Source organism: Shinella agrisoli (genome assembly GCF_046557955.1).
GTDB lineage: Bacteria > Pseudomonadota > Alphaproteobacteria > Rhizobiales > Rhizobiaceae > Shinella.
Genome location: NZ_JBJIEP010000016.1, coordinates 56,930 through 112,084, shown reverse-complemented (window position 1 = coordinate 112,084; position 55,155 = coordinate 56,930). Strand labels below are relative to the sequence as shown.

Genomic DNA, 55,155 nt, shown 5'->3' with positions numbered 1-55,155 from the left:
GGATGCCCAGCCCGAGGAAGCTGAGGCTCGCTTCGGTCAGCATGACGAAAGCGAATTCCAGCGTGGCGATGGTGATGATCGTCGGGGTCACGACCGGCAGGATATGCCGCGTCACGATCCAGCCGAAGCCGGCGCCGAGGACGCGGGACGAGGTCACGAAGACCCGTTCGCGGATTTCCAGCACTTCCGCGCGCACCGTGCGGATGTAGATAGGCAGGCGCGTGATCGCCAGAACGGCGACGACGCTGACAAGGCCGGGCGTGAAGGCATAGAGCACGATAACCGCGAGCAGCAGCGAGGGAAAGCTCATCAGCACGTCGGCCGCCCGCATTATGATGGTGGGCAGCCAGCCCGGCCGCCAGCCGGCAACGAGACCGAGCGCGCTTCCCACCAGCAACGAGATGAAGACGGCGGAGGCGGCGACGAGCAGCGTGTTGCGGGCTGCCACGAGGATGCGCGCGAGAACGCTCCTGCCGAGCGTATCGCCGCCCAGCATGTACCACAGCCCGTTGTCCGGGTTGAACGGCGCGGCGTTGCGCATCAGGAGGTTCATCGCCGTCGCCTGGCGCTCCAGGAAAATCGGTGCGGCGACAGCCGCAAGGACCGCCAGCAGGACGAAGATCGCCGAGGCGAAGGCGAGCTTGTCCCGCCACAGCATTTTGGCATAGGTGCGGAAAATAGTGGGTTCGGCCTCTCTCTTGAGCACTGGTCGATCCGTTCTGGTTCTTACAAGCATCGAAAGGCTCTGCCTCAGTTGACGCGAATGCGCGGATCGAGAAGCCCGTAAGCCATGTCGATCAGGATGTTCATGGTGAGGATGGCGACGGCCGAGAGGAGAACGGCGGCCTGCAGGACGGCAAAGTCCCGGTAGGTGATGGAATCGATCAGCAGCTTGCCGATGCCCGGAAAACCGAAGACGGTTTCCACGATCACCGCGCCATTGATGATCGCTGCGGCCTGGTCACCCGCCACGGTAATGACCGGCAGCATGGCGTTGCGCAGCGTATGGACGAAGATGATCGACTGCGTCCGGGCGCCCTTGGCGCGGGCCGTCTTCACATAGCCCGACGAAAGGGCGCTGATCATCGATCCGCGGACGACCTGCGCGATCAGCCCGAGCGGGCGCAGCACGAGGATCGCCACCGGCAGGATCCAATAGATCGGACCTCCCATGCCGGAAGTCGGCAATATGCGCAGCCAGACGGCAAAGACCAGGATCCCGACGATCGCGATCCAGAAATTGGGCGTGCTGGCGCCGAGCAGGGCGAGCAGATTGGCCGTCCGGTCGAAAAGGCCGCCCGGACGCCAGGCACCGAGCGAGCCGATGATGATCGCGAGCACGATCGCGATACCCATGCTGATCGCCGCAAGCGTCAGCGTGACCGGGAAGGCTTCGAGGACGATCGTCATGGCAGGCCGCGACTGGCGCAGCGATTCACCGAAATCGAAATGGACGGCAGAAGACAGGAACGACCAGAATTGCACGAGCAGCGGATCGTTGAAGCCGCGCTGCTCGGCAAACTGTTGCCGCATCTCCGCCGTCGCATCGATGGGCAGGTAGAGGGCGGCCGGATCGCCGGTCAGCCGCGCCAGGAAGAAGACGAGAATGAAGAGCCCCGCCAGCGAAGTCAGGCTATGGATCATTCGCCTGGAGAGCAGTTTCAACATCTCGTCTTCCTCCCGATCGACAGATCAATCCGCAAAGCGGATGTCTTCAATATGCACTTCGTTGTTCGTGAACGGCGTCGGCTCATAGACGATGCGCGGATTGACACGTGCGTAGCCGACGAAGTGGAACAGGATCACATCGTCCACGAGCTCATTCGTGATCTTCGTGAAGGCCTGCTGGAAGAGCTTGGTGCGCTCCTCGCCCGTCGCCTCCATGCCGGCGAAGATGAGCTTGTCGAGCTCCGCATCGTCGCCCTGGGCCTGCCCGCCCTTGCTCGAATACTTGAAGTACAGCGAGTTGGCGGCATCGCCCGTCGAATTGTCATGCAGGTTGAAGAAGAGGCCGACGGGCCGGTCCCCTTCGTGCGGACGCGTCACGAGATCGATGAACTGAGCCTTCTCGATCATCTGCACACGGACATTGAAGCCGACCTGCTGCCACATCTGCGCCAGCGCCTGAAGCACGTCCGACTGGTTCGGCAGGAAGCCCGGACGGCCGAAGAGCGTGATCTCGGTGTCGACGGGCACGCCGTCGGCCTTCGCCTCCTCCAGCAGAGCCTTGGCGCCGTCCGGATCGTAGGCCCACGGCTTCAGCTCCGGATTGTAACCATTGATGAACGGAAGGACGATCTGACTGGCCGGCTGGACATCGGCGCTGAAGATCGTGCCGATGAAGGCCTGGCGGTCGATCGCCATGTTCAATGCCTTGCGGACGCGGATGTCGCTCAAGGGGGCGCGTTCAAGGGCGATAGCGACCTGCGCCGTTTCTGTGTTGAGGTAGCTGTGGTCCGTTTCGGGATTGGTCGCGTCCTGCACGCTGATATAGGGTGCAAGATCGGCCTCGCCCGTGGCGACCATGGCTGCCTGGACAGCGCTTTCGCCTCGGAAGAGGTAGCGCGCGCCAGTCACCACCGGTTTGTCACCCCAATAGCCGTCGAAGGCCTCCAGCTCGGCCGACTGCCCGGGCTGCCATGCCTTCAGTTTATAGGGACCGGTACCGATCGGTTCGTTTGTGGCCTGGTCGGTCGGAGTCAAGGGCGACGAGATAGCTAGCGTGCTGAGCAGGACGGGCAGGATCGGCTGCCGCGGCGACGTCTTGATATCAACGGTATGGTCATCGATCGCCGTCACGGTGACGGTCGTGCCACCGAAAAACTTCTGCTGCACCGTACAGTCGAGCGTCGGGCTAAGCGTGCGCTCCACCGCCTTCGAGAAGGCTTCGGCATTGAAGGGGCTGCCGTCGTGGAACGTCACGTTCTGCCTGAGGCTGAAGCGCCACGTGTCATCATCCGTCTGTTCCCAGCTTGTCGCCAGGCGCGGCATGACCTTGCCGTCGGATGGATTGAGCTGCGTCAGCGTCTCCACGATATTCTGCTTGATGATGCGACCCACATCGTTGCGGGCGGACCGGCAGGGATCGAGATTGTCGATGGAGTCCGGCACGACGACCGTGACTGTGTCCTGCGCCTGAGCCGGTGCGAAATGAAAGACGGACGATGCGAAGAGCGCCGCCAGTAGCTTCGTGCTTACCCTCATGGTTTCCTCCCAAAATCCATATGGCATCATCAACCGTCTCATTCTCCTCAATCGCGGTCTATTGCCCGATGCTTATCGGCCTATGCCTCCGCTGCATCGTTCCTTCCATGAAGCCCGTGATGGACAATGGTCTGCAAAGCCCCGCGGCGACACGACGGAGAAATTGCGGAGGTGAGGACCATCGACAACCGTCACGGGATTCTGGAATCCCTGTTTCGCGCCTACGACCACGGTTCACCCGGATTGCGGGACGGGCGGAACGAATGTCAACGATTTCCGCGCATCCTCGTGGAGGGCGGAACTTGAAGACCGTCAGCCGAGCGGACAAAGGTCGAAGGGAACGCCGGACGTCTCGCCGACCCTGACGAGCTCCGAAAGCGTGCTTTGCGGAAGGGGAATGCCGCTGTCACGCCTCTCGGCCTCGCAAAGCGCGGCGCGTTCGCCTGGATACCGGCTGTCCGGGCCCGACGCATCCTTGTAGGTCCGCAGCCAGTCGGCGACATGCGCATCGAAAGCATCACGCCCGACGAACCGTTCGGGATTGAGCACCAGCAGGAAGGCGCTGATATTGCCGGCGCTGCTCATCGCACCATGGGTGGCGGCGCTGGCTGCCGTCAGCGAACCGGTCAGGCTGCCCGCGAGAACCTGCACGAGCATGGCAAGTCCGACGCCCTTGTGCCCGGCGATCGGCAGCATCGCGCCCTTCAGCGCCTCGGCCGGATCCGTGGTCGGCCGGCCGTCGGAACCGATCGCCCAGCCTTCGGCTATATGCGTCGCCTTGTCGGCGATCGCCTGCAGCACATTGCCGCGCGCTACGACGCTCGTTGCCATGTCGAAGACCAGTGGAGCGCCGCCGGCGACGGGAAAGGCAAAAGCGATCGGATTGTTGCCGATGGCAGGCCGGACCGACCCTTCGAGCGCCATCAGCGGCGGCGTTTCCTGGCACAGGACGGCCACCATGCCAGCCTCCGCCGCCTCGAGGACGAATTGTCCGATCGCCGCCAGGTGCCCGCTTTCCCGGATGGTGCAGATCGTCGCGCTCGTCTCCCGCGCCCGATCCACCGCAAGACGCACGGCCTCCATGGCAACGGCCTGCCCCAAGCCGCCGTCGCCGTCGAACCGCAGAATACCGTCCGAAAAATCGGCCCTCGGAACAGCACGGGCGTTGACCTCGCCGGTGCGGATCTTCTGCAGGTAACCGGAAACGCGACTGACGCCATGCGTGTCTATGCCACGCAGGTTTGTCCGCACCAGAACGCGCGCGGCCTCCGCGGCATGCTCCCGTGCGACGTCGGCCGCAGCGAATATGGCAGCGACCCATGCTTCGAGTTCATCATGGGCGTAGCGGGCATTGGCGGTCATGTCTTCTCCTTCTGCAAGTGATCGCGGCGGCCCCCAGACAATCGGGAGACGGCGCCGCCAAGTCCATTGCAGTTTGGGAATATGCATATGCAGGACAGGCAATGCGCGGGCATGACGGCTGCAGAATCGGCATGCGGACATAACGTCTGCGCATTGGACTCAGCTCCTCCTGCCCGGAAAGATTGCACCGGCTGTCAATCGGGAGGAAGAAATGGCCTACTGTGGAGGAATAATGGGAATGCTTGGTGCCGCTGCCGCTGCCCTCGCGCTAATGAGCGAGACGGCGCGGGCACAGGAACCGAAGGAAGTCGTCGTCGTTCTCGAGGAGGCTCCGCAGGTCGTCGAGCCGTGCGAATCCGCGCTCTATGGCGTCGGCATCATCATCAAGCAGAACGTGACCGAAACGCTGACCGAGCTCGACCCGTCGAGTGGCGCGCCGATACCGCGCCTCGCCACGAGCTGGGAGAAGATCAACGACAAGACCTGGCGCTTCAAGCTGCGCGAAGGGGTGGTCTTCCACGACGGCGCTCCGTTCAATGCCGAGGCGGTCAGCCACTCGCTCAAACGCCTGATGAATACCAACCTCAACTGCATGACGCGCAACAAGTTCTTCACGCCCGGCATATTCACGGCGACGACGGTCGACGAACACACGGTGGATATAACCACGGATCCGGCGCAGCAGATCCTGCCGTCGCTCCTGTCGACCTTCGTCATCACCTCGCCGAACACCCCCATGGACGAAGTCTCGTCCAAGCCGATCGGAACCGGCCCCTACGTGTTCGATTCCTGGTCGCAGGGTGAGCGCGTGACGCTGACCCGCTTCGACCAGTACTGGGGCGAGAGGCCGGAGATCGAAAGGGCGACCTATCTCGTCCGCAATGAATCGGCGGTTCGGGCCGCCATGGTCGCCACCGGCGAGGCGGATATCGCGCCGAGCATCGCGGTTCAGGACGCCGTCGATCCCGATCGCGATTTCAGCTACCCGAACTCGGAAACCACGCGGATCCGAATCGGGCAGGACAAGGCACCCCTGAACGACGTAAGGATCCGCAAGGCGCTCAATCTGGCGACGGATCGCAATGCCTTTGTCGGCACGATTCTCAGCAAGGACGTGGTTGCCGCCTCGCAGCTCGTCGTGCCGACGACGCTCGGCTACAACCCCGACCTGAAGCCGTGGCCCTATGATCTCGAACAGGCCAAGGCACTGGTGGAGGAAGCACGCGCCGACGGTGTTCCGGTTGATGCGGAGATCCGGCTCATCGGAAGGCAGAACCTTTTTCCGAACATCAATGAGGTGCTTCAGGCGTTGACGCAGATGTGGCAGGCCGCTGGCCTCAACGTCAACCTCACGATGGTCGAGAGAAGCCAGGCGCTGGAGCTCGGCACCAAGCCTTATGCCGCCGACCGTCCGCCGACGATGATCACGGACCAGCACAACAACGACATGGGCGATGCGTCCTTCACGGTGGTCTACAAGTATTCGTCCTCCGGCCCGCAGGCGGATGCCTCTGACCCCGCTCTCGACAACCTGATCGCCAGGGCGGCGGCGGCCACCGGCGAGGAACGCGCAAATCTGTTCAAGGAAGCCTTCCGCGTCATCAGCGAGGATATCGTTCCCGATGTGATGCTGTTCCACATGGCAGGCTATGCGCGCGTCAGCCCAAGGCTTGACTTCCGGCCGACGATTGCCACCAACAGCGAGCTTCAGCTCGCCCGCATCAAGTTCGTCGACCAGATTCGCTAGATCAGACAAATCACCTTTCACTCCGCCCCGGCCGCGATACCGGACTCGCGGCCGGGGTGCAAAAACCGTACGCTGAATAGATGGCACCGATGAAGCCGGCGCCACGAATTCCACAGTGCCATTGAACCCACGGACCGCTATCGAAAGATTTAGTACGTCACGGCCGATTCGAACGCTATTCAGGAGGGTCGCGTCCGAACGACATCCCAGTATAGACAAGCCGGACGTTAGCTCGACCAAGCGGGAAGAGCGGCGATGACCTCGGAAGCGTCCAGATCATCTGGAAATATCACCGGACTGGGGCAGCGTTCCGTTGACGTGCAAATGGATGCTGCCCTTCACGGGATAACCGATGCGCGTCGGGATGGACGGACCACAACTGCATAACCGTCGAATCCGTTGGCCATCGCCTCCAAGGACGCCCGAGTTTCCTGGCTTCCGCCTGAAAGTCGCGCTGGGTGAGGCCTTTGCCGAGCGCACCTCCGGACACCAGATCCACTGTCGCGGACGTATCGACATCACAGCCACGACCGCCGAGCACCACAACCACCTCAGCCTTCTCCCGTTTCAAAGGCTGCGCAGCAGGCCGCCGTCGACCCGCAGGCTTGTACCGGTGATATAACCTGCACGCCCCGAGCAAAGGAAACACGCCGCATCGGCGAACTCACGCGGTGCACCGTAACGTCCCATCGGGATCGTCGCGCGCGATGCCGCAGCGACCTCGTCCGCCGTCTTGCCGATACGCTTGGCGGCGGCGGCATCCAGCTGATCGACGCGGTCGGTATGGATGCGGCCGGGAATGAGGCCGTTTACGGTCACGCCGTCGGCCGCCACTTCCGCGGCAAGTGTCTTCGCCCAGCCGACAAGGGAAAGGCGGAGCGTGTTGGACAGGCCGAGATTGGGGATCGGCTGCACTACGCCGGAAGACAGGAGCACGAGAATGCGGCCGAAACGCTGCTCGCGCATATGCGGCAGAAGGGCGGTCGCAATACGGATCGGGGCCTCGACCATGGCGCGGAACTGCGGCACGAGACTGTCCGGGTCCAGCGACGCCATCGCTCCCGGCGCGGGGCCGCCTCCGTTGAGCACGAGGATATCGGGCCTCTCAGTCGCCTGCATTTCGGCGATCGCCTGCTCGACGGCGGCCGGATCCGCAAGGTCCGCAACAAGGGTGGAAATGCGGCCCGTTGCAGAAGCGGCAATGGCGGAACGCACCGGCTCGAGCCGTTCGGCGGAACGGCCCCCGAGAACGACATTGGCACCTTCTGCAGCGAGGCTTTCCGCGATGGCACGGCCGAGGCCACCCGAGGCGCCGAGAACGAGGGCGGTGCGGCGGCTGAGTTCAAGATCCATGGTTCTCTCCTGTCAGGCCCGGCGAGCGCGGGCTGTTCTTGCGGTTTCGGCAGCGAAGGCGCGAAGGAGCGGGTGCGGATGTCCCGGACGGGACGAAAGCTCGGGATGGCCCTGCATGCCCATGTAGAAGCCGTCCGTTGCCTCGATCGCGTCGGCGATATCCTGGCCCGGCTCGCCCCCGAGCGCGCTTACCAGCACGCCCCGGGTGGCCAGCCTTTGATGCAATGCGGGGGCCAGCCTGTAGCGGTGATTGCAGGCGATGTCGCTCTCTGCTCCCAGAAGCTGGGCAAGCCGACTGCCCGGCACGGATCGGGTCATGCGCCGGCCAAGCCTATGCTCGCCCGTTTCGATGCGGATGAAGCTGTGGCGGGCGGCCGCCGGCGCCGCCTCCGCCATATCCGTATCCTCCCAGCCGGAAAGCTCGCGTGCGACTGCCGTCGACATGCTCTGCATACCGAGGCACAGGCCGACGATCGGGGTTCCGCCTGTCCGCGCGGCACGGGCGAGCGCGATTTGTCCGGTAACAGACGACATCTGCGAGCCGCCGGGAAGGAGTACGCCATCGACACCGGCGAGCGGATTGGCCGGCAGGGCGCGTGGGTCGAGAAAACGAAGCGCGCTTCCCGGCGCCTCGGCATCGATGGCATCTGCGAGTGCGGCAAGCGGTGCCGGGCAGGTTTCGAGGAATTGTTCGACCGGCCCGGCAAGGGCGAAGACGAGATCGGACGGTTCGGCCTCTGCCGGCTCTGCGCACAGGACCCGACCGAAGCGGTCCCGCCAGCCGATCGTGCAACCGTCGGCGTCGACGAAACGGTTCGCCTCCAGACGGATGATCCTTTCTTCGGCACCCGCTGCGGCAAGTCGCGACACATCATCATTATCGGCAAGAAAAGAGGAATGCACAGGCACGACAGCCACCGCCGCGTCCGAAAGCTCGGCGAGAGGGCGGGCGCTCCGACCAGAAAGACGGTCCGCCCATATCAGGCCGCTCGGGATCAGCGCTCCCTCGTCGGCGACATGCTGCTGGGCATCAGGATGACGATCGAGGTCGAATTGTGCCGGTGGCCAGAACAGCCGCCCTCCCTCAGCCGCCGCAACGAGCGCTGCCGCCGCGCCATAGAGCGCGGGATGATCCGTTTCGTGCCGGACGAGGATGATACGCCCCATGGTCTCTCCAAGAGAACAAGCGGATGCACTTATCGAACGATAACGTACAATTTTATTACCCTATTTTTCTCGTATTTATCCTCCTTCTCGAAAAAACTTCAAGACAGATATTGTACTTTTTTTATCATTATAGACAATATGGCGATCATCAAGGAGGTAATATCCATGAATGCCAGACTCTCGCCACGCATGGCTGTCGTCGGAGCGTCGCCAACGGCGGAAATATCAAACAAGCTGCGGGCGCTGGCCGCCCGTGGCGCCGACGTCATCAACCTGGGCGAAGGAGAGCTGGACTTTGCGACCCCTCCTCATGTCTGCGAGGCCGGCATCCAGGCCATTCGTGACGGGGACACCAAATATACGGCCGTCTCCGGTACCGCCGCACTCAAGGCGGCCATCGCGCGGAAGTTCGAACGGGAAAACGGCCTTCACTACGCCCCCTCCGAAATCATTGCCGGGACGGGCGCCAAGCAACTGATCTTCAACGCCTTCCTGGCGACGATCGACGAGGGTGACGAGGTGATCGTGCCTGCCCCCTATTGGGTGAGTTACCCGGACATGATCCGGCTGGCAGGCGCAAAGCCCGTCATCGTGCCGTGCCACGCGCGGGACGGCTGGAAGCTGACGCCCGAGGCACTGGCGGTCGCACTGACCCCGCGCACCCGCTGGGTCATCCTGAATTCGCCGAACAATCCGACGGGCGCGGTCTATGGCCGCTCCGAACTCTCGGCGCTGGAAGAGGTGCTGGCAGGACATGACGCCCTCGTCATGGCGGACGACATCTACGAGCACATCGTCCATGACGGCAGCTTCGTCGCACCTGCAGCCGCGATGCCGCGGCTGGCCGGCCGCGTGCTGACGATCAACGGCGTCTCGAAGGGCTATTCGATGACGGGATGGCGGCTCGGCTATGCCGGCGGGCCGGAATGGCTGATCCGCGCCATGGACGTCCTTCAGTCGCAGAGCACGTCGAACCCCTCGACCATCTCGCAGGCCGCGACCATCGCCGCGCTCGACGGCGACCTCTCCTTCCTGGACAGCTGGAAACGGACGCTGTTGGCGCGCCGTGAACAGGTGCTCTCCGCCATCGCGGCGATATCCGGCCTCTCCGCGCTGCCCACGCCGGGCGCCTTCTACGTCTTCGCCGACTGCACCGGCCTTTTCGGCAGGCGGACACCGGCAGGCACCGTCCTGGCCTCCGACCTCGATGTCGCCGGCTATCTTCTGGAGGAGGCCCATGTCGGCATGGTGCACGGCTCGGCATTCGGCATGCCCGGGCACCTGCGCATCGCCTATGCCATCGACGACGGCAGGCTCGCCGAAGCGCTGTCGCGCGTGGCCGAAGCCCTCGGCAGGCTTGTTGCCTGACCACCGGCATGCGAAAGCCCCCGCCGCGACCGCGGCGGGGGCTTTTCTTCGAGACGCGATCTCAGGCGGCGAGCCTGAGGCCCGTGCGCGAATCCGCGGCGAGCCTTTCCATGACGGCACGCAGCTTCGGCTGCACGGCGGCCGGGATATCGCGCAGCGGCAGGCGGACGGACCCGCCGTCGAAGCCGCGCAGGTTCATCGCCGCCTTCACAAGCTGCGGCTGGCCATGCGCGCGGGCGAGCGCACGATAGTCGTACCAGAGCGCGTGCAGGTCGCGGGCGGTCGATGCATCGCCGGCTTCCAGCGCGCGGTAGGTCGCCAGGATAAGTTCCGGCAGCGCGCCGCTGTTGGTCGTCGAAAAGCCGTCGAAACCGGCCATGACGGGGCCGAGGAAGGCGAGGTCCGAGGCGCAGAAGGTGCGCACGCGGCCGCGCAGGTCGTTCGCGATGCGGTCAATCGCCGTCGGGTTGAGGTCGCCCTGCTTCAGGCCGACCATGCCGTCGATGTCGGCCAGGCGGCTGATCAGGGCCGGCGAAAGCGTGATGCCGATGCCTGGCGCGTTGTAGATGATGATCCCTGTCTTGGAGAGCGGCGCCACGTCGCGGAAGAAGTCGACGATCTGGTCGTCGGTGATCTCCGAAACGTAGGGCGCCGTCACCATCGGCACGCCGCCGAGATCGCCGGCGAGCTTCGTCAGCTCATAGACGTCGCGCGGGTCGGAGCCGGCCGAGCAGAGCATCGCCGGGATGCGATCGCCGATCACGTCCATGACATGCGTGAAGACGTCGGCGCGCTCCGCCACCGTCATGGTGGGAAACTCGCCATAGGTACCGCCGATGAGCACGCCGTCATAGCCGAGGGCGATTACGCGCTCGACGTTGCGGGCGAGCCCCGCCTTGTCGAGCGCACCCTCCCTGGTGAAGGGCGTCATGGTGATGTTGAAGATGCCTTTCAGGCGCGCCTGCGCCTCGTGACGGTTCTTCATGCGTATTCTCCTTGCAATTGGTTACGCGTCGATGCGGGTGAGAGCGCGCGGCACGGTGCCGAGCTGGCGCCAGCCCGTTTCCGTGACGACGATGGTTTCCGAGACCCCCACGGTGAAACGTCCGTAGATGCGGAGGGCGGGCGGCAGATGGAATGTCATGCCCGGCTGGAGCGCGGTCTTGACGCCGGTATTCAGCGAAAGGATCGCCCCCTCGCCCCAGTCCGGCGCGAACGAAATGCCGACAGAATAGCCGAGGCGCTTGCGGAAATTGTCCGTATAGCCGGCGGCATCGATGACCTTCTGGCAGGCAATGTGCGGCACCTCGCAGGCAACGCCGGGCCTGATCTCGTCCAGCGCCGCGGCGAGCGCGTCCTGGCAGACCTTCATCATGTCCTCGGCCTCCTGCGGCACCGGGCCGACCCAGGCCGAGCGCATTAGCGCGGCGTGGTAGCGGTCATGCACCGCGGCCATCTCGAGAAAGGCAGGATCGTTCGCCGAAAGGGCCGTGCGCCGCCATGTCCCGTGCGGTACGCCCGTGCGCCGGCCGGTCGAGACGAGCGGTTCCATGCCCATATATTCCGAACCCGCCCGGATGGCCGCCTCCATCATGGCCGCGACAAGGTCGTTGTCGGAGACGCCCGCCCCGACGGCGGCAAGGCCGGCCCGCATGCCGGCATCTACATAGGACGCTGCCTTTTCCAGCTTCTCCACTTCGAGCGGCGACTTGACGGCGCGCAGCGCCTCGACGATGCCGGCGCCGTCGTGAACCGTGCCGAGGGCCGACTGGAGGGTCTCATAGACGGCGATCGGCAGGAACCAGCCGCGCTTGTCGATGGCGACGCGCTTGCCGGAAAGGCCCTTGCGCGTGATCACCTTCATCAGGAAGCCGATCGGATCCTCGCTGTCCTGGTAGACCTCGGCGTCGGAGATGAACGTATTGGCGATGAAATTGAAATATTCGAGCTGGCGGATGACGAAGACAGGATCGCCCTCAGCCGGCAGGACCAACGCCTGGAAGGTATAATAGCCCGGCGTCTGCTGCCCCGTCAGATAGAAGATGTTCTCCGGTCCCGTGATGATCAGGGCATCGAGCCCGGCCTTGGCAAGGGCGGCCCGCGCACGCGCCTGCCTCTTCTCGTATTCGTCTTTTGGAAAGGCCGACTCCTGGCCCAGCACGACACCTGCGCTATCCATCTCATTCTCCCAGGGATAGGGGCGCGGAAGGCGCCCGGAAATTCAGCCCGAGGCCGGGCTCATGGCGGACAGCGACCTTGCCGTCCGCATAGGTCAGGCCTTCGGCCGGATCGTTGACCAGCCCGTCCGCGCCGTAGAGCTCGGCATGGAGGGGCCGCGTCGCCACGGCGAGGTGAAGCGCGGCCGCCGTCGCGACCCCGCCCTCGTTCATCTGGCCGATCATGAAGGGAATGCCCGCCGCGGCCAGGGACCGCGCAGCCAAAAGTGCGGGCGTCAGCCCGCCGAGCTTGATCAGCTTGAGGTGCCCCTGAAGCCGGCCGGCCGCCGACGGCGCGCGCGCCACCAGCGTCTCGACATCAGCGCCGGAGGCAAGGCTCTCGTCCAGCATCACCGGCATGGGCGCACCGGCGGCAAGCCGCGTCATCGCATCCCAGTCGCCGGCCGCGATCGGCTGCTCGACATAGGCGAGCCCGAAGCGCGAAAGCGCCGCAAGCCGCTCCGGCGCCTCCGCCGCCGTCCAGGCGCCATTCGCGTCGGCGGCAAGCTTGACCGTTTCGCCATGGGCGGCGCGGATGCGCGCGTGGCGGGCACAATCGGCCTCGATATCCTGGCCGACCCGCAGCTTCAGGTCGCGAAAACCGCGCGACAGGTAAAGCGCCACCTGCCGATCGAACGCTTCGTCGGTCGACAGAAAGAGCGTCTGGTTCGTGGCATGCGAAAGCGTCCTTGCCTCGCCGGCCAGAAGGTGCGCGAGCGGCAGGCCGGCGCGCCGGGCATCGAGGTCCCAGAGCGCGATGTCGAACAGCATGCGCACCGGCGCCGGCAACGGGCTTGCGGCAACGGCGGCACGAACCGCATCCGGCAGTGCCTGCCAATCGAAGCCGCCAATCGCCGCGCGGGTGCGCCGCAGCAGATCCTCCGGCTCGTAGCCGTTCAAATAGGTGCAGTTGATGCGTACCTCGCCGATCCCGCGATGCCGCCCGTCATCGAGTTCGAGGTAAAGCGTGTCGAGACCGGGCACGGGCCCGGAACTGGCGGTGTGCACCGTCAGGCCCGCATAGGTCAGCAGCGAACGGTAGAGATGGATCCGCATCGTCACGCCGCCAGGATGCGCCGCGCGATGTCGGCATAGATCGCAGCGCTCGCGACGAACTCGTCCGCCGGCACGAATTCATCGGGGCGATGGGCGACGCGAATATCGCCGGCGCCGATCACCACGCCCTCGGCGCCCGCCTCGATGAAATGCACGAGGTCGCATGCCCCCTGGAAGCCGAACGGGCCGGCTTCGGCGACACCTGCCGCCCGGCAGGCGGCAACGGCGGCCTGCACGACAGGCGCCGTTTCGGGCGTGTCGGTCGCCCCTCCCGTGGTCGCATGATAGCCGACGATCTCGGCGCGGATGCCGTGCGTCCTTTCCGCATCCGCCAGCAGCGCGCGGATTTCCGCCTCCGCGCTCGCATCCGTCTCGCCGGGGATCAGGCGGCGGTCGAGCAGCAGCTCGCATTCGGCCGGGATGACATTGTCGGCATGCCCGCCCTTGATGCGCGTCACCGTCAGGCTCGGATTGCCGACGAGCGGATGGCTGCGCTGCGCCAGGACATTGTCATGGAACGCGGCCAGCAGCGGCATGAGCTGGCCGGCGCGGAAGATGGCGTTGTCGCCGAGATGCGGGCTGCCGGAATGCGCCGCCTTGCCCGTTATCCGCACGACGGGCCGGAAGGACCCCTTGTGCGCCGAAAAGCAGGCATTGCCGGTCGGTTCCCCGACCACGACGGCATCGATCTCCGGCCGCGATGCCGAATAGTGGCGTGCGCCGGCGCTCGCCACCTCCTCGTCGCCGGTGAAGACCACCATCAGCGTGCCTGACCATGCCTGCCGCTCGGCGACCAGCATGCGCGCCGCCTCGATCATGGCGGCCAGCGGCCCCTTGCAATCGCAGCTTCCCCGGCCGTAGAGCCGGCCGTCGCGCTCGGTGAGGGTGAAGGCATCGGAGGCCCAGCCATCGCCAGCCGGTACCGTATCCATATGGGTGTTGAACGCGAAGACAGGCCCCGGCCCGTTGACCAGCCGCGCCTCGATATTGAAGCGCGCGGGGGCATATTCGATCAGCTTCACCTCGAAACCGAGCGATGCGAGCCGTTCGCGCGCCCACTGCGCCACCGCGCCCTCCCCACCCGGCGGGTTTTCGGAGTTGATGGCGACGAGTTCACCCAGCTCGCGCTTCATGCGAGCGGCATCGGGGCGGATGTTCATATCGGACTTCCCTGAAAAGGCACGGAGTTCAGTGCAGGATCTGGTTGAGGAACTGCTTGGCGCGGTCGCTGGCCTCACCGCTGAAGAACACCTCGCTCGTGGCGTTCTCGATGATCGAGCCCCGCTCCATGAAGATGATCCGGTCGGCCGCACGGCGCGCGAAGCCCATTTCGTGCGTGACGCAGACCGAGGTCATCCCATCGGCGGAAAGCTCGGTCATGACGTCGAGCACCTCGCGGATCATTTCCGGATCGAGCGCCGAGGTGGGCTCGTCATAGAGCATCAGCTTGGGTTTCATCGCCAGCGCGCGGGCGATGGCCACGCGCTGCTGCTGGCCGCCCGACAACTCGTCCGGCAGGTGATCGGCGCGGTCGGGAATGTGGACTTTGTGCAGGAGGTCGACCGCCAGGTCATGGGCATCGAGACGCGAATAGCCGAGCACCTTCATCGGTGCCAGCATGATGTTCTCGACCGCATTGAGATGCTGGAACAGCTCGAAATTCTGGAACACCATGCCGATCTGTGCGCGCAGCTTGTGGGCGTTGCGCAGGTCGCCGGTGATCTCCCGGCCCTCGAAGGAGATCGATCCTGCGCTCGGCGGCTCCAGGAGATTGAGGCAGCGCAGCAGCGTGGACTTGCCCGAGCCGGACGGTCCGATGAGGACCACGGTCTGGCCCTTGGTCACGGAGAAGGAGCAGTCCTTCAGGACATGCAGGGGGCCGAAATGCTTGTTGACGCCATTGACTTCGAGGAAAGCGGAACCGTTCATCGGATGGCCTCAATTCTTCTCGGCAGCGGGCTGCAACAGGATGGAAAGGGTAGAGCGCTTGGACGTCCGGCTACGCTTCGGCTCAAGTGAACGCTCCATCCAGTATTGGCCGGCCATGAAGATGGTCGTCAGAGCGAGATAGTAGATGCCCGCCGCGCTCAGCGCCTCGAAATAGCGGAAGGTCGCCGATGCGGTCTGGTTGGCCACCAGTAGCAGCTCCTCCACGGCGATGACCGAGACGAGGGCCGATGTCTTGAGCATGCCGATGGTCTGGTTGCCGATCGGCGGCAGCATGATGCGCGCGGCCTGGGGCAGGACGACATAGCGCATCACCATCAGCCTGGTCATGCCGAGCGCCATGCCTGCCGTGCGCTGCCCGCTCTTGATCGCCTGAAGGCCCGAACGGATGATCTCGGCCATGTAGGCGCCTTCGTTGAGCGACAGCGCGATGACACCGGACGCGAACGCGGTCAGGCGGATGCCGAAGGTCGGCAGGACATTGTAGATGAAGATGATCTGGAAGAGGACTGGCGTGCCGCGGAACAGCCAGAGATAGAACACCGCGATCAGCCGGACGGGCAGGAACTTCACCTGATTGACGAGCGCGAGCACAAAGCCGGCCAGCAGGCCGAAGACGAGAGAGCTGACCGTGATCAGCAGAGTCATGGCCGCACCGTGGAAGAAGGTGGGCGAGAGTAGATACTGGAAGACCAGATCAAGTGACATCAGTCAGCTTTCCCTGTTTTTAAAGCGGACCGGAGACCGCATGGAGTATCGGCGCGAGGGGACCGGAGGCGCCAGGCGCCCCCGGCCTGGCGAGGCTCAGTCGAACAGCGAGACCGACGGCGGTAGCTTCCACTTGGCGATCAGCTTGTCATAGGAGCCGTCCTCGGCCATGGCCTTGATGGCCGCCGCAAGCGCCGCCTGCAGCTCGCTCGCCCCCTTCGGCGTCGCAATCCCGATCTGGGTATCCATCTCGAAAGGCTCTCCGGCGATCTCGAAGACGCCCGGCATCTTCTCCAGCGCCATCACCGCGCCCGGCGTGCTCTCGTAGTTGGCGTCGGCCCGGCCCTGGCTCAGGGAAAGCGCGCTGTCCTGCGCGGTGGGCAGCGTCAGCACCTTCACCTCGCCGAGACCCTTGGCCTTGCAGCGATCGTTGTCGGCGCGCGCCTGGCTTTCCGAAATGCCGCCCAGCGTCACGGCGACGGTCTTGCCGCAGATCGTGTCGTCACGCCCGGTGATCCCCTTGGGGTTGCCGTTCTGGACCATGACATTGTTGCCGATCTCGAGATAGGGCACGAAATCGACCTGCTCGGCGCGGGTCGGATTGATGTACATGGCGGAGTTGATGATATCGATGCGCCCGCCCTGGAGGGCCGGTATGAGACCCTTGAACTCCATGTTCATTGCCACCGGCTCGACCTTGAGCCTTTCGGCGAGCGCCTGGATGAGATCGATATCGAAGCCGGTGAGCTTGCCCTCGTTGACATATTCGAAAGGCGCGAAGCTGGCCGCCACGCCATAGGTCAGCTTGCCCGCCTCCACGAGCTTGACGCCATCGAGGGACTGAGCGGCAACCGTGCCGGAAACGGCAAGCGGCGCGGCTGCGAGAAGAAGAATGCGAAGAAGACGGTTCATGCGGAGTTCCCCTAATTCGTGTTTGCAGAATTCGAATTTGCAGACCGTGCCTGTTGAAGAGGCCTTATTGTTTTTAATTTATCAACTTGTACAATTTGACCGGCATCCCGTCAACCCATATTGAGTGGCGGGGAGCCTAGGGAATTTGTTGACAAGATACCGGTGCGAAAGGGAATCTCCTGAAAATACGTGTCTCTTCACCTATTAAGCGGTGCAAAATCGTGCAGAAGCAGCAACGAGAAGTTTGAAAAATGCACAAACTGCCTGTATGATAGGCAAATAATAGTACAATTTTCTTTTGGGCTATGGACAAAAATCCCCGACAAAACCGCTACCTCCTCGCAAATCGCATCGTCGAGTTGGCGCGCGCCTCACGTTTCCAGGTGGATTATCATCTCCGCGAGCAGCAGCTTGCCGACGTGCTGCAGGTCTCCCGCACACCGATCCGCGCGGCATTGATGCTACTGGCGGAAAGAGGCGTGGTGGAGGCCCGCAAGAACAAGGGCTTCTTCATGAAGATCGGCGCCGAGGCGCTCGGCCGGACGGAAGTGGAGGTCCCCAGTTCGCCGCAACAGGATCTCTACGCCCGCATCGTCGAGGACAGGCTCACGCACAAGCTTGCCGAGACGGTAGGTCAGGCGGAAATCTCCCGCCGCTACGGGGTCGAGCGCAACGTTCTGCAAAAGACGCTCTTGGCACTGGCTGCCGACGGGCTGATCACGCGCGGTCCGGGACGCAATTGGACCTTCCAGCCGACCCTCGACAACAAGTTCGCGCTGGACGCCAGCTACGAATTCCGCTGCGTCATCGAGCCGTCGGGCATCCTGATGGAGAGTTTCCGGGCCCATCCGGCCGCGCTCGAACATATCCGCCTGGAGCACTTGAACCTCCTCGCCCGGCCGGATTTCAACAGCCTGCCGGCGCGCCAGCTCTTCGAGCTCGACGCCAGCTTCCACGAGACCATCGCGGAGTGTTCCGGCAACACCTTCCTTCTCCAGTCCATCCAGCACCAGAACCGCCTGCGCCGCCTGCTGGAATTCGCCAGCTACACCAATGGGCGGCGCGTGCGCGAATGGTGCCAGGAGCACCTGCGCATCATCACCGCGCTCCAGGAGGGCGACCGCGCGCGCGCGGCCGATCTGATGAAAAGCCATCTCGAAAGGGCGAAGGCCAGCGCCGAGCGGACGAAGCGCGAAGGCGCCTGACCGAATGCGTGGCATTGCCGCGCAAAGGATAGGGAAACGCGCGCCGACACCCTATCCAAGCCGCATCCCGTTCGCATCGAAGACATGCCACGCCTCCTTTCGTAAGGAGACGTGGATCGTCGATGCGACATCGACTTCCGTCCGCTCGCGCATGCTGGCGAGGATACGCTCCCCGGCGATCTCAAGCGACAATATCGTTTCCGACCCCATCGGCTCAACCAGCAGGACACGCGCCGGGATGCCGGCTGGATCGAGGTCCACATGCTCCGGGCGGATGCCGAAGACGATATCGCCCGAGGCTTCCAACGCGTCTGTCGCCGGTGCGAGGACGGTTCCGTCCCCGGCGACGAACTGCCCCTTCAACACCTTACATTGTATGAAATTCATGGCCGGCGAGCCGATGAAGCCGGCGACGAAGCGGTTGACGGGGCGGTCGTAGAGGTCGAGCGGGCGGCCGACCTGCTCGATCCTGCCATTGCGCAGCACGACGATCTTGTCTGCCATGGTCATGGCCTCCACCTGGTCATGCGTGACATAGATGGAGGTCGTGCCAAGCCTCTGGTGCAGGTCCTTGATTTCCTGGCGCATCTGCACGCGCAGCTTGGCGTCGAGGTTGGAGAGCGGTTCGTCGAACAGGAAGACCGAGGGCTTTCGGACGATGGCGCGCCCCATGGCCACGCGCTGGCGCTGGCCGCCGGAAAGGGCGCGCGGATAACGGGCGAGAAGCGGTTCCAGGCTGAGGATGGCGGCGGCCGAACGGACCGCCTTGTCGATCTCGTCCTTCGGCAATCCGCGCAGCTTCAGCGAAAAGCCCATGTTCTCCGCGACCGTCATGTGCGGATAGAGCGCGTAGCTCTGGAAGACCATGGCGATGTCGCGGTCGCGCGGCGCGACGTCGTTGACGACCTTGCCGCCGATCGAGACGGAACCGCTCGTCACCGGCTCCAGGCCCGCGATCATGCGGAGCAGCGTGGACTTGCCGCATCCGGACGGGCCGACGAGGGTCACGAATTCGCCGTCGGCGATGTCGATCGAAACGCCGTGGATGGTTTCGAGGTCGCCGAACCGCTTTCGGACGTCGGAGAGGGTTACGCTGGCCATCAGGCTCCACTTTCCTTCTTGAGGGGCGCGGTGTCGCTCTGACGTCCCTCCGCCATATAGCCGACGATCTCTTCGACGATGCCGTCGAGCGGGCCGGTCATGTCGACCTTGAGGTGAGGGATAGCCAGCGGCTCGAACTCGTCGTGGATGCGCGCGGCCTTTTCCGGGGTGCGCTGGGCCCTGAGGTTCGCGGCGTCCGACAGGCCGTTCTTCAGCCGCTCGCTGACGACGTCGAGCGGCGCGTCGCAATGCACCACGTAGACGTGCGCGTGATGGCGTTCGGCGAGCGTGACGATGCTGCGAACCTCGTGCGCGCGCGAGAACGGCTTGCCGTCGATGATGAGGCGTGCCCCGTCGTGACGGTGCAGGATATATTGCAGGACGGAAAGCAGCGTGTCCGTCCCGACATGGTTCTGTTCGGGGGAATAGTCGAGATAGACATCCGGGAAAATCGCGTCCCGGATGCTGTCGCGGCTGAGGATCTCCCCGCCGATACGCCGGGCCAGCGCATTGGCCAGCGTCGTCTTTCCGACGCCGGGCAGACCTACCAGCAGGATGACTTTGGAAGCAGGCGCCGCCGGCATCGTCCGTTACTCCGCCCGGCCGTCGGCGCCGAACATGCGCAGACGGCGGTCGACTGCGATCTCGGCGAGCCTGCGCGCCTCGGCGAGCGGCTCGCGCGTATCGACGACCGGATCGGCAACGCTGTAGGCCTTGATCAGCGCTTCGCGGAAGCCGCCCTTGACGGCCGCGTCGATGTTGATCTTGGCGATGCCCGCCTTGATCACCGCGGCAACCGTTTCGGCCGGAACGCTCGTCCCGCCATGCAGCACCAGCGGCATCTTCAGCGCGGCGGAAAGCTGCTCGACCAGCGGCACGTCGATCGGCGCGCCGTCGCCGAGAACGCCGGGCGTATTGCCGATCGAGACGGCGAGATAGTCGACGCCGGTGTCGCGAACGAAGGCGACCGCCTCCTCGACCGTCGTCTTGCGCTCGATGACCTCGTCGCCCTCCTCGGCCAGCGTTTCGCCGATCTGGGCCTCGACGCCGACGCCGTGGCGGCGCGCCAGCGCGACAACCTTGCGCACGAGATCGACATTTTCGTCGTAGGACGCGCTCGAAGCGTCGATCATGAGGGAATCGAAGCCCGCCTCGATGCACATGCGCACGGTCTCGTAGTCGGCGCCGTGGTCGAGATGGAGGATGAGCGGCACGGAGGTGCGCCCCCGCGCGGCTTCGGCCATGCCCATGAAATAGTCGAGGCCGACATGCTTGAGGCCGCCCATCGTGGTGCTGAGCATCAGCGGCGCCCTCGCCTTCTCGGCGGCGTCGGAGATCGCCTGCACGGCCTCCAGGTGGTGGGCGTTGAACATGCCCACGGCCCAGCCCTCGCGATAGGCCTTGTTGATCCAGTAGGTTGCGCTTTCTCTGATCATGACTGCTCCATCGATAGTAAAAGGGCGCCGCAGAGATTCGGGTCTGCCGCATGGCTGCGGATCAGGCGGGGCTGGCTGGCGGCGGGATAGGTGAAGGCCGGGATGAGCGCGGCGAGCCGGTCGAGATCGAACCACGCCTGGTTCAGGGCGCCGCCGGCGAGGACGATGCATTCCGGCTCGACAAGCGTGACGGCATTGCCGATCGCCAGCGCAAGGCTCTGCAGGGGTGCGTCGCTGGCCGCCTTGTCCGCCTGCGCCAGGCCGGAGGCCTCGGTGCACAGGCATCCGCGATGGCCGCAATAGCAGCGCGCCCCGCACGGGTCGACAATCGTATGGCCGAAGGCGTTCGCGCCGCGCCGCGCGCCGCGCCACACCCGGCCGTCGAGGATCAGGGCATGCCCGATGCCCGTGCCGATGCCGAGATAGAGCGCGGAGACCGCGCAGGCCGCTGCGCCGAGCCGCGCTTCATAGGCCGCGCCGCAGAAGACGTCGGTCTCCACGAGAACGGGACAGGAGAAGGCATCCGCCAGAATCTGGCGCAGCGGCACGTCCTTCCAGCCGAGGTTTTCCGAGGCGAGGAGATAGCCCTCGTCATCGACCACCGCGGCGACCGAGACGCCGATCGACTGCGGCAGGCCGGTGTCCCATTCGCGGATGAGGTCGGACAGCAGGGCGACGAAGTCGGCCGGCGTCATTCCAGGCACGCGGCGCGAGCGGTGCTGGTGGCGCCATTCGCAGCCGGACTGCGCGGCCGCCACACGCACATGGGTGCCGCCGAGATCGACCGCATATCTCATTTGACACCCGATGCGACGGCGCCTTCGACGAAATACCGCTGGAGGCAGAGGAAGAAGATCGCGGTGGGCAGAGCGCCGAACACGGAAAACGCCATGACCTCGCCGTACTGCGTGTTGAAGCCGGCCTGGAACGCAGCCATGCCGAGCGGCAGCGTGCGCAGCGCGTCGTCGGAAGCGACGATCAGCGGCCAGAGATAGCTGTTCCAGGTGAGATTGAACGTCAGGATCGCGACCACGCCGGCCGTCGGCAGCACCATCGGCAGGATGATCGAGAAGAGAATGCGCGGCTCGCTCGCGCCGTCGATCCGCGCCGCCTCGATATAGGCGTCGGGGATCGACACCATCGCCTGGCGGAAGATGAAGATGCCGACCACGTTGAAGGCCGTGGGGAGGATCAGGCCGGCATAGGTGTTGGTCCAGCCGAAGGCGTGCACTTCCAGGAACAGCGGAATGACGATGGCTTCGAGCGGGATCATCACGGAAACCAGCACGACCATCCAGAAGACGGGGGCGAGGCCGTGACGGAACTTGGCGAAGCTGTAGCCCGCAAGCGCGCTCAGGAGCACCGTCAGGATCACGGAGATGCCCGAGGCGAGAAGCGAGTTGAGGAGATAGAGGAAGAACGGGCGCTGCGAGAAGGCCGAGACATAGTTCTTCAAGCCGGCCGATCCGATCGAGAAAAGCGCGGTGCTGAAGATCTCCCGGCTCTCCTTGAGCGAGGCGGACACCATCCAGACGACGGGATAGAGCGTGAGCACGGCGCCCAGCAGGAGGATGGCGACTGCGCTGTAGCGCTGGAAGGCGGAGCTAGGCATTGCGGTCCCTCAGAAGCCAGATCTGCACGAGGCTGACGAGGAGGATGCCGCCGAAGAGCACGACCGAATAGGCGCTGGCACGGCCCATGTCGAGATAGCTGAACGACGTCTTGTAGATCAGAAGGGTCATGATCTGCGTGGAATTCGCCGGCCCGCCGTCGGTGACGATCTGCTGGAAGGCAAAGGTCTTCAGACCGTTGACCGTGGACAGCACGACCGCGAGCGCGATGGTCGGCTTCATAGCGGGAAGCGTGATGTAACGCAGGATCTGGAGGCCGCGCGCGCCATCGAGGGACGCCGCCTCGTAATAGTCGCGCGGGATCGCCAGGAAGCCGGCAAGGAAGATGATCATGTAATAGCTCGTCGCGTGCCACCAGCTCATGATGACGAGAGCGATCGGCGCGTAGGTGCTGTTGTTGAGCCAGGGGATCGGGCTGCCGCCGAGGCTGGTGACCGCGTCGTTCATCGGTCCGTTGAAGTTGAAGATCAGCTTCCAGACGAGCGCGACCGAGACGATCGGCATGACCGAGGGGATGAAGAGAAGCGTGCGCCACAGCCCGCGGGACGTCCGCACTTGCGTCAGCGCCCAGGCCATCACGAACGACAATCCCAGAACCGGCACGACCGTGTAGGCGACATAGGCGATGGTGATCCAGAGCGAGCTCATGAAGGCCCGGTCATGCGGCAGCGCGGCAAAGTGCTTGAAGCCGACATAGACCGGGTCCGACAGGAGATCGTAGTCGTGGAGACTGATGTAGAAGGAAAAGAGGATCGGATAGAGCTGGAACAGCAGGATGTAGCCGAGGGCGGGCAGCGCGAAGACGATGCCCCAGACGGTCACGTTGCTCTGCCGGAAACGGCTCTGTCCGATCTTCATTGCTGCGGGCCTTACTTCTGCCGGACGCTGTCGATGTCCTGGGCGGCCTGGTCGAGCGCATCCTTCACCGGGACGCCCTGGGCGAACTGCTCGATGGCGGCCTTGATCGCGTTGCCTTCCTGCGTCCAGGTCTCGGAGCGCCAGACGAAGGAACCGTGCTTCTGGCCTTCGGCGAAGATCGCCGCGCCGCGGGTGCTCTTCGCCGTCTCGCTCTCGGCCCAGCCCTTGCGGCCCGTGACATAGCCCGTGGCGGCGAGGTAGCCCGCGCTGTCGGAGGTCAGGAAGTTGAGGAACTCGAAGGCTTCCTTCTTGTGCTTCGAACCTTCCGTGACGGCCAGCGCATAGGAGTTCAGGAGCGTCTTCGGATTGGCGGCGTCGAGCTGCGGAAGCGGGACGACGACATATTGCTCCTTGACCTCGTCGGAGAACAGCGGCGGCGCCCAGATGCCGGCGATCGCCATGGACTGGCGGCCTTCGCTGAAGTCCTGCAGCGCGTTGACCGGATTGACGGTCGCCATGGTCGGCCCGCCGATCTTCTTGTCGATCAGTGCCTGCCACGTTTCGGTGAAGGCCTTGACGCAGGCATCCGAATTGATCGTCGCCTTGCCGTTCCCATCGACGACATCGCAGCCATATTGCTGGAGGATCGGCCAGTATTGCTGGGCGTACCAGTAGGGATCGAGGTTCCAGACCCAGTTGAAGCCGAGGCGCGAGCCGTCTTCCTTCGTCAGCTTCGCCGAGACGTCGAGCAGGTCGTTCCAGGTTTTCGGCCAGTTCGCCTCGTCTTCCCCATCAAGGCCGATTTCCTTGAAATGCGCCTTGTTGATGAAGAGCGCCAGGGTGTTGAACTCTTCCGGGACGCCGTAGACCTTGCCATTGATCGTCAGGCCGGAGAGGGCCTGGGGCTGATAGAGCGCCTCGAACGCGGCGGCGTCCTTCACGCCGAAAGCGGCGTTGTCGACTTCGGCAAGGATGCCGCGGCCGGCATATTGCGGGAACAGGTAGTCCAGCACGTTGACGATGTCCGGCGCATTGCCGGCCGCGATCGCGGCCAGCAGCTTGACCTCGTAGTCGCCGTGCGGGTCGTCGTGCAGCTTGATCGTGACGTCGGGATGCTGCGCGGTGAACTCGGCGGCCTTCTTCTCGATGAATTCGCGGGCCGGCGGATAGGTGTGGTGCCAGAAGGTCAGCTCGACGGCGGCGGCCATGGACGATGCCGACAGGACCGTCGCAGCAGACAATGCGGCGATATATGCGGATTTCCTGATGAAATTCATGATGTCCTCCGTTGCGACGGCGTCACTCCCGAGCCGCCCTCCGTCTTTTGCCTACATGACAATTTATGTTTCGCAAAATGTTTTTTTGTGCAATTTATGAAGCAAATTGCTTCAAAACAGGGGGTAAAATGACGTCCACAGGGGATTCTCTGCTCCACCGCGTCTCGCGCATGGCGTTTTCCGCAGCTGAAAAGCGCGTGATCGAGCTCCTGCTCAGCATCGCCGAATATGACGTCGCGGGCCTGCCGTCCTCGGCGATCGCCGAGCGGACGGGAACGAGCCGTTCGACCGTCGACCGCCTCTGCAAGCGCCTTGGATACAACGGCCTGAAGGAGCTGCGCCGAGCGCTGCTTCAGGAAAGCCGCAGCATGCAGGGTCCGGTCTCGGCGAACGTGGTGTCGGACGCCATCGCCCATTCCGACAGCTTCGCGGAAATCGCCTACAAGGTGTTCCACAGCGCTTCCGTCCGGGCCCTGCGCTTCGCCGATCTCCTGTCCCATTCGACGGAGCTCGACCGGCTCGTCAATGCCATCCGCGATGCCCGGAGCGTGCAGGTCTTCGGCGTCGGCGCCTCGGCGGTCGTGGCGCTGGATCTTCACCAGCGCCTGATGCGCCTTGGGATCCGCATCAGCTTCTCGGAGGACCATCACAACCAGATCGCCGGCGCATCGCTGATGGAGCCGGGCGATCTCGCGATCGCCATCTCCTATTCCGGCCGGACGCGGCCGACGCTGCACGCCGCCCAGATCGCCAAGGCGCGAGGCGCGACGCTCGCCGCCGTCCTCGGCGTCTCCGCATCGCCGATGGAGGCCATCGCCGACATCCCGATCATCACCCCGCCGGGAATCAACTTGTTCGGCGCGGACGCGGTGATGACGCGCGCGCTGGAGATCATGTTCAACGAGGTGCTGTTCCATTGCCTGGCGTTCGGCAACGAGAAAATGATGCAGAATGTGTCAAGAATCGAGGAAGATCTGCGCGGTGAGCGGGGATGAAATGCATTTTTTCGGCTCATGCACAGAACTCCGCGTGACAAGTTCACTAAAAGCTCTTGATGGGATTCGATCCGTAAGCCATGGCGGAAAAGCCCGACGTTTCCTTCAATATCAAGAGGTTAGAAAACTACCGCGGTGATCAACATCGAACCCTGACCGCCCAGTGCTGCCGTGCGCGATCGGGTGACGCGCGCCTATCTTCAAACCGCCTCTTGCGTTAAGTGCCATTATACAAACGCTGGCGGCCAGTGCAGCAAAATTTAGCGCGCCGCATTGACCATCTGGTCTCGAAGAGGGTTGGGAACCATGGAAATTAGAGACGGACGCCCCTCGTTCTGGCGAGAACGCGTTGCCGCCTACGCCGACACAGTCGAGCAGTTGCGTGCGAAGGTGGGCGTGGCGCGTTCCGGCCGGTGGCATGTTGCGGTTGATCTCGGTGGATACACCGGGAGCGTGCGCGCAGGCATACGAGTTTTGGGGTGAGGTCGACCATGAAAAAGATCAAGCCGATCCGTCCCCTGAAGCCTATTAAGCCGCTGGACCGGATGCAGAATATGCAGACCCTTCGACCTCTCGGGGCGACTAAATGGATCAAGGCCCATTGGCGCTACGACTATAAGCGCGGCGCTTGGGATTGGGTTCTCGGACATTGGAGCAAATAGTGGGGCTGCTAGGCTCCTATTTTTTTTGCCTATGAGAGAGAGTGAACCGCCCGGAGATTGATTAGGTTGCGAAGCCAGGTGTCTTTGGTGGTTTCCCGCCAGAGGAGTGGCCATGGAGGGCGCGATCACATGAGTGCCACAAGCCGCCCGGCCACAAACGTCAATGACGATCTTGTTGACTAGCATCGCGGCCGGTGCAATCAACCCCGCGATGTTTCAGTTATTGCAGTTAAAGATCGTGTGCACTATATTGCGATCAAGGAGACATTACCATGGCCAGCCAGATCGTTCATTTCGCCGGATTGTCGGATCGCGACCGCAAAGCAGCCACGCCGTTACCGAAACTGGCCGCGGGCGACCGGCTGGAACTCCATGTTCGTCATGCAGGTGGCAAGGAGCAGACACTCTCGATACCGCCCTCGGCCGCCGCGGCAGTTGAAGCGCTTTTGGCGCATATGTTGCGTGGCGAGCGCGTCGCGGTGCTGGCTGAGGACCAGGAACTCAGCCCAACCGAAGCATCCGTCGTTCTTGGCATCTCCCGTCCTCTCGTCGTCTTGCGCATGGATCGGGGCGATTTGCCCTTCCGTTATGTGGGCAAGCATCGTCGCGCCCTCCTGAAAGACGTGCTCGCACTGAAATCCAAGCTCGACACCCGTCAGGCCGCGATGGATGCGCTTGCGGACGACACAGAGGACCTCATTCAAACCCATGGCCTCTAACCCGCCCGTCGCGGTCTATGATGCCTGCGTCCTCTACCCATTTCACCTGCGCAACGTCCTGATCCAGTGCGCCTTCGACGGTCTCGTCGAAGCACGCTGGACGGACAAGATTCATGATGAGTGGATCCGCAATCTCGCAGCCAACACGCCGGCGTTGCCCATCGAACGCCTGATCGCAACACGCCACAGGATGAAGGCAGTCTTGCCGGACGCGGACGTCACCAACTACCGCCACCTCATTCCGGAGCTCCACCTGCCCGACCCTGACGATCGGCATGTCTTGGCCGCCGCCATCGCCGGCAAAGCCGCGTATATCGTCACTTGGAACCTCAAGGACTTTCCGGCGAAGGATCTAGCCTCTCATGGCGTAACAAGCCAATCTCCGGATGATTTCCTCACCGACCTCCATGCGGCGTTTCCCAATGCGCTGATCTCCAGCGTCAAACGAGCCCGGCACAATCTCCGAAAGACGATGCCCTCGGTCGACACGTTTATCGATGGACTTCAACAAAGTGGCCTGAAGACTTTTCCGGCACTGCTTCGTCAGAATATCGGCGGGCTGATCTAATTGACAGGCGTCTACGGGCTCCCGTTACCCCAGTCATCAACTATCCTCCTCGCCCTCGGCCGCCCCGACGGATTCTTCCTGCATGCCTTTCCCGGCTGAGCAACCCGGCATCCTCGAGCGCCTCGATATCTGGCAGATCGCGCAGCGTCTGCATGCCGAAGGCGGTGAGGAACTGTTTCGTCGTGACATAGGTGTAGGGCGCGCCGGGGGTCGGGCTGCGCGGGCCGGAAGCGAGGAAGTTGGCGTTGCGCAGGCTGGCTATCGTGTCGCGGCTGACCTCCTTGCCAAAAATCTTCGACAGATCGCCGCGGGCGATCGGCTGGAAATACGCGATCGCCATCAGCACCATGGCCTCGAAGTCGGATAGCGCCGGCGCCGCACTCCGCGTCACCGCCTGAGACGCCCTAATCGAAACGGCGAAACGCGAACGCGTTCGGTGCTGCCAGCCGCCGGCGACAAAGACGATCTCATAGGGCCGGTCACGGAGTTCTTCCCGCAGGTCGTCGATTAGCAGGTCGATGCTGCAGTCCTTGCCGACGACACGCGCCAGCGTCTCGCGACTGACCGGCTCGGCCGCGGCAAAGATCACCGCCTCGACGCGCAGCATCCATTCCCGCCAGCGCAGCTCCGGCGGCAAATCCGCCAGTTCCCGATCCAGGAGGACTTCGTCCTCCGATGTCGATCTGCGGCCTCGCCGCGTGCTGGCAGTGTCCGGCTTACCCATCGTCACAGCCCATAGATTCGGAACGAGCTTCGGCCAGACAGTTCACGCACCGCACCAAACTGCTCCAGCCGGTCGAACAGCCGGGTCGCTGCCCAGCGCGAGAGATTGCTGCCGGGCGCCGAGGCTGCCAAGGCGTCTTCATTGAGCAGCGCTTGGATGACCGCCCCGGCGCCCTTCGTCCGGACCTTTGGCGCCGCGGTACCCAGCGTTTCAGCACGGCGGGCGATCTCACCGGCGGTGCGCAGGGCCGCGCCCGTTGCCTCGACTAGAGGGCAAGGCAGACGGCCCGGGCAAAGGCCGGCTCGCCCGGGCGCACACGGCCCCTGCCCCCCAACGTCTTGAAGGCCGAGCCATAGCGCTCGGCCATCAGCAGCGGCACGGCACAATCCCATTTCAGCAGCGCGGCGATCAGCAGGTCGGCCAGCATCCAGGCAAGCGGTTCGGCATCCGGCCGTACCGCATGGACGGCCGTGACTAGGTCCGCCGCGGCGAACGGCGCGGGACGGCCGGATTGCAGCGCATCGTCGGCATGGTCGACCGCCGCGGTGAGCCGATCGTCCCAGACAAGCCCCAACAGGTCGGCAAGCTCCGCCACCGCTTTCGAGGAAAAGGCGGGTTTTCGGGTGGAAAGCCTTTTGGTGGCCAAAAACACCTTTCCGGCCAGTCCCGGATCGTCGCCCGGCGCGGTCAGCAAAAGCGCATCCCGCAGCGCCGCCTCGTCCTCGCTGCGCCCCAGCAGCCGGACCGCAACGGCGGCGCATTTGAGGGCCTGGCGCGCGCGCCAGCAGCCGGCCCAGACCGGCGCGGCGCGAACGAGATCGTCGAGCGATTTCAAGGCGATGCCGGCGGCGAACGCCGCATCGGCCGCATCCGCCGCACCGCCGCGCGGCACGGCCCAGCCGGGCAGGGCGGCGGGGAGCACGGGGGAGGATGAAGGGGCCAGGGCGTGCGAATCCATGGCGGCCAGCCTATAGCAGATGTGCGGTTTTATCCATGCTTTTCCGCACCAACCGCACGGCCTGTCCACGGCATGAAACGACCGATAAGATTGCCTTATCGGATGTTCTGCTCTTTATGGAGAGAACGTCCGCTTTCGCCGCGCAGGAGCGCGAAAACCACGCCCGGCAAGGCGCTGCGCCGCCATACGGGCAAGCCCGGGGGATGGGCCGTTTGCCGGAAGCGCGATGCACGGGCGTCACGCGACCGGCCGGAATCCCGGTCCCCAACGCGCTATGCCGGCACAAAGCCAGTCTGCGGGGAAAAGCTTGATGTTTCCCTTACGGCTGCCGCCGGAAATACAAGGCTCATGCCCATCGCCGCCGCGGCATCAACGCCCCCTCCCCTTCCGGCACACCGGCAGGGTTCCCCCCCATGCCCCGTGCCTGTGGCGAAGCGGCACGCGGCCGGTCCGCGGCCTGCGGAACCGGGAGGTCTTCGGCCCATATGCCTGCGGCAGGGCTCGATCGCCGCCCGCAACGCGCTGCCGGGATGACATGGCGCACGGACAGGCCGCAAGAGTTTTCGAGGCGGTTTCGCCGTCGTCAGACGCCGACGCCGTGACACCGGGGAGAACCGGCGGGGCGCCCTGCGCCCTCCTTCCACAATTTCAAGCGCAATCGGTGAACGCAGCGTTCTTGCAGGCGGCCTTTTCAAGTCCGGCGCGATTGCCCATGTTGCGGGCAACATTCCCTTGCAACGGACGCACGGCGTCAAGGCAGACATCATGAAGAAAATCGGTTTCCTTTCCTTCGGCCACTGGACCCAGCCCCGCAATATTCCCTCGGCTCGAGGCTGGCGCAGTGGAAACGGGTCAGAAATCCCACGGAGAGACGAGATCGAGACCAGAGGAAATCCGATGAACCGGATTTCCTCTGGGACAGGTTACGACCCGTCCAGCGTCGCGAGATGGCCGTAGAGGTCCGGGCGGCGGTCGCGGAAGACGCCCCAGGAACGGCGCTGGTGGGCGATGGCGTCGAGGTCGAAGGTGGCCGTCAGCACGGTTTCGGTCGTCCGGTCGGCCTCCGCCACCTTGGCGCCGGTGGAATCGGCGATGAAGGACGAGCCGTAGAAGGTGATGCGCGTGCCGTTCCGCCCTTCCTCCGTGCCGATGCGGTTGGAGGCGACGACCGGCATCAGGTTGGCACCGGCATGGCCCTGCATCACGCGCTGCCAGTGGCCGCTGGAATCGAGGTCCGGATCATGCGGCTCGGAGCCGATGGCGGTGGGATAGAGCAGGATCTCGGCACCCTGGAGCGCCATGGAGCGCGCGGCTTCCGGGAACCACTGGTCCCAGCAGATGCCGACGCCGATGCGGCCGGCACGCGTCTCCCACACCTTGAAGCCCGTATCGCCCGGCGAGAAGTAGAACTTCTCCGTATAGCCCGGCCCGTCCGGCAGGTGGCTCTTGCGGTAGTTGCCGAGCACCCGCCCGTCGGCGTCGATCACCGCGAGGCTGTTGAAATAGGACTGGCCGGCCCGCTCGAAATAGCTGATCGGCAGCACGACGCCGAGCTCGGCCGCGAGCCCGGCAAAATGCGCGATCAGCGTGTTGCCCTCAAAGGGCCGGGCGAGCGCGAAGAAGTCGTGGATCTGGTCCTGGCAGAAATAGGGCGTGGCGAAGAGCTCCTGGATCAGCACCAGGCCCGCCCCCTTCTCCTTCGCCTGGCGGACAAGCCGCTCGGCCCGCCCGATATTGGCCTTCTCGTCCCAGGTGCAGGCCATCTGCGTGGCGGCGACCGTGACATTGCGCATTCTCAAGGCTCCTTGTTCCCGTTCCCCCGGCACAGGCCGGCTTGAATTCCCAGCCGCCCGGTCTATCCTGTCGCCATGCGACCGAACCTCACCTTCGAGCAGCTCCAGCGCTGGAGCAGCGGCATCACCGCTGCGGTGAGTGCCACGCTTCCGCATGAGATTTCAGCCCATTTCACGGCCGGGGCGCGCGACCTCATCGCCTCCGACCAAGTCTATATCGGCCTCTACCTGCGCGACAGCGCCTCCATCACCATATACGAGCGCGATCCCGACCACTGGAACCGCAACTACGATACCCGCAAGTACCGGCAGGATCCGTTCTTCCGCCTGTTCGCCGGCACCCGGCAGGATTTCCTGCTGCCGCTCTCCGCGCTCGACAGGGGCGACTTCCACACCAGCGCCTACTACCGCGATTTCTACGAACCCTCCGGCAGCTTCGACGAGATCACCGGCGTCTTCAATTTCGACCGCACCGCCGCCGGCTTCGTCACCTATCTGCGCCGCCGCGGCGCCCGCCCCTTCTGCGCGGAGGACGTGGCGCTCGCCGAGGCGACGGCGGATGCCACCCGCCTCGTGCTCGAACGGCTCTGGCGGCAATGGCGTCCCGAGGGCGAAAGCCGGCTGTCCCTCTCGCAGCTCAGCCAGCGCGAGCGCCAGATCCCGTCCTCCTCATCGAGGGCGGCTGCGCCAAGACCATCTCGCGTGCGCTTGCCATCTCCCCCGGCACCGTGCGCAACCACATCAAGACCGTCTACCGCAAGCTCGGCGTCCACTCCCAGGTCGAGCTGATGGCCGCCGCGCGGGACGGCGGCCTCTCCTGCCCCTCACTGGCCTGAGACGATCCGCGTCCACATCCGGTTCTGCAGGCGCAGCAGCTTCGCATCGCTCGTAACCACCACGAAGAGCTTGGCCTTCACCTCATCGGGCGGGAAGACGCCGGGGTCCTTCGCGACCGCCTGGTCCATCAGCGGCAGCGATTCCGGGATCGGATTGGCGTAGGACACGTAGCTCGAATTGGCCGCGGCGATCTCCGGTCGCATGTTGAAGTCGATCCAGGCGAGCGCGTTTTCCGGATGCGGCGCATCCTTCGGCACGGCCATCGTGTCGAAGTTGATCAGCGTGCCCTCCTTCGGGATGGAATAGGCGATGTCCAGCTTCTTCTCGCTTTCGGCCGCCCGGGCCTTCGCCTGAAGGATATCGCCCGACCAGCCGAGCACGACGCAGATGTCGCCGTTGGCCAGATCGTTGATATAGCGCGAGGAATGGAAGTAGCGGATGTGCGGGCGCACCTTCAGCAGCAGTTCCTCGACCCGGGCGATGTCGTCCGGGCTGGTGGAATGCGGGTCGATGCCGAGATAGTTCATCGCCATCGGGATGATCTCGGCCGGCGCGTCGATCATGGCGACGCCGCAATCGGCGAATTTCTCCACCACGGCGGGATCGAAGACCATGGCGAAGGAATCGACCGGCGCATCGGCCATGCGCTGCTTCACCGCCGCGATGTTGTAGCCGATGCCGTCCGTGACGGCCATGTAGGGCACGGCATGGACATTGTCCGGATCGGCGCCGGCGATCAGCGAAAACGCCTGCGGATCGAGTTTGCCGATATTGCCGAGCCTCGCCCTGTCGAGCGGCCTGTAGGCGCCTGCCTTCACCTGGTTTTTCAGGAACGGAAAGGCGGAGGGATAGACGACGTCGTAGCCCGAGCCGCCGGTCAGCATCTTCGTCTCCAGCACCTCGTTGCCGTCATAGACGTCGTAGACGACGCGGATGCCGGTCTCCTTCTCGAACTTTTCCGCAGTATCCGGCGCGATGTAATCCGACCAGTTGTAGACGTTGACGACCTTTTCCTCCTGCGCCCGCGCACCGCCCACGGCGGCAAGCAGGGCAAGGACCGAAACGAGCGAAGCACGCATGATCTTTCCTCTCCTCAGGCTTTCGTCCGGCCGGCATAGACCGGCAGCGTGATGCAGGCGACATTGCCGCCGCCGAGCAATATCTCGCGGGAGTTCCCGATGCCGACGATGCGGTGCTCCGGGAAAAGCTCCGCAAGCTTGGCCTTGGCGGCGCGGTCCAGCTTCTCGTCGTCGAACTGCGGCACGACGACGACGGAATTGCCGGGATAGTAGTTGATATAGGTGGCGGCGATGCGGTTGCCGGCCGGCCGCGACCAGGTCGAATCGACCCGGTCGACGCCCGCCGCCTCCTCCGCCGTCATCTCGATCGGGCGGGGATGGGTGATGCGGTGCACCTCCAGCGACCGGCCGCGCGCATCGCGGGCCGAGCGCAGCACCTCCTCCACCTCGCGCACGATCTCGTATTGCGGGTCGTCGCGGTCCTCCGTCCAGCTCATCGCCACCATGCCCGGCCGCACGAAGCAGCAGACGTCGTCGACATGGCCGTCCGTCTCATCGAAGCGGAAGCCGCGCGGCAGCCAGATCACATGCTCCAGCCCGAGGTAGTCGCAAAGCTGCTGCTCCACCGCCGCCTTGCCGAGATGGCCGTTGCGGTTGCGGTTCAGGAGGCATTGTTCCGTGGTGATCAGCGTGCCCTCGCCGTCGCATTGCAGGCCGCCGCCCTCGGCGATCAGCGTCGAGCGGTAGCGGTCCATGCGCTCGGTCTCCAGCACCTTGCGGGCGACGAGGTCGTCGAGGTTCCAGGGCGAATAAAGGCCGCCGTCGTTTCCGCCATAGGCGTTGAAGGTCCAGTCGACGCCGCGCACCTCGCCGCTGTCGTTGACGACGAAGTTCGGCCCGCTGTCGCGCAGCCAGGAATCGTCCGTCGACATCTCGACGAGCCGCACGCTCTCCGGCAGCATGGCGCGGGCGTTCAGCCATTGCCGGCGCGAGACGGCAACGGTGACCGGCTCGCTTTCGGAAATCGCCGCCGCCACCTCAGCGAAGAGCTTCTGCGCCGGCTTTGCGCCGAGCCGCCAGGTGTCCGGCCGCTCCGGCCAGATCAGCCAGCAGCCGGCCTTCGGCTCGAATTCGCCCGGCGCCCGGAAACCGTCCGCGCGGGGTGTGCTTGTCAGCGTGCGTACCATGTTCCGCCCTCGATGGATCCGGGCGGATTAAGGCAAGCGCAGCCCCGAAGGGTCAATGTCCCATTTGGGATAGGCGGCGCCGTCCTGTCAGTCCTCGAACACCATCAGCGCATCGCCCGCCAGGACATAATCGCCTTCCGCCACGCGCAGGCGCAGGCGGCCCGCCCTCGGAGCGAGGACCTGCGTTTCCATCTTCATCGCTTCCATCACCGCCACAAGTTCGCCCTCGGCGACACTTGCGCCGTCAGCGATCTTGAAGGCCTGCAGCGTGCCGGAAACCGGCGCTGCCACGGCATCCTCGGCCGCCTTGCCCGGCGCGCCGCCGGCAATCGCCGCGCCCTGCCCGACCGCGCCGAGGCCGGCGAGAAGCAGGCTTGGCAGCGCGAGCGCGACGCGCCTGCCGTCGATTTCGAGATGGGTGCGGACCAGCGACGGATCGTCGGCCGGCTCCGGCCGCGCCGCGGCCTCCGGCATGGCGGCGAAATCCGTCTCGATCCAGCGCGTATGCACCTTGAAGCCGTCGGTTCCGATGAAGTCCGCGGTGTCGACCGCCGCGCGATGGAACGGCAGGACCGTCGCCACCCCCTCGATGCGGAACTCGCGCAGCGCGCGGCGGGCGCGGCAGAGGGCCTCCTCGCGCGTCGCGCCGGTGACGATGAGCTTGGCCATCAAGGAATCGAAGACGCCCGGCACGGCGGAACCGCCGACGACGCCGCTGTCGAGGCGCACGCCGGGGCCGGAGGGCGGGTCGAAGACGGTGATCGTGCCCGGCGTCGGCAGGAAGCCGCGGCCGGGATCCTCTGCGTTGATGCGGAACTCGATGGAATGGCCGCGCGGCTCGGGCGTTTCGGTGATGCGGAGCGGCTTGCCCTCGGCAACGCGGAACTGCTCGATGACGAGGTCGACGCCGGTGGTCTCCTCCGTGACCGGATGCTCGACCTGGAGGCGGGTGTTCACCTCGAGGAAGGAGATCGTGCCGTCGACGCCGAGCAGGAATTCCACCGTGCCGGCGCCGGAATAGCCGGCCGCGGCGCAGATCGCCCTGGCGGCGGCGTGGATCCGCTCGCGCTGGTCCTGCGAGAGGAAGGGCGCGGGCGCCTCCTCGATGAGCTTCTGGTTGCGGCGCTGCGCCGAGCAGTCGCGGGTGCCGAGCACGAGCACGTTGCCGTGCTTGTCCGCGATGACCTGCGCCTCGATGTGACGCGGCCTGTCGAGGAAGCGTTCGAGGAAACATTCGCCGCGGCCGAAGGCGGCCGTCGCCTCGCGCACGGCGGATTCGTAGAGGTCGGCGACCTCCTCCATCCTCCAGGCCACCTTGAGGCCGCGCCCGCCGCCGCCATGCGCCGCCTTGATGGCCACCGGCAGGCCGTGCTGCCCGGCAAAGGCGATGACCTCCGACGCCGACGAAACGGGACCATCGCTGCCGGCGACGAGCGGCGCGCCGACGCCCTGCGCGATGCGCCGTGCCTCCACCTTGTCGCCGAGCGCCTCGATCACCTCCGGGTCGGGGCCGATCCAGACGAGGCCGGCGTCCAGCACGGCCCTTGCGAACTCCGACCGCTCGGAGAGGAAGCCGTAACCCGGATGCACCGCGTCCGCGCCGGAACGCTTTGCGACGGCGATCAGCTTTTCGATGTCGAGATAGGTTTCCGCCGGCCGCACGCCCCCCAGTCCGTAGGCCTCGTCGGCGAGGCGCACGAACAGCGCGTCCGCATCCGGATCGGCATAGACGGCGACCGACCGGAGGCCATAGTCGCGGCAGGCGCGCACGATGCGCACGGCAATCTCGCCACGATTGGCAATCAGCACTTTCTTCATGGCATGGCTCCTATCGGGCCGCGGCGATCTCGGCGAAGGGGCCGATCGGGCGGAAACGGATTCTTGCGTTGACGGGGATCTGGCCGGCGAGGTCGAGATGGTGCTCGGCGACCGCGCCGATGACGGGATAGCCGCCGGTCAGCGGGTGGTCGGCGAGGAAGAGCACCGGCTGGCCGCTGTGCGGCACCTGGATCGCGCCCGTCGCGGTGCCCTCGCTCGGCAGCTCGGCGCTGTCCCTGCGCTCCAGCGGAACCGCGCCGGCAAGGCGGATGCCGACACGGCTCGATTGCGGCGTCACCTGCCAGAGCTGACCCGTCAGCGTCTCGACGCCTTTCTGCGTGAACCAGTCCGTGCGCGGGCCGAGCACCACGTCGAGCGTCACGACATCGTCCTTCGACGGCGGTTCGAAAGCGGCGATCTCGTCGGTGGAAACGCTCGCAAGCCCGTCCCTCCGGCCGTTGAGCGCAAGCACGGTTCCGGCCGTCACCGGTTCGGGGCCGACGACGGCCAGCGTATCGGTCGCCGCGCTGCCGAGGACCGGCGCAACCTCGAAGCCGCCGCGCACGGCGAGATAGGAGCGCATGCCCCGTTCCGGATGCCCGATCGTCACGACGTCGCCCGGCTCCAGCGAAACCGGCCGCCAGACCTCGAATTCCCGGTTGCGCCCGGCGGCATCGCGCACCGTCACGGGACAGGGCGCGCCGGCAAGGCCGATCACGGCACGGACATTGCTCTCGAAAGAAAAGCCACCCAGCGTGAGTTCAAGGCAGGGCGTATTGGCCGGATTGCCGACGATGCGGTTGGCGGCATTGAAGGCGCCGCGGTCGAGCGCGCCGGACGCGGACACCCCCTGCCCCGTCTGGCCGAAGCGGCCGAGATCCTGGAAGACGGCAGGCACGGGCGACGCCAGCACCTTGAAGTGCGGCGCATCGGCCGCAATGGTGCGGTCCGCGCGCGCGACGGGTTCGGGAAAGCTGACGGTCCTGCCGGTCTTGTCCATGTCGAAGAAGCGGACGCGATAGCCCGGCTGGAAGAGCGCGCCGGGATCGCGGTCGATGTCCCACATCCTGACCGGCGTCGTGCCGATGATCTGCCAGCCGCCGGGGCTTGCCTGCGGATAGACGCCGCTGAAGGCGCCGGCGAGCGCCACGGAACCGGCGGGGATGCGGGTGCGCGGGCTCTCGCGGCGTGGCACGTGCAGCGCCGGATCGCCGCCGACGAGATAGCCGAAGCCCGGTGCGAAGCCGCAGAAAGCGACGGTGAACTCGCTTTCCGTGTGGCGGCGGACGACCTCTTCGACGCTGAGGCCGGTCAGTTCAGCGACGTCGGCAAGGTCCTCCCCGTCGTAGCGCACCGGGATTTCCACCAGATGCTCCGACGGCGCGACCTTCGCCGACAGGTCGCGCGTGGCGATCTGCGCCGTGAGCTCCGCCGACGTCACCTTTTCCGGGCGGAAGCGGATCATCAGCGTGCGGGCGGCTGGCACCATCTCCTCGATGCCGTCGACGGGCTCCGCCTGCAGCGACGCGAAGAGGGCGAGCGTCTCGTCGAGATCGGCGAGCTCGACGAGGATCGTGGTCAGGCTGACGGGAAGGAAACGCATCGGGGCCTCGCGCGGGGGTTCAGGATTGGCCGGCGAAGGAGCGGATGGCGATGCCTTCCGCCTCGAAGCGGCGGCGGATCTCCTGCGCGATCGAAACCGCGCCGGGGCTGTCGCCGTGCACGCAGATCGACTGCGCCTCGATGCGGATCGTGCTGCCGTCGATGGCCTCCAGCGTGCCCTCGCGGGCAAGCTGCACCATGCGGTCGGCAATCTTCGCCTCGTCGTGCAGGACGGAACCGGCTTCGCGGCGCGAAACGAGCTCGCCTTTCGGCGAGTACGCCCGGTCGGCGAAGGCCTCCGCGACGACGGCAAGGCCGGCGCGGCGCGCAAGGTCGAGGATCGGCGCATTGGCAAGTCCCATCAGCACCAGCGAAGGATCGACGGCCTTGATGCCGTCGATCACCGCCTGGCCCTGCCTGGCGTCATGGGCGATACGGTTGTAGAGCGCGCCGTGCGGCTTGACGTAGCGCACCGTCGTGCCGGCGGCGGCGGCGACGCCTTTGATCGCGCCGATCTGGTAGATCACGTCGGCGATCAGTTCTTCCGGGGTGGCGTCCAGGTCGCGGCGGCCGAAGCCCACACGGTCCGGATAGGAGACATGGGCGCCGACGACGACGCCGTTCGCGGCCGCCGCCTTCACCGTGCGGTAGATGCCGGCCGGGTCGCCCGCATGGAAGCCGCAGGCGATGTTGGCGGAGGAGACGATGGCGAGCATCGCCGCATCGTCGCCCATGCGCCAGGCACCGTAGCTTTCACCGAGATCGCTGTTGAGATCGATCGCAACCATACGTTCCTCCCTCTTCCTAGCCGAGCAGGCCGAAGATCGCGCCGGCCGACTTGTAGCCCATATACCATGTGAGCGCGCAGGTCAGGGCGCCGAGCGCAAGCAGCCAGCGCGGATAGTGGTAGCCGCCCATCAGGTCGGCACGCTTCCAAGCCGCATAGAGGAAGATGCTGAGGCCGATCGGCAGGATGAGGCCGTTGAGGCCGCCGACGAAGACCAGCATGGCGGCCGGCGGCGTGGTGATCAGCAGATAGGCGGCCAGCGAGATGGCGATGAAGGCGACCGTGGCCAGATTTCGGGCATGCTCGCTGATGTCCTGCTTGAAGACCGTAATGAAGGAAATCGAGGTATAGGCCGCCCCGATGACGCTCGTGATGGCGGCGGCCCAGAAGATGATGCCGAAGAGACGCAGGCCGAAGTCGCCGGCTGCCGTCTGGAAGGCCTGTGCAGCCGGATTTGCCGCCTGGCTGGCCGTATCGATGACGACACCGCTCGCAACGACGCCGAGGATGGCGAGAAAGAGGACATAACGCATCAGCCCTGTCACGGCGATGCCGGTCAGCGCAGCGCGGGTGACGGCCGGCAGATGCTCCTCGCCGACCATGCCGCGATCGAGCAGGCGGTGTGCGCCGGAATAGGTGATGTAGCCACCGACCGTGCCGCCGACGATGGTCGTGATGGTGGCGAAATCCACAGTGTCGGGCAGAACGGTCTGGAACAGGGCGTCTCCGACTGGCGGGCCTGAGACGATCGCCACGTAGAACGTCAGCGCGATCATCAGGATGCCGGCGAAGATGATGAAGCGGTCAACGGCAAGACCGGCGCGCTTCGACAGAAAGATGCCGATCGAAAAGACGGCGCTGATCGCCCCGCCGATCTTCGGGTCGAGGCCAAAGATGGCATTGAGGCCGAGGCCCGTGCCGCCGATATTGCCTATGTTGAAGAATAGGCCGCCGACGATCACAAGAATGGCAAGCAGGTAACCGGAACCCGGAATGGCTGCGTTGGCGACATCGGACGCACGCATGCGCGTCAACGTGACGATGCGCCAGATATTCAACTGCACCACGAAGTCGATGAGGATGGAGGCGAGGATGCCGAAGGCGAAGGCGGCGCCGAGCTTGGTCGTGAAGGTCGCGGTCTGGGTGATGAAACCGGGGCCGATGGCGCTGGTCGCCATCAGGAAGATCGCGGCGACGAGCGCCGAGCGACGGGACTTTACGGTATGGATACCCTGCGCGACCACGTTCGGGCCGGCAGGCATGGCTGCATGCTGTTCCATGAGATTTCTCCGCTCTCATTCACCCGCCCCTCGCGGGTGCTGCATGGCTAAATGATGCCTTGCTACACAAAAATGTCAATATTGTTCAACAATATTTCCATATCGTTCCTTATTTCTGCCTTTTTACCAACCACATAGCGCCGCATTGACCGCAATTTTCACCTCCATTGCCCCCGCATTCATGCTAAGGGCAGCCGAAGGATGCCCGACGGACGGGCCTGGCCGGGAGGACGGAATGACGGACGACGGAAATGGCCTGCCGCTTGCGGACCGGCTGGCGCGGCACATCCGCACGCTGCTGATTTCGGGGGAACTCGCCCCCGGCCAGCGCCTGTCCGAGGCCGCCTTCAGCGAGCGCTTCGACGTCTCCCGCAATTCGCTGCGCGAGGCCTTCCGCCTGCTGACCAAGGACGGGCTGCTGCGCCACGAGGCCAATCGCGGCGTCTTCGTCGCCGTGCCCACGATGGCCTCGATCATCGACATCTACCGCGTGCGGCGCATGCTGGAATGCGGCGCCCTCCGCCAGGCGTGGCAGCAGCACCCGGCCATCCGGGTGATGCGCGAGGCGGTAGCGATGGCGCGGCGCCAGCGTGAGAAAGGCGACTGGGTCGGCGTCGGCAGCGCCAACATGATCTTCCATGCCGCCGTCATCGACCTTTCCGACAGCGTGCGGCTCAACGAATTCTACGAGCGGATCTCGGCGGAGCTGCGCCTCTGCTTCGGGCTCCTGAACGACCCCGAGCACCTGCATTCGCCCTTCGTCGACATGAACGACACCATCGTGACCTTGCTGGAGGAGAACAAGCCCCACGAGGCGGCGGCACAGATGGAGACCTACCTCAATCTCGCCGAACGCACGATGCTGAAGGCGCTCGAGCGGGCGTCGGCCGACGGGACCGCTTCGGCCTGATCGGCCCGTTCATCCGGCGCCGCGCCCTCAGGCTTCGCCGGTCGCGTCCCACAGCGCGCGCCGGTTCGTGTGGTGCGCGCTGATGCCGTCGAACCCGCCCCTGCGATCATCGCGACGTTTTCCCCAAGACTGCGTTCGTGGCCGTCCGTGTGATCCCGGCGATGCCCTGCCCCAGGTGGAAGTGCACGCCTTCCCGCAGATGCCGGGCATGCAGCTTCTCCGCAAGGCGCGGCGGAACCGCTCGCCCGAGCGGCCTTCGTGCCGCCTCGACGACGCTGACGGCAACGCCTTTGCCGCGCAGCACCGCCGCAAGCTCCATGCCGATCAGCCCGCCGCCGACGATCACGGCCCTTCGGCCGGCCTCCGCGCGGGAAAAGACCGCTTGCGCATCGGCAAAGGTACGCAAATCCAGGGCTCGTTCGGCGCCGGGACAAGCCAGGCGTCGCGGCCGGGCGCCCGTCGCAAGAAGCAGTTTGTCATAGGGGAGCGTCCGCCCGTCGCTGAGGAGTATGAAGCGACGGGCGGCGTCGACCTGCAATGCCGAGACGCCCGGAAGATAGCCGATACCGGCAGCCTCCAGCGCCTCGCCCGTGCAGATCGCTTTCATCCGGACGGCACCGTCCAGCGGCTTGGAGAGCGGCGGGCGCTCGTAAGGCAGGTGCGGTTCCGTGCCGACCAGCGTTACAGGTCCGGAAAACCCCGCTTCGCGCACCGCGAAGGCCGCACGGGTGCCGGCCTCTCCCGCACCGATGATGACGATCCCGTTCATGGGCTCTCCTTGGAAAGGACGGCCGGCACGCACGAGGGCGCGCCGGCCCGGGAGGATCAGTTGCGGCGGGAGTAGTCGGCCATGTTCTGCGGCGTGACGAGCTCGAAGGGCACCCAGACCTCCCGTTCGACGGCTTGGCCGCGCGTGAGCGCCACTGCGGCGTCCACCGCGCTCGCCGACTGCCCCTTCGCATTCTGGAATACGGTCGCGTCGAGATCGCCCGCCGCCATCGCAGCAAGGCCGTCCTGCGTGGCGTCGATGCCGATGATGATCACGTCGTCCATCGACACGCCCGCCGCCTTCAGCGCCTGGATGGCGCCGATCGCCATCTCGTCATTGTTGGCGAAGACCACGTCGATCGGCTGGCCGGCGGTGATCCAGTTCGTCGTCAGGTCCATCGCATTGGTCCGCGCCCAGGCGCCGGACTGCTCGTCGGCGATCGTCACGCCCCTGCAATCGCCGGCCGCCAAGGTTTCCTTGAACGAGGTGGTGCGGTCGCGCGAGGCCTGATGGGCGAGATCGCCCATCAGGATATAGACCTGCGCATCGCTCGCCTTGCCTTTCTCCTTCAAGAGCGAACAGGCAGCTTCCGCGCCCAACTGCCCGGAATCCGTTTCCTTCGAGCCCACATAGGCCTGCTTCTCCGGCAGCTTGTAGAGATTTTCCGGCTCGAGGTTGAGGTAGACCAGCGGAATGCCGGCCTTCGCGGCCGCTTCGCTGATGCCGGGCGCCGCGGACGTATCCGTCAGCGTCATGATGATCGCGTCGACACCGGCCGCAATGAAGTTGTTCACCTGGTTGAGCTGCTTGGAGATGTCGGTCTGCGCATCCTCGATCTGCACGTTGACGCCGTTCACCTCGGACGCCCTTGCGCCGATGCCTTCACGCAGCAAGGTCTGGAAGTTGTTGTCGAAACTCTGCATGGAGACGCCGATCGTCTCCGCCAGGGCAGCACTGCCCATCGAGGCAGCCAGAATGGCCGCCAGATACGCCGATTTCATATTATCCTCCCAATGGGTGCCGGATCACCCGATCGCACTCCGGAGGCCCGACGGGCCCGATCCATCGTGCGCGGCCTAGCCGATGGCCACGCGGACTTCTCCGTCGATTACTTCGGCCGGATAGGTCTTCAGGTTCTCGCATGCGGGAAGCCGGAGGGCCTCGCCGGTGCGATAGTCGAAGGCACCGGAATGCTTGGGACACTCCACCTCGAAATCCATGACGAGGCCATCGGCGAGATGGATCGCCTCGTGGGTGCAGAGGCCGGCGGTGCAGTAGACGCTGTCGTCCGGCCCGCGGTAGATCGCGTAGGTGCGTCCCCCATGGTCGAAGCGGACGGCGCCCTCCTGCTCGATCTCTTCGAACCTGCAGGCGGCAATCCAGGTCATTCGGCCGCTCCCCTCACTTCGGAGCGGGCCTTGCGGGCGGCGAGCTTTTCCTTGCGCCGGCGATAGCGCTCCTGCATGCGGGCCTCGCCCTCCGGGGAGCCGTCGTGCCAGGTGCCGAACCACTTGTCGAGCGGGATCAGGGCATCGCCGTAGTTCACCTCGAAATACTTGTGGTGCAGGTAATGCGCATAGGCGTGGCTATCGACCAGCTTGTCCTCGCCGACCTCCACCTTGTCGAAGCCGACATGGCCGGGAATCGCGCCGAAGCCCGCATAGTGGAGCTGGTAGAGCATGAGGATCGGGTTGGACGGCAGGACAAGGTGATAGAAGGCCGTACCGAGATAGAGGAAATGCTCGACCGGATGCATCGACAGCGACGACCAGGGCGACGGGTTCACCGAATTGTGGTGAACCGAATGCACCCACTTGTAGAGGAACGGCGTGTGGATGAGCCGGTGGATGCAGAAGAAGTGGAATTCGTGGATGATGGGAACGACGAGGGCGACGAGCGCCAGCGTCCACGGGTTTTCCGCAAAGCTCAGCCAGGGCGCATAACCGTTGGCATAGGCCCAGAGCATGACGACCTCGATGCCGGTCCAGATGGTCACGCCGGACAGGAACGTGCGCAGCATGTTGTCGACGTTCTGGCTGTCGAACCAGAAGACGCTGTTCTTCTGGTCGGCCGGGAACTTGCCGTTGTACTTGAAGCGGTTTTCCTGCCGCTTCAGCACGTAGAGATGAAGCTCGAACGCGCCGTAGAAGAGGAAGACGCAGACCGCGTTCACCGCATAGAGCCAGAGCGCCCAGCCGATCTCCAGCGTCCGCATCGTCTCGACGGACGGAACCGCCCAGGCCCAGTAAGCCACGGCGGAGGCCGCGAAGATCGCGTTCCAGGGGAAGAAATAATGCGGCAGCCATTTCAGGATCGCCATCAGCTTCGGCGGGAAGACGAACAACGGTGCGGTTTCCACCGGCTTGTTCGGCGTCCAGTCGCCGCGCTTGTTGCGCGTCCCGTATTTCAGATCGTCCATTGCGCTCTCCTCCGGGCTTTTGCCCGCACGACCCGACCGTCACGATGATAGGAGAGCGCGCGATGCGCCTTGCCCGTGCCGTTCCCCACGGAACGCCGGCTCTCCTCCTGACTTGAAAAATATCAGGTACGAGGCCGCGCGCCGAAGGCTTCCTTGATCAAATCAGATCAAAGCCCCTCGGCGGTGATGGTGATGAAGCGTATCGGATTGCGGTCCGGCTCGATCTCCGTGAGCCCGACGCGGCGAAGGACGAGATCGAGGGCACGCTGGGCCTGCGCCTCCGGCGCCTGGTCCAGCACCACGTCCATGATCCCCTCGCTGAGGGCCACCCTCGTATAGTCCGTCAGCTCGTGCCCGACGTAGAGGATCTCCCGCCCTCGCGGATGGCGCCGCAGCACGCCGATCAGCGCCGAATTGGCGCCGCCCGCATTGTAGAGGCCGACGAGGTTCGGGTATTTCTCGAGCGCGATGGCGAGCGTCTCCGCGCTGAAGTGCTCCTCGTCGCGGCTGAAGCCGAGCCATTCGAAGGCGATGGGGCCGGGATGGTCGAGAAAATAGTTGGAAAAGCCGCGGATACGGTCGCGATGCACCTGGTAGATGGGATGGCAGAGGGCGACCGCCGGCCCTTCGGCCCGCGCCATGCGCGCGATGAAATAAGCCGCCGTCCGGCCTGCGGCATAGTTGTCGATCCCGACGAACTCCCCCCTGGAGGCGCGGGTGACGACGTGGACGACCGGCACGCCGCGCGCGACCACCTCCTCCACCGCGGCGCTGATCAGCGGACTGTTGGGCACCGCGAGGATCAGGCCGGCTCGGGGGGGTTCGGTGGAGAGGATGCGTCTTGCGATCTCCTCCGGCTTCATCTCCTCGGCGAAGCTGCGGTGAACGACGACGAGCGGATCGAGCGTCGCGGTGATCCGCTCGAAGGCCTTGGAAAGCCGCCGGTAGAACGTCGTCTCGGGGCGCACCATCAGCACCTCGATGCGCAGCAGGCCGCGATGGGTATCGGGCAGCGTGCGCGGATATTTCAGGCTGCGCGCGGCGATCACCACCTTTGCGACCAGTTCCGGCCGCACGCCGCCGCGTCCGTTCAGCACCCGTTCGACCGTGGCCGTCCCCACGCCGGCATGGCGGGCGATGTCCCGATAGTTCGGCTTGCTCACGTCGCGGCTTCCTCGAATGGCTTGGGCAGGGTCGAATCCGAACCTAGCCCAACGCCGCGCCTTATGCCCGCTCCAAAACGGCCTCCGCCGCCTTTTCCGCCGCCGAAAGGCGCCGCCAGAGCGGCGTCATGGCCTCGGTGATCTCCCGGTAGAGCGCGTAGCGGCGGCTGTAGTGCGCCGCGAGCGCGCCGTTCGGCCGATAGTGGCGGTCGACCCGCACCATGGCATCCGCTCCTTCGGAGAAATCGGCGAAGAGGCCGACGCCGGTCCCGGCCGCGATCGCTGCGCCGAGCGCGCCCGTCTCCCGCGAAACCGCGACGGAGACCGGCACGCCGAGAACGTCGGCGAAGATCTGCGGCCAGAGCCGGCTGCGCGCGCCGCCGCCGGACAGGGCCGCCTCCTCGAAGGCGGCGCCGGCCTTGCGGATCGTCTCGACATGCTGGCGATGGCCGAAGGCGACACCCTCGAGCAGGGCGCGGACCAGATGCCCCTTGGTGTGCCAGCCGGCAATGCCATAGAAGCCGGCGCGCGCATGGCCGTCCTGCTGGGCGCCGTAGAGATAGGGGTGATAGAGCGGATCGTCCCCGGCAGGCTCGACGGCGGCGGCAAGCGCGCAGCAGGCGTCGAACGGCGAGACATCCGCCGCATGGCCGCCGTCGAAGAATTCCCGCACCAGCCATTCGAGATTGGCGGCCGACGTGGCGCTGTTTTCCATCGCCATGTAACGGGTGCGGTCGAAGGTCGAGGACATGAAGACCGGGCCGTCGAGATCGGGGCCGTCGATGATCACCTGGTTGATGCTCCAGGTGCCGGCGATGATCGAGGCGCTGCCGGTGCGCGAGACGCCGGAGCCGAGCGCCGAGGCGACGACGTCGAAGAGGCCGCCGACCACCGGCGTGCCGGCGGCAAGCCCGGTCTCCCGCGCCACCGCCTCCGTCACCCGCCCGGCGATGTCGGCGCTTTCGATGAGCGGCGGCAGCAGATCCATGCAATCGCCGAGGCCATAGGCCTCCATCAGCGTCCTGTCGTAGCGGCGGGCGGCGAGATCGAGCAGGCCGGCGCCGGACATGTCCGACACCTCGCTGGCGCGCTGGCCCGTCAGCCGATTGACGACGAAGTCTTTCGAGAAGAACACCGTGCCGATGCGCTTGAACACCTCCGGCCGGTGGCGCTTCAGCCAGGCGAGCAGCGTCGGCGTCTGGGAGGGCCAGGGGCGCTGGCGGCCGATGGGATAGGTCCGGTCGCCCACGCCCTCGGCGGCCCACGCCTCGACGAGATCGGTCGCGCGCGTGTCGAGGGACTGGATGCCGAGCAGCGGCTCGCCGTCCCTGTCGAGCGCATAAAGGCCGTTGCCATGGCCGGCGCAGCCGATCGCGGCGATGTCGCCCGCCGCGATGCCCGCCTTGTCGAGGCAGGCGCGGATGACGCGCTTGGCATTGGCCCACAGCTCGCCGAGATCGCGCTCGACATGGCCGGGGCACGGCATGCGGCTCAGCCCCTCCTCCCCCGCATGCGCAAGCTCCCGGCCCGTACGGTCGAAGATCACCGCCTTGATGACGGTGTTGCCGGCGTCGAGCCCCAACAGATAATCCCGCATCTGGAACCCCTCCCAAGGTTCGCCTGTTTCACGCAGTCCGGACGGAAAGCCGCCCTACCGCTGCCGATAGAGCGCGAAGGCCTCCTCGCCGCTCGCGTCCTCGTGCACGATCGCCATCAGCCCGCGCACCACGGCGCTCGGATCGGCGTGCTGGTAGATGTTGCGCCCGTAGACCATGCCCATTGCGCCCTGCCGCATCAAGGCGGCGGACTTGTCGAAGACGGCACGCAGATCCTCCTTGCCGCCGCCGCGCACCAGCACCGGGCAGCGCGCCGCCTCGACGACGCGGTGGAAATCCTGCGGATCGGTCGTCGGATCGGCCTTGACGATGTCGGCACCCATCTCGCGGGCGAGCCGCGTCAGCGTGACGATCTTGTCCGCGTCGCCGTCGACCATGTAGCCGCCGCGCTCCGTGACGGGCTGCATGACGAGCGGCTCGATCATCAGCGGCATGCCGTATTTCTCGCAGTCCGCCCGCACCCGGGCGATGTTCTGCACGCATTGGCGGAAGAGGTCCGGCTCGTCCGGCAGCATGAAGAGGTTGACCACCACGCAGGCCGCATCCATCTGCAGCGCGCCGATCAGCGGCTCGGCCACGTTCTGGAGGACGGCCCACATGTCGCGGTGGCGGATGCGGTTGTAGGGGTTGCCCATGTCGATGCGCATCACGAGGGCGGGCTTCTCCTTGCCGGGCAGGTCCTGCAGGAGGTCGGCCTGACCGTAGTTCATCTGGATCGCATCGGGCCTGGCCTCGACCAGCGCCTTGACGACGGCGGGCATGTCCTCCAGCCCGTCGAGGAAGGACGGCTCGTTGCACACGCCGTGATCGATCGCCACGTCCAGGCAACGGCCGTTGCCGAACAGCCGGTTCATCCGGACCTTGCGGTTGTCTCGCATAATTCACTCCTTCGTTCGTTCCTTGCGGAAAGGGCTTGTTCCGAAACGCCGTGGCGTTCGTGCATGAGGGTCAGAAAACGGGTGCGCTCCTCCGCCTTGCGCGGCGCCGGCCAGCCCTTTTCGGCGGCGAGCAGATCGAGGACGGCATCGACCATGGCAAGGCAGATCCCGCCGGTCATGGCGAGCGTCGTGCGGCGCATGAGCAGGTCGTCCAGATGCTCGACCGCCTCGGTGCGGATGAGATGGAGGATTTCCCGCGCGCTGTAGCCGGCATGGGGCACGGCGTGGTCCGGGCCGGCCGCGATGAAGCGGGCGACGCCTTCGGCGTCCGTGCCGTAGCGCTCGAACAGCAGCGCGGCCCGATCGGCAGGAAGGCCGGCCGACGCCGACAGCGCCCGGATCCAGGCGCCGCTGTCCTTCGGAAAGGAGCGCCCTCCCCCGAAGGGTCGATCCGCCGTATCGACGATACGCGGCAGGCCGAGGCGTTCCAGCACCATGTCTGCCGCCAGCTCGCCGAAGGAGCGGAACGTCGTCCATTTCCCGCCGATCATGCAGAGCACCGGCGGAACGCCGCTCCGGCTTTCGAGCACGGTGCAGAAATGATCGCGCGGGATGCGGCCGGTAAAGCTGTCGTCGCTGGCCGGCAGCGGGCGCACGCCGGAAAACTGGAAGACGATCTCCTCCGGGCGGATGGCGGCACCCGGCAGGACGAAGGCGAGCGATTGCAGGATATAGTCCCGCTCGTCCGCCTCGCAGCGCACCGTGCCCGGGTCGTCCACGCGGATGTCCGTGGAGCCGACCAGCACCTTGCCGAGATAGGGGAACAGGATGCAGATGCGCCCGTCCTCGTTCTCGTAATAGATCATGTGCCCGTCGAGCATGTCGCGCAGCGCGGGATTGTCGATGATGAGGTGCGAGCCCTTCGTGCCCCCCATCAGCCGCGCCGGCCGGGCCTCCCTTGGAAACAGCGTGGCGTTCGCAACGTCGATCCAGCCGCCCGTCGCGTTGATGATCAGCCGCGGCCGGACCGGCAGCGCCTCGCCGGCAATGCCGTCGAGCAGCAGGAAGCCGTCGGCGCCGGCCTGCTCGATCGTCGCATAGTTCAGGGCCCTTGCATTCGCTCCGGCGGAAAGGCCGTCGCGCAGCAGCTCGATGCCGATGCGTTCGGGATGGCTTACCCAGGCATCGTAATAGGTCGCGGAGCTGCGGATCGCCGGATTGAGCGCAGGCCATTTCTCCAGCGTCGCCTTGCGGCCGCGGAACTGATGGCGCGGCATCAGCGCGCGCCTGCGCGTCAGGAAATCGTAGATGCCAAGACCCGCCTTGATGGCGATCGCGCCGCGCCGGCTCGGGCGGCGGGTGAGGCCGAGGAAGCGCACGATGCCGTTGGCAAGGCCGGAGAAGGTATCGAAGATCGGCACCGTGGTCGGCAGCGGCGCGACATAATGGGGGGCGTTGCGCAACAGCCGGTCGCGCTCGGCGAGCGACTCCTTGACGAGGCCGAACTCGCCGTTTTCGAGATAGCGCAGACCGCCATGGACCATGCGCGAGAGCGCGGCGCTCGCGCCGGAGCAATAGTCGCCCTTCTCGACCAGCAGCACGTTCACGCCCTGCAGCGCCAGCTCGCGGAAGACGCTGAGCCCGTTGATGCCGCCGCCGAGGACGCACACGTCCACGTTCGGGCTCTGGCGGAGCCCGTCCAATGTCTCTTTCCGGTTCATGATGGCAGTCCGTTATCCGTCCATGTTGGCCAGCTTCGCCGCTATGGCGGCGTCGATAGCCGCAAGGTCCTCCGGCCCGAGCCGCAGCGTTCCGGCCCGGGCATTGTCGAGCGCCTGCGCGGGATTGCGCGCACCGCAAAGCGCAAAGGTCACGCCCGGCCGGGCCAGCGTCCAGGCGATCGCGACCTGGGCGATGCTGGCGCCATGCCGTTCCGCGACGGGCCGGATCGCCGCGGCGAATTCCTCCGCCTTCCGCCGGTTGGCGACGGAAAAGCGCGGATTGTCCCTGCGCTGGTCATCGCCCGGAAAAACGCGGCCCGGCCCGATCGTGCCCGAGAGCAGGCCGAGCGCCAGCGAGGAATAGCTCAGCGTCGACACGCCGTTTGCGATGGTGAGCGGCAGCAGGTCCGCCTCGATCCCGCGATCGATCATGCTGAACCGCTCCTGGATCGCATCGAGCGACCCGGTTGCGATATATTGCTCCAGCTCCGACCGGCCGACGTTGCTGGCGCCGATGGCGCGGATCTTTCCGGCCTGCCTCAGCGCCTCCAGCGCGGCGACGGTCTCCTCGATGGGGGTCGTCGCGTCCTGCCAGTGGGTGATGTAGAGGTCGATATAGTCCGTGCCGAGCCGGCGAAGGCTCTGCTCCACCTCGTGGATGATCGAATCCCGCCCGAGATGGCGGTGGACCGGCTTGCCGTCCTGGTCGAAGAAGTGGCTGCCCTCTTGCGTGTGCCAGACGAGGCCGCATTTCGTGGCGATCACCGCCCTGTCGCGGCGCCCGGCGACGGCCTTGCCGACGATCTCCTCCGACCGGCCGAGACCATAGGCCGGCGCCGTGTCGATCAGCGTCACGCCGGCGTCGAGCGAGGCCTGGATGGCGGCGATGGATTCCGCCTCGTCCGTGCCGCCCCACATCCAGCCGCCGATCGCCCAGGTGCCGAGGCCGACGGCCGACGCCCTGACGCCGGAGCGCCCGATTTCGCGGATCGACTGTTCGCCGCTCATGCGCAAAGCCCTTCTTCGGATGCGAGGTCGAGGATGCGCGCGCCGGTCGCCTCGTCGGTGACGAGCGTGTCGAGATGGTTGCCGCGCATGACGCTGAGGATCGGGCCGACCTTGTTCGGCCCGCTCGCCACGCCGATCTTCGTCGGGATCGAGGCGAACTCCCCCAGCGTCAGCGAGACCAGCGAGCGGTTGAGGCTGTAATCGCAGACCCGGCCCTCGCCGTCGAGCAGATGGGCGAGCAGCTCGCAGCGCGCACCGGAATGCTCGATGGCCGCGCGGTCGGTGCTGGAGGACGGATGCAGGTCGTAGTAAGTCGAATCCGCGCTCAGGACGGAGCCGATGCCGACGACCGCCACCTTTGCCTCCCGCGCGCGCTTGAGGACCTCGGCGACAGAGCGCATGGTCATCAGCATCGCCCGCTGCGCGGCATTGTCGGCAAAGAGCGGCGCGTGGATCTGGTAGGAGCGCCCGCCGAGCCGGTCGGCCATCAGCGTCGAGACGTGGTTGACGTCCGTATAGTGCTTGCCCTGCACGCAGCCGGTCGCGGGGATGACCTCGACATCGAAGCGGCGCGGCGCCTGGAGGCCGGACACGACGGCGCTGACGCCCTTGCCGCCGGTGATGCAGATCGTGTCGCCGTCGGCGATTTCTTCGAGGAGCAGCCGTGCGGCCGCCTCGCCCACCGCCTGCAGCGCGGTCTGCGGGTTGTCCGAGACGGTCGGCACCACGACCGCGCGGCTGATGCCGCCGAGCGCCAGAAGCCGCTCCTCCATGTCCACCAGCGGCTCGACCGGCGACTTGATCTTGATCTCAACGAGGCCGAGCTGGCGGCCCCGCTTGATGAGGCGGTTGACGGTGGCATGCGAGATGCCGAGCCGGTCGGCGATCTGCGCCTGCGTCAGGCCTTCCAGGAAGTGCAGGACGAGCGCCTGGTGCATCTGCCGGGCGATGACGATCTCCTCGCGCGGCGCTGTCGTCTTGGGTTTGAGCTTGGCAATGGGCATGTCAGGCGGCCTTACGCTTGTGCAGGAAATGGTCGATGGAGACGGCGGCAAGCAGAATGCAGCCCTTGATCATGTCCTGCCAATAGACGGAAACGTTGAGCAGGATCAGCGAGCTGGTGACGACCGACAGGAGCGCGATGCCGAGGATGGCGCCGAGGATCGTGCCCGAGCCGCCGCTGAGCGAGGCGCCGCCGATGACCGCCGCGGCGATGATGTTGAGCTCCATGCCGACGCCGAAGGTGGGCGTGGCCGCGCCGAAGCGGGACATGTAGATGACGCCTGCGACACCGGCGAGCGTGGAGCACAGCACCGTCACCCAGAACTGCACCTGGTTGGTCTTGATGCCGGAATAGAGCGCCGCCTTCTCGTTGCTGCCCGTGTAGAAGACCTTGCGGAAGGCGGTCGCCCGGCGCAGCAGGAAATCGAAGAGGATGACGACGGCGACGAAGATCAGGATGACGTAGGGTACGCCGTAAAAGGTCCCCTGCCCCACCACCTTGAAATTCGCTGGCAGCGTGAAGAGCGAGAGCGGCGTGCCCTTGGTGATGATGAGGCACAGGCCGCGCACGATCACCATCGCCGCCAGCGACGTGATGAAGTGGTTGAGGCCGACGACCGTCACGAAGAAACCCATGATGGCACCGATCGCGCCGCTGGCGAGGATGCCGGCGAGCGACGCCGTCCACGGATCGAGCCCGGCAAGGAAGAGCGAGCCTGAGAGCACCATCGCGAAGCAGACGACCGAGCCGACCGCAAGGTCGATGCCGCCGACGATGAGAAGGATCGTCATGCCGACGACGACGATGCCCTCCACCGAAAAGCTCATCAGCATGGCGCGGAAATTGCCGAGCGTCAGGAAATGCGGCGATGCGAAGCTCATGATCACGCCGAGCACGAGAATGATCGCGATCAGCCCCGCCTCGCGCATTGCGCCGATCCGCTTGAAGGATGACGTTTTCGGCGAACCCGCCGCCATCGTGTCGATTGCCATTTCCCTCTCTCCCACTTTCTCTTCAGGCGGCATGGTTCGCCGCCCTTGCCGTCCCCAGCCCCGAGGCGAGGCGGATGACGGCCTCCTCCGACATCTCGTGCGCGGCAAGTTCGCCCGCGATGCGGCCCTCCCGCACGACCAGCACGCGATCGGCAAGGCCCAGCAGCTCCGGCATTTCCGAGGAGATGACGATGATGCCGATGCCCGAGCGGGCCAGCGCGCGCAGCAGACGGTGAATTTCCGTCTTGGCGCCCACATCGATGCCGCGCGTCGGTTCGTCCATCAGGATGACCTTCGGCTTGACGGCAAGCTGCTTGGCGATCGCCACCTTCTGCTGGTTGCCGCCCGAAAGCGACCTGACCGGCGCCTCGATGCCGCCCATGCGCACGCCGAGCCGGCGGGCGAAGTCCTCTGCCAGGGCGGCCTCGGCACGCCTGTTCAGGAGGCCGGCGGAATTGGTCAGGGCCTTCAGGTCCAGCACGGAGATGTTCTGCGCGATGGACATCTCCAGGAACACGCCCGAACCCTTACGATCCTCGGACAGGTAGACGATGCCGGCCTTCACCGCGTCGGAATAGGACCCGATCCTCTGCGCCTTGCCATGCAGCCGCACCGTGCCGGCCGTACGGGGCCGCAGGCCGCAGATGCCCTCCGCGATCTCCGTGCGGCCGGAGCCGATCAGGCCGCCGATGCCGAGGATCTCGCCCTTGCGCACGTTGAACCTCACATCGCGGAAGCGCTCTCCGTCGCCAATTCCGTCGACTTCGAGGACCGTTTCCCCGGCCGTCTCGTCGGGCCTGAGCTTTTCCGGATAGAGCTGCGTGATCTCGCGCCCCACCATGCGGCGCACCACGTCGTCCGGCGTCACGTCCGCGACGCGGTCGGTGCAGACGTAGCGTCCGTCGCGGAAAACCGTCACCCGGTCGCACAGGCTGAAAATCTCGGCCATGCGGTGGCTGATGTAGATGATCGAGATGCCGTTCGCCTTGAGATCGCGGATGACGGAAAAGAGCTGCTGCGCCTCGGTCTCGGTGAGCGCCGCGGTCGGCTCGTCGAGGATCAGCACGCGGCAGTCGAGCGTCAGCGCCTTGGCGATCTCGACGAGCTGCTGGCTGGAGATCGGCAGGTCCGCCACCTTGCGCCGGACGTCGATGGCGGCGAGCCGGTTCATCACGGCCTGCGCGTCGCGTTCCAGCGCGCGGTAATTCATGAAGGGCGCGCGGCGGCGGTTGGTCGCCGCCATGAACATGTTCTCCGCCACCGTCGCATCCGGGCAGAGCGCGATTTCCTGATGCACGAGGCCGATGCCGAGCGACTGCGCCGCCGCCGGGGAGGCGATGCGGACGGGCTTGCCGTCGACGCGGATTTCGCCCTCGGTCGGCTGCAGCACGCCGGCGATGATGTTCATCAGCGTCGACTTGCCGGCGCCGTTCTCGCCGCAAAGGGCATGGACCTCGCCCCGCTCGAGCGAGAAATCGACATCCGTCAGCGCCTTCACCGCTCCGAAGTGCTTCGTCACGCCATGAATCGTCAGCACCGGTTCCGCCATCGCTTCCTCCCACTCCCGAGGCCGTCCGCGCCGTGACGGCGCGGACGGCCTCAAACGGAGCTTACTCCTCGATACCCTTGGTGCCGCGGCGCTTCAGGTACTTGTCCCAGTAGAAGTCGTCGGCATTTTCCGCCGTCACGATGGAAAGGCCGTTGTCGACCACCGGGATGCTCATCGGGTTGTAGCCGGACCGTTTCGCGTCGTTCATCGGGTCGATCAGCTCGGGATGCTTGGCGAGCCAGAGCAGGATGAAGCCCATGTAACCCTGCATGCCCTGGTTCGGGTTGATCGAGCCGAAGACCTCGCCGGCCTTGATCATGTCGAGGATGTTGGCGTTGACGTCCGCGCACATGACGAGGACCTTGCCGCCGCTTTCCTTGTTGGCCTGCGCCGCGCCGATGGCGGAGTTGGCTTCCGGCATGAAGACCGCGCCGAGGTTCGGGTTGGCCTGGATGATGCTGAGAAGGCCCTGGTAGGCCCTGGTCGGGTCCTGGTTGGACGCGGCGCGCCCGACGAGCTTCATGTCCGGCCACTTCTCCTCCATGCGGCCGATGAAGGCGGCGATGCGCTTGTCGTGATTGTCCTGCCCCGGGTTCTCAAGGACCGCATACTCGCCCTTGCCGCCCATCTTCTCGGCAATCGCGTCGGCGGCATAGACGCCTTCGCGCGTGTTGTCCGAGGTGATGAAGGAAACGCGCTTGGAGAGCGGCGAGTCGGCGGCGAAGGTGACGACGGCCGTACCCTGGTCGATCGCGCGGTTGATCGGCTCGATGAACGGGTCGGAATTCATCGGGTGCACGAGGATACCGGCCGGATTCTGCGCCAGCGCCTGGTCGAAGGTGGCGATCTGCTTGTTCACGTCATATTCCGGCGTGCCGGTGTACTCGGTCTCGCAGCCGAACTGCTGGCCCGCCTGCTTAAACATCTCGTAGACCGGGAACCAGTATTCGACGCCCGAGACCATGACGTTCATGACGTATTTCTCGCCCGGCTTGCAGCGGAACGGGTTCTCCGTCTCGGCGGCCGCCGAACCGGCGAAAAGCGTGGTCGCAAGGACCGCCATCGCGGTGGTCGTGAAAAAAGTGCGCAAGTGTCCTCCTCGAGGCCGAAGCCCCTCCCAAAAGCCCGTGGGCGTCGTTTTCGACGCCGCCAATCTCAGTGAAGACCGGATTTCCTCCTCGAAGTCCGGTATGGGCAGCTAAACGCAAAGCGCATTGCGTGTCAATATAATTCACATCTTGAAATATATTTCATACAACAAGGATGAAATCAAGTCTGCCGGCTGAAATATGTTTCAACCCGCGCAGGAAGCCGCCCGCCCCGTCAACGGCCGGCTGAACCTCGACGGTCACGCGGGACAGGGCATCGAGATGGGCAAGGCGCATCGGCAAAGCCCCCTCTTCCGGGGCCTTCAGGCTTTCATCCGCGCACCGGACGGATCGTAGGGCGCCTTGAGATGGATTTTCGCCGGCACCCGTTCCATCGCGACCACGAGCTCGTAGCCGCCGCCGGCCAGGAAATCGTCATCCACGCCCTCGGCGCGGCGCACGTAGCCGTAGCCAACATTGCTGCCGAGCGTATAGCCGTAGCCGCCGCTCGTGAGGTAGCCGACGGGCTCACCGTTGCGCAG

General features: G+C 65.4%; 53 protein-coding genes and 2 pseudogenes (2 of these 55 only partly in view). 9 read left to right on the top strand and 46 right to left on the bottom strand.

Translation table 11 applies throughout. The features are described 5' to 3' along the window. The 4 genes from ACIIOY_RS17560 to ACIIOY_RS17545 all read right to left on the bottom strand — a co-directional run. A protein-coding gene (locus ACIIOY_RS17560; protein WP_411035977.1) for an ABC transporter permease crosses the window boundary here: on the bottom strand, positions 1-736 show its 5' portion. 194 nt of this gene lie to the left of the window's left edge; 736 of the gene's 930 nt are visible here — the first part of the coding sequence; the start codon lies at positions 734-736; the stop codon falls past the left edge of the window. Positions 737-750: 14 nt separating this feature from the next. After that, positions 751-1,668 carry an ABC transporter permease gene (locus ACIIOY_RS17555; RefSeq protein WP_411035976.1) on the bottom strand — a complete coding sequence of 306 codons (918 nt, stop codon included), beginning with the start codon at positions 1,666-1,668 and terminating at the stop codon, positions 751-753. A gap of 24 nt (positions 1,669-1,692) precedes the next feature. Continuing rightward, positions 1,693-3,204, bottom strand: coding sequence for an ABC transporter substrate-binding protein (locus tag ACIIOY_RS17550; protein WP_411035975.1), 1,512 nt, complete (start codon positions 3,202-3,204; stop codon positions 1,693-1,695). 312 nt (positions 3,205-3,516) lie between these two features. Continuing rightward, positions 3,517-4,566 (bottom strand): Ldh family oxidoreductase, encoded by a 1,050-nt coding sequence (locus tag ACIIOY_RS17545; protein WP_411035974.1) that lies wholly within the window; start codon positions 4,564-4,566, stop codon positions 3,517-3,519. Positions 4,567-4,804: 238 nt separating this feature from the next. Here ACIIOY_RS17545 and ACIIOY_RS17540 point away from each other — a divergent pair, with 238 nt between their 5' ends. After that, on the top strand, positions 4,805-6,313 hold the full coding sequence (locus ACIIOY_RS17540) for an ABC transporter substrate-binding protein (RefSeq protein ID WP_411036018.1): 1,509 nt from the start codon (positions 4,805-4,807) through the stop codon (positions 6,311-6,313). Positions 6,314-6,880: 567 nt separating this feature from the next. Here ACIIOY_RS17540 and ACIIOY_RS17535 read toward each other — a convergent pair. Together ACIIOY_RS17535 and ACIIOY_RS17530 are read right to left on the bottom strand one after the other, a co-directional pair. Next, on the bottom strand, positions 6,881-7,666 hold the full coding sequence (locus ACIIOY_RS17535) for an SDR family oxidoreductase (protein ID WP_411035973.1): 786 nt from the start codon (positions 7,664-7,666) through the stop codon (positions 6,881-6,883). A 12-nt stretch (positions 7,667-7,678) separates the two neighbouring features. Further along, a complete protein-coding gene (locus ACIIOY_RS17530; RefSeq protein WP_411035972.1) occupies positions 7,679-8,833 on the bottom strand; it encodes a glutamine amidotransferase-related protein in 1,155 nt (384 codons plus the stop codon). Between the two features lie 165 nt (positions 8,834-8,998). Between ACIIOY_RS17530 and ACIIOY_RS17525 the strand changes: the two genes are divergently transcribed. After that, a complete protein-coding gene (locus tag ACIIOY_RS17525; RefSeq protein ID WP_411035971.1) occupies positions 8,999-10,201 on the top strand; it encodes a pyridoxal phosphate-dependent aminotransferase in 1,203 nt (400 codons plus the stop codon). 61 nt (positions 10,202-10,262) lie between these two features. Here ACIIOY_RS17525 and ACIIOY_RS17520 read toward each other — a convergent pair whose 3' ends face one another. The 7 genes from ACIIOY_RS17520 to ACIIOY_RS17490 all read right to left on the bottom strand — a co-directional run bounded on the left by ACIIOY_RS17520 (position 10,263) and on the right by ACIIOY_RS17490 (position 17,040). Next, positions 10,263-11,186 (bottom strand): dihydrodipicolinate synthase family protein, encoded by a 924-nt coding sequence (locus ACIIOY_RS17520; RefSeq protein ID WP_411035970.1) that lies wholly within the window; start codon positions 11,184-11,186, stop codon positions 10,263-10,265. A gap of 21 nt (positions 11,187-11,207) precedes the next feature. Beyond that, the gene (locus tag ACIIOY_RS17515) at positions 11,208-12,380 is read right to left on the bottom strand and encodes a M24 family metallopeptidase (protein ID WP_411035969.1); all 1,173 of its coding nucleotides are present in this window, start codon (positions 12,378-12,380) and stop codon (positions 11,208-11,210) included. 1 nt (position 12,381) lies between these two features. Then, on the bottom strand, positions 12,382-13,473 hold the full coding sequence (locus ACIIOY_RS17510) for a mandelate racemase/muconate lactonizing enzyme family protein (RefSeq protein ID WP_411035968.1): 1,092 nt from the start codon (positions 13,471-13,473) through the stop codon (positions 12,382-12,384). 2 nt (positions 13,474-13,475) lie between these two features. Further along, on the bottom strand, positions 13,476-14,633 hold the full coding sequence (locus ACIIOY_RS17505) for a M20 family metallopeptidase (protein ID WP_411035967.1): 1,158 nt from the start codon (positions 14,631-14,633) through the stop codon (positions 13,476-13,478). Positions 14,634-14,661: 28 nt separating this feature from the next. Then, positions 14,662-15,402, bottom strand: a complete 741-nt coding sequence (locus ACIIOY_RS17500; RefSeq protein WP_411035966.1) for an amino acid ABC transporter ATP-binding protein — start codon at positions 15,400-15,402, stop codon at positions 14,662-14,664. A gap of 9 nt (positions 15,403-15,411) precedes the next feature. Next, the gene (locus ACIIOY_RS17495) at positions 15,412-16,128 is read right to left on the bottom strand and encodes an amino acid ABC transporter permease (RefSeq protein ID WP_411035965.1); all 717 of its coding nucleotides are present in this window, start codon (positions 16,126-16,128) and stop codon (positions 15,412-15,414) included. Positions 16,129-16,224: 96 nt separating this feature from the next. Continuing rightward, on the bottom strand, positions 16,225-17,040 hold the full coding sequence (locus ACIIOY_RS17490) for an ABC transporter substrate-binding protein (RefSeq protein WP_411035964.1): 816 nt from the start codon (positions 17,038-17,040) through the stop codon (positions 16,225-16,227). A 305-nt stretch (positions 17,041-17,345) separates the two neighbouring features. Between ACIIOY_RS17490 and ACIIOY_RS17485 the strand changes: the two genes are divergently transcribed. Continuing rightward, positions 17,346-18,245: a GntR family transcriptional regulator gene (locus ACIIOY_RS17485; RefSeq protein WP_411035963.1), complete on the top strand. Its 900-nt coding sequence runs from the start codon at positions 17,346-17,348 to the stop codon at positions 18,243-18,245. A 51-nt stretch (positions 18,246-18,296) separates the two neighbouring features. Here ACIIOY_RS17485 and ACIIOY_RS17480 read toward each other — a convergent pair whose 3' ends face one another. Genes ACIIOY_RS17480 through ACIIOY_RS17450 form a run of 7 tightly spaced genes read right to left on the bottom strand, consistent with a single transcriptional unit; the run spans position 18,297 to position 24,548 of the window. Further along, positions 18,297-19,346, bottom strand: coding sequence for an ABC transporter ATP-binding protein (locus tag ACIIOY_RS17480; RefSeq protein WP_411035962.1), 1,050 nt, complete (start codon positions 19,344-19,346; stop codon positions 18,297-18,299). Then, positions 19,346-19,930 (bottom strand): P-loop nucleotide/nucleoside kinase family protein, encoded by a 585-nt coding sequence (locus ACIIOY_RS17475; protein WP_411035961.1) that lies wholly within the window; start codon positions 19,928-19,930, stop codon positions 19,346-19,348. Before ACIIOY_RS17475 ends, ACIIOY_RS17480 begins: the two co-directional genes overlap by 1 nt. Positions 19,931-19,936: 6 nt before the next feature. Further along, positions 19,937-20,782, bottom strand: a complete 846-nt coding sequence (locus tag ACIIOY_RS17470) for a class II fructose-bisphosphate aldolase (RefSeq protein ID WP_411035960.1) — start codon at positions 20,780-20,782, stop codon at positions 19,937-19,939. Continuing rightward, positions 20,779-21,579, bottom strand: coding sequence for an ROK family protein (locus ACIIOY_RS17465; protein ID WP_411035959.1), 801 nt, complete (start codon positions 21,577-21,579; stop codon positions 20,779-20,781). Before ACIIOY_RS17465 ends, ACIIOY_RS17470 begins: the two co-directional genes overlap by 4 nt. After that, positions 21,576-22,394 (bottom strand): carbohydrate ABC transporter permease, encoded by an 819-nt coding sequence (locus tag ACIIOY_RS17460; RefSeq protein ID WP_411035958.1) that lies wholly within the window; start codon positions 22,392-22,394, stop codon positions 21,576-21,578. Before ACIIOY_RS17460 ends, ACIIOY_RS17465 begins: the two co-directional genes overlap by 4 nt. Beyond that, entirely contained in the window at positions 22,387-23,271 is an 885-nt protein-coding gene (locus ACIIOY_RS17455) for a carbohydrate ABC transporter permease (RefSeq protein WP_411035957.1), read from the bottom strand. The genes ACIIOY_RS17460 and ACIIOY_RS17455 overlap by 8 nt, the downstream gene beginning before the upstream one ends. Before the next feature lie 11 nt (positions 23,272-23,282). After that, on the bottom strand, positions 23,283-24,548 hold the full coding sequence (locus tag ACIIOY_RS17450) for an ABC transporter substrate-binding protein (protein ID WP_411035956.1): 1,266 nt from the start codon (positions 24,546-24,548) through the stop codon (positions 23,283-23,285). 128 nt (positions 24,549-24,676) lie between these two features. On the opposite strand from ACIIOY_RS17450, the gene ACIIOY_RS17445 reads away from it, so the two are divergent. From ACIIOY_RS17445 to ACIIOY_RS17425, 4 genes are all read left to right on the top strand, one after another. Continuing rightward, positions 24,677-25,543: a MurR/RpiR family transcriptional regulator gene (locus ACIIOY_RS17445; protein WP_411035955.1), complete on the top strand. Its 867-nt coding sequence runs from the start codon at positions 24,677-24,679 to the stop codon at positions 25,541-25,543. Positions 25,544-26,034: 491 nt separating this feature from the next. Further along, positions 26,035-26,205, top strand: a complete 171-nt coding sequence (locus ACIIOY_RS17435) for a hypothetical protein (protein WP_411035953.1) — start codon at positions 26,035-26,037, stop codon at positions 26,203-26,205. Between the two features lie 272 nt (positions 26,206-26,477). Beyond that, entirely contained in the window at positions 26,478-26,924 is a 447-nt protein-coding gene (locus ACIIOY_RS17430) for a MerR family transcriptional regulator (protein ID WP_411035952.1), read from the top strand. Then, on the top strand, positions 26,914-27,492 hold the full coding sequence (locus ACIIOY_RS17425; protein ID WP_411035951.1) for a PIN domain-containing protein: 579 nt from the start codon (positions 26,914-26,916) through the stop codon (positions 27,490-27,492). Before ACIIOY_RS17430 ends, ACIIOY_RS17425 begins: the two co-directional genes overlap by 11 nt. A gap of 40 nt (positions 27,493-27,532) precedes the next feature. Here ACIIOY_RS17425 and scpB read toward each other — a convergent pair whose 3' ends face one another. From scpB to ACIIOY_RS17400, 5 genes and pseudogenes are all read right to left on the bottom strand, one after another. Further along, on the bottom strand, positions 27,533-28,216 hold the full coding sequence (gene scpB / locus ACIIOY_RS17420; protein WP_411035950.1) for an SMC-Scp complex subunit ScpB: 684 nt from the start codon (positions 28,214-28,216) through the stop codon (positions 27,533-27,535). Between the two features lie 65 nt (positions 28,217-28,281). Beyond that, positions 28,282-29,174 (bottom strand): annotated as a pseudogene (locus tag ACIIOY_RS17415) (DUF1403 family protein); the annotation flags it as partial. Positions 29,175-29,822: 648 nt separating this feature from the next. Continuing rightward, positions 29,823-29,972: a hypothetical protein gene (locus ACIIOY_RS17410; RefSeq protein ID WP_411035949.1), complete on the bottom strand. Its 150-nt coding sequence runs from the start codon at positions 29,970-29,972 to the stop codon at positions 29,823-29,825. 125 nt (positions 29,973-30,097) lie between these two features. Next, entirely contained in the window at positions 30,098-30,967 is an 870-nt protein-coding gene (aguB, locus tag ACIIOY_RS17405) for an N-carbamoylputrescine amidase (RefSeq protein WP_411035948.1), read from the bottom strand. Positions 30,968-31,129: 162 nt separating this feature from the next. Further along, a complete protein-coding gene (locus tag ACIIOY_RS17400) occupies positions 31,130-31,564 on the bottom strand; it encodes a hypothetical protein (RefSeq protein WP_411035947.1) in 435 nt (144 codons plus the stop codon). On the opposite strand from ACIIOY_RS17400, the gene ACIIOY_RS17395 reads away from it, so the two are divergent. Then, a complete protein-coding gene (locus tag ACIIOY_RS17395) occupies positions 31,564-31,803 on the top strand; it encodes a LuxR C-terminal-related transcriptional regulator (RefSeq protein ID WP_411035946.1) in 240 nt (79 codons plus the stop codon). The genes ACIIOY_RS17400 and ACIIOY_RS17395 overlap by 1 nt on opposite strands. Here the strand turns inward: ACIIOY_RS17395 and ACIIOY_RS17390 are convergent. The 6 genes from ACIIOY_RS17390 to ACIIOY_RS17365 all read right to left on the bottom strand — a co-directional run bounded on the left by ACIIOY_RS17390 (position 31,792) and on the right by ACIIOY_RS17365 (position 39,497). Then, positions 31,792-32,883 (bottom strand): polyamine ABC transporter substrate-binding protein, encoded by a 1,092-nt coding sequence (locus ACIIOY_RS17390; RefSeq protein ID WP_411035945.1) that lies wholly within the window; start codon positions 32,881-32,883, stop codon positions 31,792-31,794. The genes ACIIOY_RS17395 and ACIIOY_RS17390 overlap by 12 nt on opposite strands. 14 nt (positions 32,884-32,897) lie before the next feature. Beyond that, positions 32,898-34,010, bottom strand: coding sequence for an agmatine deiminase (gene aguA / locus ACIIOY_RS17385; RefSeq protein WP_411035944.1), 1,113 nt, complete (start codon positions 34,008-34,010; stop codon positions 32,898-32,900). An 87-nt stretch (positions 34,011-34,097) separates the two neighbouring features. Beyond that, positions 34,098-35,828 (bottom strand): acetyl/propionyl/methylcrotonyl-CoA carboxylase subunit alpha, encoded by a 1,731-nt coding sequence (locus ACIIOY_RS17380; protein WP_411035943.1) that lies wholly within the window; start codon positions 35,826-35,828, stop codon positions 34,098-34,100. A 10-nt stretch (positions 35,829-35,838) separates the two neighbouring features. Beyond that, a complete protein-coding gene (locus ACIIOY_RS17375; protein ID WP_411035942.1) occupies positions 35,839-37,431 on the bottom strand; it encodes a 5-oxoprolinase subunit B/C family protein in 1,593 nt (530 codons plus the stop codon). A gap of 19 nt (positions 37,432-37,450) precedes the next feature. Next, positions 37,451-38,218: a LamB/YcsF family protein gene (locus ACIIOY_RS17370; RefSeq protein ID WP_411035941.1), complete on the bottom strand. Its 768-nt coding sequence runs from the start codon at positions 38,216-38,218 to the stop codon at positions 37,451-37,453. Positions 38,219-38,234: 16 nt separating this feature from the next. Continuing rightward, complete coding sequence (locus tag ACIIOY_RS17365) at positions 38,235-39,497, bottom strand: NRAMP family divalent metal transporter (RefSeq protein WP_411035940.1); 1,263 nt, start codon at positions 39,495-39,497, stop codon at positions 38,235-38,237. A gap of 235 nt (positions 39,498-39,732) precedes the next feature. Between ACIIOY_RS17365 and ACIIOY_RS17360 the strand changes: the two genes are divergently transcribed. Then, positions 39,733-40,407, top strand: a complete 675-nt coding sequence (locus ACIIOY_RS17360; protein ID WP_411035939.1) for a GntR family transcriptional regulator — start codon at positions 39,733-39,735, stop codon at positions 40,405-40,407. Between the two features lie 148 nt (positions 40,408-40,555). Here ACIIOY_RS17360 and ACIIOY_RS17355 read toward each other — a convergent pair. From ACIIOY_RS17355 to ACIIOY_RS17285, 15 genes and pseudogenes are all read right to left on the bottom strand, one after another. Then, positions 40,556-41,176, bottom strand: a pseudogene (locus tag ACIIOY_RS17355) (NAD(P)/FAD-dependent oxidoreductase); the annotation flags it as partial. Between the two features lie 56 nt (positions 41,177-41,232). Then, complete coding sequence (locus ACIIOY_RS17350) at positions 41,233-42,177, bottom strand: substrate-binding domain-containing protein (protein WP_411035938.1); 945 nt, start codon at positions 42,175-42,177, stop codon at positions 41,233-41,235. Between the two features lie 75 nt (positions 42,178-42,252). Beyond that, positions 42,253-42,564, bottom strand: coding sequence for a MocE family 2Fe-2S type ferredoxin (locus ACIIOY_RS17345; RefSeq protein WP_411035937.1), 312 nt, complete (start codon positions 42,562-42,564; stop codon positions 42,253-42,255). After that, positions 42,561-43,595, bottom strand: coding sequence for a sterol desaturase family protein (locus tag ACIIOY_RS17340; protein WP_411035936.1), 1,035 nt, complete (start codon positions 43,593-43,595; stop codon positions 42,561-42,563). Before ACIIOY_RS17340 ends, ACIIOY_RS17345 begins: the two co-directional genes overlap by 4 nt. Positions 43,596-43,762: 167 nt before the next feature. Further along, positions 43,763-44,758: a LacI family DNA-binding transcriptional regulator gene (locus ACIIOY_RS17335; RefSeq protein ID WP_411035935.1), complete on the bottom strand. Its 996-nt coding sequence runs from the start codon at positions 44,756-44,758 to the stop codon at positions 43,763-43,765. A gap of 61 nt (positions 44,759-44,819) precedes the next feature. Next, positions 44,820-46,355 carry an FGGY-family carbohydrate kinase gene (locus ACIIOY_RS17330; RefSeq protein WP_411035934.1) on the bottom strand — a complete coding sequence of 512 codons (1,536 nt, stop codon included), beginning with the start codon at positions 46,353-46,355 and terminating at the stop codon, positions 44,820-44,822. Between the two features lie 54 nt (positions 46,356-46,409). Then, positions 46,410-47,252, bottom strand: a complete 843-nt coding sequence (locus ACIIOY_RS17325; protein WP_411035933.1) for a class I fructose-bisphosphate aldolase — start codon at positions 47,250-47,252, stop codon at positions 46,410-46,412. Further along, positions 47,225-48,973: a glycerol-3-phosphate dehydrogenase/oxidase gene (locus tag ACIIOY_RS17320; protein ID WP_411035932.1), complete on the bottom strand. Its 1,749-nt coding sequence runs from the start codon at positions 48,971-48,973 to the stop codon at positions 47,225-47,227. The genes ACIIOY_RS17325 and ACIIOY_RS17320 overlap by 28 nt, the downstream gene beginning before the upstream one ends. A 12-nt stretch (positions 48,974-48,985) precedes the next feature. Further along, entirely contained in the window at positions 48,986-49,981 is a 996-nt protein-coding gene (locus tag ACIIOY_RS17315) for an aldo/keto reductase (RefSeq protein ID WP_411035931.1), read from the bottom strand. Beyond that, complete coding sequence (locus ACIIOY_RS17310) at positions 49,978-50,985, bottom strand: sugar-binding transcriptional regulator (RefSeq protein ID WP_411035930.1); 1,008 nt, start codon at positions 50,983-50,985, stop codon at positions 49,978-49,980. Before ACIIOY_RS17310 ends, ACIIOY_RS17315 begins: the two co-directional genes overlap by 4 nt. Before the next feature lies 1 nt (position 50,986). Then, entirely contained in the window at positions 50,987-51,976 is a 990-nt protein-coding gene (locus tag ACIIOY_RS17305; protein WP_411035929.1) for an ABC transporter permease, read from the bottom strand. Between the two features lie 22 nt (positions 51,977-51,998). Then, a complete protein-coding gene (locus ACIIOY_RS17300; protein WP_411035928.1) occupies positions 51,999-53,525 on the bottom strand; it encodes a sugar ABC transporter ATP-binding protein in 1,527 nt (508 codons plus the stop codon). 61 nt (positions 53,526-53,586) lie between these two features. Continuing rightward, entirely contained in the window at positions 53,587-54,615 is a 1,029-nt protein-coding gene (locus tag ACIIOY_RS17295) for a substrate-binding domain-containing protein (RefSeq protein ID WP_411035927.1), read from the bottom strand. Positions 54,616-54,775: 160 nt separating this feature from the next. Beyond that, a complete protein-coding gene (locus ACIIOY_RS17290) occupies positions 54,776-54,910 on the bottom strand; it encodes a hypothetical protein (protein ID WP_411035926.1) in 135 nt (44 codons plus the stop codon). 26 nt (positions 54,911-54,936) lie between these two features. Beyond that, positions 54,937-55,155, bottom strand: the 3' end of a protein-coding gene (locus tag ACIIOY_RS17285; protein ID WP_411035925.1) for a GcvT family protein. The gene runs 2,223 nt beyond the window's last position; the window shows 219 of its 2,442 coding nt (coding positions 2,224-2,442); the start codon falls outside the window, past its right edge — the gene reads right to left on this strand; the stop codon is at positions 54,937-54,939.

What these genes read in the sequence shown, in the direction of transcription:
- ACIIOY_RS17555 (WP_411035976.1), bottom strand. Translation starts at nt 1,668, where the DNA reads ATGTTGAAACTGCTCTCCAGGCGAATGATCCATAGCCTGACTTCGCTG.
- ACIIOY_RS17550 (WP_411035975.1), bottom strand. Translation starts at nt 3,204, where the DNA reads ATGAGGGTAAGCACGAAGCTACTGGCGGCGCTCTTCGCATCGTCCGTC.
- ACIIOY_RS17545 (WP_411035974.1), bottom strand. Translation starts at nt 4,566, where the DNA reads ATGACCGCCAATGCCCGCTACGCCCATGATGAACTCGAAGCATGGGTC.
- ACIIOY_RS17540 (WP_411036018.1), top strand. Translation starts at nt 4,805, where the DNA reads ATGCTTGGTGCCGCTGCCGCTGCCCTCGCGCTAATGAGCGAGACGGCG.
- ACIIOY_RS17535 (WP_411035973.1), bottom strand. Translation starts at nt 7,666, where the DNA reads ATGGATCTTGAACTCAGCCGCCGCACCGCCCTCGTTCTCGGCGCCTCG.
- ACIIOY_RS17530 (WP_411035972.1), bottom strand. Translation starts at nt 8,833, where the DNA reads ATGGGGCGTATCATCCTCGTCCGGCACGAAACGGATCATCCCGCGCTC.
- ACIIOY_RS17525 (WP_411035971.1), top strand. Translation starts at nt 8,999, where the DNA reads ATGAATGCCAGACTCTCGCCACGCATGGCTGTCGTCGGAGCGTCGCCA.
- ACIIOY_RS17520 (WP_411035970.1), bottom strand. Translation starts at nt 11,186, where the DNA reads ATGAAGAACCGTCACGAGGCGCAGGCGCGCCTGAAAGGCATCTTCAAC.
- ACIIOY_RS17515 (WP_411035969.1), bottom strand. Translation starts at nt 12,380, where the DNA reads ATGGATAGCGCAGGTGTCGTGCTGGGCCAGGAGTCGGCCTTTCCAAAA.
- ACIIOY_RS17510 (WP_411035968.1), bottom strand. Translation starts at nt 13,473, where the DNA reads ATGCGGATCCATCTCTACCGTTCGCTGCTGACCTATGCGGGCCTGACG.
- ACIIOY_RS17505 (WP_411035967.1), bottom strand. Translation starts at nt 14,633, where the DNA reads ATGAACATCCGCCCCGATGCCGCTCGCATGAAGCGCGAGCTGGGTGAA.
- ACIIOY_RS17500 (WP_411035966.1), bottom strand. Translation starts at nt 15,402, where the DNA reads ATGAACGGTTCCGCTTTCCTCGAAGTCAATGGCGTCAACAAGCATTTC.
- ACIIOY_RS17495 (WP_411035965.1), bottom strand. Translation starts at nt 16,128, where the DNA reads ATGTCACTTGATCTGGTCTTCCAGTATCTACTCTCGCCCACCTTCTTC.
- ACIIOY_RS17490 (WP_411035964.1), bottom strand. Translation starts at nt 17,040, where the DNA reads ATGAACCGTCTTCTTCGCATTCTTCTTCTCGCAGCCGCGCCGCTTGCC.
- ACIIOY_RS17485 (WP_411035963.1), top strand. Translation starts at nt 17,346, where the DNA reads ATGGACAAAAATCCCCGACAAAACCGCTACCTCCTCGCAAATCGCATC.
- ACIIOY_RS17480 (WP_411035962.1), bottom strand. Translation starts at nt 19,346, where the DNA reads ATGGCCAGCGTAACCCTCTCCGACGTCCGAAAGCGGTTCGGCGACCTC.
- ACIIOY_RS17475 (WP_411035961.1), bottom strand. Translation starts at nt 19,930, where the DNA reads ATGCCGGCGGCGCCTGCTTCCAAAGTCATCCTGCTGGTAGGTCTGCCC.
- ACIIOY_RS17470 (WP_411035960.1), bottom strand. Translation starts at nt 20,782, where the DNA reads ATGATCAGAGAAAGCGCAACCTACTGGATCAACAAGGCCTATCGCGAG.
- ACIIOY_RS17465 (WP_411035959.1), bottom strand. Translation starts at nt 21,579, where the DNA reads ATGAGATATGCGGTCGATCTCGGCGGCACCCATGTGCGTGTGGCGGCC.
- ACIIOY_RS17460 (WP_411035958.1), bottom strand. Translation starts at nt 22,394, where the DNA reads ATGCCTAGCTCCGCCTTCCAGCGCTACAGCGCAGTCGCCATCCTCCTG.
- ACIIOY_RS17455 (WP_411035957.1), bottom strand. Translation starts at nt 23,271, where the DNA reads ATGAAGATCGGACAGAGCCGTTTCCGGCAGAGCAACGTGACCGTCTGG.
- ACIIOY_RS17450 (WP_411035956.1), bottom strand. Translation starts at nt 24,548, where the DNA reads ATGAATTTCATCAGGAAATCCGCATATATCGCCGCATTGTCTGCTGCG.
- ACIIOY_RS17445 (WP_411035955.1), top strand. Translation starts at nt 24,677, where the DNA reads ATGACGTCCACAGGGGATTCTCTGCTCCACCGCGTCTCGCGCATGGCG.
- ACIIOY_RS17435 (WP_411035953.1), top strand. Translation starts at nt 26,035, where the DNA reads ATGAAAAAGATCAAGCCGATCCGTCCCCTGAAGCCTATTAAGCCGCTG.
- ACIIOY_RS17430 (WP_411035952.1), top strand. Translation starts at nt 26,478, where the DNA reads ATGGCCAGCCAGATCGTTCATTTCGCCGGATTGTCGGATCGCGACCGC.
- ACIIOY_RS17425 (WP_411035951.1), top strand. Translation starts at nt 26,914, where the DNA reads ATGGCCTCTAACCCGCCCGTCGCGGTCTATGATGCCTGCGTCCTCTAC.
- scpB (WP_411035950.1), bottom strand. Translation starts at nt 28,216, where the DNA reads ATGGGTAAGCCGGACACTGCCAGCACGCGGCGAGGCCGCAGATCGACA.
- aguB (WP_411035948.1), bottom strand. Translation starts at nt 30,967, where the DNA reads ATGCGCAATGTCACGGTCGCCGCCACGCAGATGGCCTGCACCTGGGAC.
- ACIIOY_RS17395 (WP_411035946.1), top strand. Translation starts at nt 31,564, where the DNA reads ATGGCGTCCCGAGGGCGAAAGCCGGCTGTCCCTCTCGCAGCTCAGCCA.
- ACIIOY_RS17390 (WP_411035945.1), bottom strand. Translation starts at nt 32,883, where the DNA reads ATGCGTGCTTCGCTCGTTTCGGTCCTTGCCCTGCTTGCCGCCGTGGGC.
- aguA (WP_411035944.1), bottom strand. Translation starts at nt 34,010, where the DNA reads ATGGTACGCACGCTGACAAGCACACCCCGCGCGGACGGTTTCCGGGCG.
- ACIIOY_RS17380 (WP_411035943.1), bottom strand. Translation starts at nt 35,828, where the DNA reads ATGAAGAAAGTGCTGATTGCCAATCGTGGCGAGATTGCCGTGCGCATC.
- ACIIOY_RS17375 (WP_411035942.1), bottom strand. Translation starts at nt 37,431, where the DNA reads ATGCGTTTCCTTCCCGTCAGCCTGACCACGATCCTCGTCGAGCTCGCC.
- ACIIOY_RS17370 (WP_411035941.1), bottom strand. Translation starts at nt 38,218, where the DNA reads ATGGTTGCGATCGATCTCAACAGCGATCTCGGTGAAAGCTACGGTGCC.
- ACIIOY_RS17365 (WP_411035940.1), bottom strand. Translation starts at nt 39,497, where the DNA reads ATGGAACAGCATGCAGCCATGCCTGCCGGCCCGAACGTGGTCGCGCAG.
- ACIIOY_RS17360 (WP_411035939.1), top strand. Translation starts at nt 39,733, where the DNA reads ATGACGGACGACGGAAATGGCCTGCCGCTTGCGGACCGGCTGGCGCGG.
- ACIIOY_RS17350 (WP_411035938.1), bottom strand. Translation starts at nt 42,177, where the DNA reads ATGAAATCGGCGTATCTGGCGGCCATTCTGGCTGCCTCGATGGGCAGT.
- ACIIOY_RS17345 (WP_411035937.1), bottom strand. Translation starts at nt 42,564, where the DNA reads ATGACCTGGATTGCCGCCTGCAGGTTCGAAGAGATCGAGCAGGAGGGC.
- ACIIOY_RS17340 (WP_411035936.1), bottom strand. Translation starts at nt 43,595, where the DNA reads ATGGACGATCTGAAATACGGGACGCGCAACAAGCGCGGCGACTGGACG.
- ACIIOY_RS17330 (WP_411035934.1), bottom strand. Translation starts at nt 46,355, where the DNA reads ATGCGGGATTATCTGTTGGGGCTCGACGCCGGCAACACCGTCATCAAG.
- ACIIOY_RS17325 (WP_411035933.1), bottom strand. Translation starts at nt 47,252, where the DNA reads ATGCGAGACAACCGCAAGGTCCGGATGAACCGGCTGTTCGGCAACGGC.
- ACIIOY_RS17320 (WP_411035932.1), bottom strand. Translation starts at nt 48,973, where the DNA reads ATGAACCGGAAAGAGACATTGGACGGGCTCCGCCAGAGCCCGAACGTG.
- ACIIOY_RS17315 (WP_411035931.1), bottom strand. Translation starts at nt 49,981, where the DNA reads ATGAGCGGCGAACAGTCGATCCGCGAAATCGGGCGCTCCGGCGTCAGG.
- ACIIOY_RS17310 (WP_411035930.1), bottom strand. Translation starts at nt 50,985, where the DNA reads ATGCCCATTGCCAAGCTCAAACCCAAGACGACAGCGCCGCGCGAGGAG.
- ACIIOY_RS17305 (WP_411035929.1), bottom strand. Translation starts at nt 51,976, where the DNA reads ATGGCAATCGACACGATGGCGGCGGGTTCGCCGAAAACGTCATCCTTC.
- ACIIOY_RS17300 (WP_411035928.1), bottom strand. Translation starts at nt 53,525, where the DNA reads ATGGCGGAACCGGTGCTGACGATTCATGGCGTGACGAAGCACTTCGGA.
- ACIIOY_RS17290 (WP_411035926.1), bottom strand. Translation starts at nt 54,910, where the DNA reads ATGCGCCTTGCCCATCTCGATGCCCTGTCCCGCGTGACCGTCGAGGTT.